The sequence below is a fragment of the Microbacterium sp. NPDC076768 genome (assembly GCF_040687205.1).
Lineage (GTDB): Bacteria > Actinomycetota > Actinomycetes > Actinomycetales > Microbacteriaceae > Microbacterium.
Genome location: NZ_JBFBMU010000003.1, coordinates 284,853 through 340,594 on the forward strand (window position 1 = coordinate 284,853; position 55,742 = coordinate 340,594).

General features: G+C 62.9%; 54 protein-coding genes, 1 tRNA gene and 1 pseudogene (2 of these 56 cut by a window edge). 29 read left to right on the forward strand and 27 right to left on the reverse strand.

Annotation, left to right across the window (positions count from 1 at the left end; all coding sequences use genetic code 11):
- The 4 genes from AB0O87_RS13515 to AB0O87_RS13530 form a co-directional block, all read left to right on the forward strand.
- Positions 1 to 1,077 carry the 3' portion of an ABC-F family ATP-binding cassette domain-containing protein gene (locus AB0O87_RS13515; protein WP_363517004.1) on the forward strand. It extends 786 nt beyond the left edge of the window, so 1,077 of the gene's 1,863 nt are visible here — the last part of the coding sequence; its start codon lies off the left edge, out of view; it ends in the stop codon at positions 1,075 to 1,077.
- A 131-nt stretch (positions 1,078 to 1,208) separates the two neighbouring features.
- On the forward strand, positions 1,209 to 2,114 hold the full coding sequence (locus tag AB0O87_RS13520) for a MetQ/NlpA family ABC transporter substrate-binding protein (RefSeq protein ID WP_363517007.1): 906 nt from the start codon (positions 1,209 to 1,211) through the stop codon (positions 2,112 to 2,114).
- Positions 2,115 to 2,172: 58 nt separating this feature from the next.
- Positions 2,173 to 3,216 carry a methionine ABC transporter ATP-binding protein gene (locus AB0O87_RS13525; RefSeq protein ID WP_363517010.1) on the forward strand — a complete coding sequence of 348 codons (1,044 nt, stop codon included), beginning with the start codon at positions 2,173 to 2,175 and terminating at the stop codon, positions 3,214 to 3,216.
- Positions 3,216 to 3,878 carry a methionine ABC transporter permease gene (locus AB0O87_RS13530; RefSeq protein ID WP_363517013.1) on the forward strand — a complete coding sequence of 221 codons (663 nt, stop codon included), beginning with the start codon at positions 3,216 to 3,218 and terminating at the stop codon, positions 3,876 to 3,878. The genes AB0O87_RS13525 and AB0O87_RS13530 overlap by 1 nt, the downstream gene beginning before the upstream one ends.
- Here the strand turns inward: AB0O87_RS13530 and AB0O87_RS13535 are convergent.
- Together AB0O87_RS13535 and AB0O87_RS13540 are read right to left on the reverse strand one after the other, a co-directional pair.
- Positions 3,865 to 4,803: a pseudouridine synthase gene (locus AB0O87_RS13535; protein WP_363517016.1), complete on the reverse strand. Its 939-nt coding sequence runs from the start codon at positions 4,801 to 4,803 to the stop codon at positions 3,865 to 3,867. The two genes, AB0O87_RS13530 and AB0O87_RS13535, sit on opposite strands and share 14 nt — an antisense overlap.
- A gap of 19 nt (positions 4,804 to 4,822) precedes the next feature.
- A complete protein-coding gene (locus AB0O87_RS13540; protein ID WP_363517019.1) occupies positions 4,823 to 5,317 on the reverse strand; it encodes a MarR family transcriptional regulator in 495 nt (164 codons plus the stop codon).
- 171 nt (positions 5,318 to 5,488) lie between these two features.
- Here AB0O87_RS13540 and AB0O87_RS13545 point away from each other — a divergent pair.
- The 7 genes from AB0O87_RS13545 (at position 5,489) to AB0O87_RS13575 (ending at position 12,161) form a co-directional block, all read left to right on the forward strand.
- Positions 5,489 to 5,560 (forward strand) — tRNA-Gln (locus AB0O87_RS13545).
- Between the two features lies 1 nt (position 5,561).
- On the forward strand, positions 5,562 to 6,992 hold the full coding sequence (glmU, locus tag AB0O87_RS13550) for a bifunctional UDP-N-acetylglucosamine diphosphorylase/glucosamine-1-phosphate N-acetyltransferase GlmU (protein ID WP_363517022.1): 1,431 nt from the start codon (positions 5,562 to 5,564) through the stop codon (positions 6,990 to 6,992).
- Between the two features lie 7 nt (positions 6,993 to 6,999).
- On the forward strand, positions 7,000 to 8,034 hold the full coding sequence (locus tag AB0O87_RS13555) for a ribose-phosphate diphosphokinase (protein ID WP_363517025.1): 1,035 nt from the start codon (positions 7,000 to 7,002) through the stop codon (positions 8,032 to 8,034).
- 93 nt (positions 8,035 to 8,127) lie between these two features.
- Positions 8,128 to 8,601: a hypothetical protein gene (locus AB0O87_RS13560; protein ID WP_363517028.1), complete on the forward strand. Its 474-nt coding sequence runs from the start codon at positions 8,128 to 8,130 to the stop codon at positions 8,599 to 8,601.
- Between the two features lie 14 nt (positions 8,602 to 8,615).
- Positions 8,616 to 9,497, forward strand: a complete 882-nt coding sequence (locus AB0O87_RS13565) for an FAD:protein FMN transferase (protein ID WP_363517031.1) — start codon at positions 8,616 to 8,618, stop codon at positions 9,495 to 9,497.
- A 15-nt stretch (positions 9,498 to 9,512) separates the two neighbouring features.
- Positions 9,513 to 11,087: a flavodoxin reductase gene (locus AB0O87_RS13570; protein WP_363517034.1), complete on the forward strand. Its 1,575-nt coding sequence runs from the start codon at positions 9,513 to 9,515 to the stop codon at positions 11,085 to 11,087.
- A gap of 240 nt (positions 11,088 to 11,327) precedes the next feature.
- Entirely contained in the window at positions 11,328 to 12,161 is an 834-nt protein-coding gene (locus tag AB0O87_RS13575) for a DUF559 domain-containing protein (RefSeq protein WP_363517037.1), read from the forward strand.
- Between the two features lie 169 nt (positions 12,162 to 12,330).
- On the opposite strand, the gene AB0O87_RS13580 is transcribed toward AB0O87_RS13575, so the two are convergent.
- Complete coding sequence (locus tag AB0O87_RS13580) at positions 12,331 to 13,779, reverse strand: ATP-binding protein (protein WP_363517040.1); 1,449 nt, start codon at positions 13,777 to 13,779, stop codon at positions 12,331 to 12,333.
- 47 nt (positions 13,780 to 13,826) lie between these two features.
- Positions 13,827 to 14,555 carry a response regulator transcription factor gene (locus AB0O87_RS13585; RefSeq protein ID WP_363517043.1) on the reverse strand — a complete coding sequence of 243 codons (729 nt, stop codon included), beginning with the start codon at positions 14,553 to 14,555 and terminating at the stop codon, positions 13,827 to 13,829.
- Between the two features lie 152 nt (positions 14,556 to 14,707).
- Here AB0O87_RS13585 and AB0O87_RS13590 point away from each other — a divergent pair, with 152 nt between their 5' ends.
- Complete coding sequence (locus AB0O87_RS13590; protein ID WP_363517046.1) at positions 14,708 to 16,198, forward strand: ABC transporter permease; 1,491 nt, start codon at positions 14,708 to 14,710, stop codon at positions 16,196 to 16,198.
- A 62-nt stretch (positions 16,199 to 16,260) separates the two neighbouring features.
- On the forward strand, positions 16,261 to 16,986 hold the full coding sequence (locus AB0O87_RS13595; RefSeq protein WP_363517049.1) for an ABC transporter ATP-binding protein: 726 nt from the start codon (positions 16,261 to 16,263) through the stop codon (positions 16,984 to 16,986).
- A gap of 54 nt (positions 16,987 to 17,040) precedes the next feature.
- Here AB0O87_RS13595 and gndA read toward each other — a convergent pair whose 3' ends face one another.
- Entirely contained in the window at positions 17,041 to 18,495 is a 1,455-nt protein-coding gene (gene gndA, locus AB0O87_RS13600) for an NADP-dependent phosphogluconate dehydrogenase (RefSeq protein WP_363517052.1), read from the reverse strand.
- A gap of 124 nt (positions 18,496 to 18,619) precedes the next feature.
- Between gndA and AB0O87_RS13605 the strand changes: the two genes are divergently transcribed.
- Both AB0O87_RS13605 and AB0O87_RS13610 read left to right on the forward strand, forming a co-directional pair.
- Entirely contained in the window at positions 18,620 to 19,678 is a 1,059-nt protein-coding gene (locus AB0O87_RS13605) for a D-2-hydroxyacid dehydrogenase (RefSeq protein WP_363517055.1), read from the forward strand.
- A gap of 17 nt (positions 19,679 to 19,695) precedes the next feature.
- Positions 19,696 to 20,199 (forward strand): gluconokinase, encoded by a 504-nt coding sequence (locus tag AB0O87_RS13610; RefSeq protein WP_363517058.1) that lies wholly within the window; start codon positions 19,696 to 19,698, stop codon positions 20,197 to 20,199.
- A 3-nt stretch (positions 20,200 to 20,202) separates the two neighbouring features.
- On the opposite strand, the gene AB0O87_RS13615 is transcribed toward AB0O87_RS13610, so the two are convergent.
- Positions 20,203 to 20,328 (reverse strand): hypothetical protein, encoded by a 126-nt coding sequence (locus tag AB0O87_RS13615; RefSeq protein ID WP_363517061.1) that lies wholly within the window; start codon positions 20,326 to 20,328, stop codon positions 20,203 to 20,205.
- 222 nt (positions 20,329 to 20,550) lie between these two features.
- On the opposite strand from AB0O87_RS13615, the gene AB0O87_RS13620 reads away from it, so the two are divergent.
- Together AB0O87_RS13620 and pth are read left to right on the forward strand one after the other, a co-directional pair.
- Positions 20,551 to 21,156 (forward strand): 50S ribosomal protein L25/general stress protein Ctc, encoded by a 606-nt coding sequence (locus AB0O87_RS13620; protein WP_363517064.1) that lies wholly within the window; start codon positions 20,551 to 20,553, stop codon positions 21,154 to 21,156.
- A gap of 117 nt (positions 21,157 to 21,273) precedes the next feature.
- On the forward strand, positions 21,274 to 21,855 hold the full coding sequence (pth, locus tag AB0O87_RS13625) for an aminoacyl-tRNA hydrolase (RefSeq protein ID WP_363517067.1): 582 nt from the start codon (positions 21,274 to 21,276) through the stop codon (positions 21,853 to 21,855).
- An 11-nt stretch (positions 21,856 to 21,866) separates the two neighbouring features.
- Here pth and AB0O87_RS13630 read toward each other — a convergent pair whose 3' ends face one another.
- A complete protein-coding gene (locus tag AB0O87_RS13630; RefSeq protein ID WP_363517070.1) occupies positions 21,867 to 22,403 on the reverse strand; it encodes a hypothetical protein in 537 nt (178 codons plus the stop codon).
- Positions 22,404 to 22,487: 84 nt separating this feature from the next.
- On the opposite strand from AB0O87_RS13630, the gene AB0O87_RS13635 reads away from it, so the two are divergent.
- The gene (locus AB0O87_RS13635; protein WP_363517073.1) at positions 22,488 to 24,113 is read left to right on the forward strand and encodes a Na+/H+ antiporter NhaC family protein; all 1,626 of its coding nucleotides are present in this window, start codon (positions 22,488 to 22,490) and stop codon (positions 24,111 to 24,113) included.
- A gap of 33 nt (positions 24,114 to 24,146) precedes the next feature.
- Here the strand turns inward: AB0O87_RS13635 and trpS are convergent, their stop codons facing one another.
- Positions 24,147 to 25,151, reverse strand: a complete 1,005-nt coding sequence (gene trpS, locus AB0O87_RS13640) for a tryptophan--tRNA ligase (RefSeq protein WP_363517076.1) — start codon at positions 25,149 to 25,151, stop codon at positions 24,147 to 24,149.
- 44 nt (positions 25,152 to 25,195) lie between these two features.
- Here trpS and AB0O87_RS13645 point away from each other — a divergent pair, with 44 nt between their 5' ends.
- On the forward strand, positions 25,196 to 25,834 hold the full coding sequence (locus AB0O87_RS13645; RefSeq protein ID WP_363517079.1) for a DUF4166 domain-containing protein: 639 nt from the start codon (positions 25,196 to 25,198) through the stop codon (positions 25,832 to 25,834).
- Here the strand turns inward: AB0O87_RS13645 and AB0O87_RS13650 are convergent.
- From AB0O87_RS13650 to sdhC, 6 genes are all read right to left on the reverse strand, one after another.
- The gene (locus AB0O87_RS13650) at positions 25,828 to 26,667 is read right to left on the reverse strand and encodes an exodeoxyribonuclease III (protein ID WP_363517082.1); all 840 of its coding nucleotides are present in this window, start codon (positions 26,665 to 26,667) and stop codon (positions 25,828 to 25,830) included. The two genes, AB0O87_RS13645 and AB0O87_RS13650, sit on opposite strands and share 7 nt — an antisense overlap.
- 9 nt (positions 26,668 to 26,676) lie before the next feature.
- Entirely contained in the window at positions 26,677 to 27,885 is a 1,209-nt protein-coding gene (locus tag AB0O87_RS13655; protein ID WP_363517085.1) for a YihY/virulence factor BrkB family protein, read from the reverse strand.
- Positions 27,886 to 27,994: 109 nt separating this feature from the next.
- Positions 27,995 to 28,762 (reverse strand): succinate dehydrogenase iron-sulfur subunit, encoded by a 768-nt coding sequence (locus AB0O87_RS13660; RefSeq protein ID WP_363517088.1) that lies wholly within the window; start codon positions 28,760 to 28,762, stop codon positions 27,995 to 27,997.
- Between the two features lie 2 nt (positions 28,763 to 28,764).
- A complete protein-coding gene (sdhA, locus tag AB0O87_RS13665; RefSeq protein ID WP_363517091.1) occupies positions 28,765 to 30,591 on the reverse strand; it encodes a succinate dehydrogenase flavoprotein subunit in 1,827 nt (608 codons plus the stop codon).
- Between the two features lie 19 nt (positions 30,592 to 30,610).
- Positions 30,611 to 31,060 carry a succinate dehydrogenase hydrophobic membrane anchor subunit gene (locus tag AB0O87_RS13670; RefSeq protein ID WP_363517094.1) on the reverse strand — a complete coding sequence of 150 codons (450 nt, stop codon included), beginning with the start codon at positions 31,058 to 31,060 and terminating at the stop codon, positions 30,611 to 30,613.
- A gap of 2 nt (positions 31,061 to 31,062) precedes the next feature.
- The gene (gene sdhC / locus AB0O87_RS13675) at positions 31,063 to 31,494 is read right to left on the reverse strand and encodes a succinate dehydrogenase, cytochrome b556 subunit (RefSeq protein WP_363517097.1); all 432 of its coding nucleotides are present in this window, start codon (positions 31,492 to 31,494) and stop codon (positions 31,063 to 31,065) included.
- A gap of 180 nt (positions 31,495 to 31,674) precedes the next feature.
- On the opposite strand from sdhC, the gene AB0O87_RS13680 reads away from it, so the two are divergent.
- The 8 genes and pseudogenes from AB0O87_RS13680 (at position 31,675) to AB0O87_RS13715 (ending at position 41,196) form a co-directional block, all read left to right on the forward strand.
- Positions 31,675 to 32,790 (forward strand): mannose-1-phosphate guanylyltransferase, encoded by a 1,116-nt coding sequence (locus tag AB0O87_RS13680; RefSeq protein WP_363517100.1) that lies wholly within the window; start codon positions 31,675 to 31,677, stop codon positions 32,788 to 32,790.
- 160 nt (positions 32,791 to 32,950) lie between these two features.
- Complete coding sequence (locus AB0O87_RS13685) at positions 32,951 to 34,045, forward strand: BMP family ABC transporter substrate-binding protein (protein WP_363517103.1); 1,095 nt, start codon at positions 32,951 to 32,953, stop codon at positions 34,043 to 34,045.
- 97 nt (positions 34,046 to 34,142) lie between these two features.
- On the forward strand, positions 34,143 to 35,651 hold the full coding sequence (locus AB0O87_RS13690; protein ID WP_363517106.1) for an ABC transporter ATP-binding protein: 1,509 nt from the start codon (positions 34,143 to 34,145) through the stop codon (positions 35,649 to 35,651).
- Positions 35,648 to 36,922 carry an ABC transporter permease gene (locus AB0O87_RS13695; protein ID WP_363517109.1) on the forward strand — a complete coding sequence of 425 codons (1,275 nt, stop codon included), beginning with the start codon at positions 35,648 to 35,650 and terminating at the stop codon, positions 36,920 to 36,922. Before AB0O87_RS13690 ends, AB0O87_RS13695 begins: the two co-directional genes overlap by 4 nt.
- On the forward strand, positions 36,919 to 38,199 hold the full coding sequence (locus AB0O87_RS13700) for an ABC transporter permease (RefSeq protein WP_363517112.1): 1,281 nt from the start codon (positions 36,919 to 36,921) through the stop codon (positions 38,197 to 38,199). Before AB0O87_RS13695 ends, AB0O87_RS13700 begins: the two co-directional genes overlap by 4 nt.
- 27 nt (positions 38,200 to 38,226) lie before the next feature.
- Positions 38,227 to 38,601: pseudogene (locus AB0O87_RS13705) on the forward strand (cytidine deaminase); the annotation flags it as partial.
- 104 nt (positions 38,602 to 38,705) lie between these two features.
- Complete coding sequence (locus tag AB0O87_RS13710) at positions 38,706 to 40,031, forward strand: thymidine phosphorylase (RefSeq protein WP_363517115.1); 1,326 nt, start codon at positions 38,706 to 38,708, stop codon at positions 40,029 to 40,031.
- Positions 40,032 to 40,080: 49 nt separating this feature from the next.
- Entirely contained in the window at positions 40,081 to 41,196 is a 1,116-nt protein-coding gene (locus AB0O87_RS13715; protein ID WP_363517118.1) for an adenosine deaminase, read from the forward strand.
- 3 nt (positions 41,197 to 41,199) lie between these two features.
- On the opposite strand, the gene AB0O87_RS13720 is transcribed toward AB0O87_RS13715, so the two are convergent.
- The 10 genes from AB0O87_RS13720 to AB0O87_RS13765 form a co-directional block, all read right to left on the reverse strand.
- Positions 41,200 to 41,946, reverse strand: coding sequence for an alpha/beta hydrolase (locus AB0O87_RS13720; protein ID WP_363517120.1), 747 nt, complete (start codon positions 41,944 to 41,946; stop codon positions 41,200 to 41,202).
- Between the two features lie 9 nt (positions 41,947 to 41,955).
- Positions 41,956 to 42,921: an SDR family oxidoreductase gene (locus tag AB0O87_RS13725; RefSeq protein WP_363517121.1), complete on the reverse strand. Its 966-nt coding sequence runs from the start codon at positions 42,919 to 42,921 to the stop codon at positions 41,956 to 41,958.
- Between the two features lie 13 nt (positions 42,922 to 42,934).
- Complete coding sequence (locus AB0O87_RS13730; RefSeq protein ID WP_363517124.1) at positions 42,935 to 43,888, reverse strand: bile acid:sodium symporter family protein; 954 nt, start codon at positions 43,886 to 43,888, stop codon at positions 42,935 to 42,937.
- A complete protein-coding gene (locus AB0O87_RS13735) occupies positions 43,885 to 45,177 on the reverse strand; it encodes an NAD(P)/FAD-dependent oxidoreductase (protein ID WP_363517127.1) in 1,293 nt (430 codons plus the stop codon). Before AB0O87_RS13735 ends, AB0O87_RS13730 begins: the two co-directional genes overlap by 4 nt.
- A gap of 89 nt (positions 45,178 to 45,266) precedes the next feature.
- Complete coding sequence (locus tag AB0O87_RS13740; RefSeq protein ID WP_363517130.1) at positions 45,267 to 46,424, reverse strand: mannitol-1-phosphate 5-dehydrogenase; 1,158 nt, start codon at positions 46,422 to 46,424, stop codon at positions 45,267 to 45,269.
- Positions 46,421 to 46,855, reverse strand: a complete 435-nt coding sequence (locus AB0O87_RS13745) for a PTS sugar transporter subunit IIA (RefSeq protein WP_363517133.1) — start codon at positions 46,853 to 46,855, stop codon at positions 46,421 to 46,423. The genes AB0O87_RS13740 and AB0O87_RS13745 overlap by 4 nt, the downstream gene beginning before the upstream one ends.
- Positions 46,855 to 48,477: a PTS mannitol transporter subunit IICB gene (locus AB0O87_RS13750; protein ID WP_363517136.1), complete on the reverse strand. Its 1,623-nt coding sequence runs from the start codon at positions 48,475 to 48,477 to the stop codon at positions 46,855 to 46,857. The genes AB0O87_RS13745 and AB0O87_RS13750 overlap by 1 nt, the downstream gene beginning before the upstream one ends.
- The gene (gene ptsP / locus AB0O87_RS13755; protein ID WP_363517139.1) at positions 48,474 to 50,159 is read right to left on the reverse strand and encodes a phosphoenolpyruvate--protein phosphotransferase; all 1,686 of its coding nucleotides are present in this window, start codon (positions 50,157 to 50,159) and stop codon (positions 48,474 to 48,476) included. Before ptsP ends, AB0O87_RS13750 begins: the two co-directional genes overlap by 4 nt.
- On the reverse strand, positions 50,156 to 50,437 hold the full coding sequence (locus AB0O87_RS13760; RefSeq protein WP_363517142.1) for an HPr family phosphocarrier protein: 282 nt from the start codon (positions 50,435 to 50,437) through the stop codon (positions 50,156 to 50,158). The genes ptsP and AB0O87_RS13760 overlap by 4 nt, the downstream gene beginning before the upstream one ends.
- Complete coding sequence (locus tag AB0O87_RS13765; RefSeq protein ID WP_363517145.1) at positions 50,434 to 50,751, reverse strand: hypothetical protein; 318 nt, start codon at positions 50,749 to 50,751, stop codon at positions 50,434 to 50,436. Before AB0O87_RS13765 ends, AB0O87_RS13760 begins: the two co-directional genes overlap by 4 nt.
- A 167-nt stretch (positions 50,752 to 50,918) precedes the next feature.
- On the opposite strand from AB0O87_RS13765, the gene AB0O87_RS13770 reads away from it, so the two are divergent.
- Positions 50,919 to 52,841: a PRD domain-containing protein gene (locus AB0O87_RS13770; RefSeq protein WP_363517148.1), complete on the forward strand. Its 1,923-nt coding sequence runs from the start codon at positions 50,919 to 50,921 to the stop codon at positions 52,839 to 52,841.
- 47 nt (positions 52,842 to 52,888) lie between these two features.
- On the opposite strand, the gene AB0O87_RS13775 is transcribed toward AB0O87_RS13770, so the two are convergent.
- The 3 genes from AB0O87_RS13775 to AB0O87_RS13785 are packed head-to-tail and all read right to left on the reverse strand — an operon-like array spanning position 52,889 to position 55,652.
- Positions 52,889 to 53,149, reverse strand: coding sequence for an HPr family phosphocarrier protein (locus AB0O87_RS13775; RefSeq protein ID WP_363517151.1), 261 nt, complete (start codon positions 53,147 to 53,149; stop codon positions 52,889 to 52,891).
- A 2-nt stretch (positions 53,150 to 53,151) separates the two neighbouring features.
- Entirely contained in the window at positions 53,152 to 54,822 is a 1,671-nt protein-coding gene (locus tag AB0O87_RS13780; protein WP_363517154.1) for a phospho-sugar mutase, read from the reverse strand.
- Positions 54,819 to 55,652, reverse strand: coding sequence for a purine-nucleoside phosphorylase (locus tag AB0O87_RS13785; RefSeq protein ID WP_363517157.1), 834 nt, complete (start codon positions 55,650 to 55,652; stop codon positions 54,819 to 54,821). The genes AB0O87_RS13780 and AB0O87_RS13785 overlap by 4 nt, the downstream gene beginning before the upstream one ends.
- Positions 55,653 to 55,700: 48 nt before the next feature.
- Between AB0O87_RS13785 and AB0O87_RS13790 the strand changes: the two genes are divergently transcribed.
- A protein-coding gene (locus tag AB0O87_RS13790) for an NAD(P)H-quinone dehydrogenase (RefSeq protein ID WP_363517160.1) crosses the window boundary here: on the forward strand, positions 55,701 to 55,742 show its beginning. The gene runs 1,407 nt beyond the window's last position; 42 of the gene's 1,449 nt are visible here — the first part of the coding sequence; the start codon lies at positions 55,701 to 55,703; the stop codon falls past the right edge of the window.

Consider the following 55,742-nt stretch of genomic DNA (forward strand, 5'->3'; position numbering starts at 1 on the left):
GCCGATGTGCCGGAGATTCGCGACAAAGTATCGCTGCAGTCGCTTGCTGTTTCGCGCCTCGGCAAAGACGTCGTTGACCTGCTCGATGTGGGGGTGACTTACCCTTCGACAGGCTCAGGGACCGGGGGCTCAGGGACCGGGGGCTCAGGGACCGGGGGCTCAGGGGAGAAAGTGGTGTTGCGCGACGTGGAGTGGCGCATCGCGCCGGGGGAGCGCACCGGCATTCTCGGCGTGAATGGTGCGGGCAAGTCCACTTTGCTCGGGCTTATTTCCGGCACCGTCGAACCGACGGTTGGTCGGGTCAAACGAGGCAAAACCGTCAAGGTGCAGACGTTGACGCAGCGGCTCGATGAGCTTGACCAGTACTGGAAAGACCCGGTGCGCGTCGTCATCTCCGGACTCCGCACCTCCTACACCCTGGGTGCGGGATCGAAGGCGCAAGACCTGACGCCAGGCCAATTGCTCGAGCGGCTGGGCTTCTCCTCCGCGCAGCTGTCTACGAAGGTCAAAGACCTCTCCGGTGGTCAACAGCGCCGACTGCAGCTGCTGCTTGTGTTGCTTGAACAGCCGAACGTGCTGATCCTCGACGAGCCGACCAACGACCTGGACACCGACATGCTCGCCGCGATCGAAGATCTTCTCGATTCGTGGTCAGGCACTCTGCTGGTGGTGAGCCACGATCGGTATTTCCTGGAGCGCGTCACCGATCAGCAGTACGCGATCCTCGACGGGCAGCTCCGGCACCTCCCCGGCGGAGTGGACGAGTACCTGCGTCTTCGTCAGCTGCAAGATGCTGCCACCACGAAGCAGACCGCTACCGCTGCGGCGACCGAGACCACCACACCCAAGGGGCTCGACGGTGCTGCCCTGCGCACGGCGCAGAAAGAGATTTCTTCGCTGGAGCGACGCATCCAGAAACTCACCCAGCAGATGAATGCAGCCAAGACTGCCCTCGCTGATCATGATCAGGCCGATTATGAGGGCCTCGCTGAGCGCATGAAGAAGATCAGCGATCAGCAGGCAGAGATTGAAGAGCTGGAGATGCGCTGGTTCGAGCTGACCGATGAGGTTGGCTAAGAGCCAAGGGCGACCATGTGAGACCCCCTCTGACTGATATGCCGGTCGGCTGTGACCCTGTGTGACGAACGATTCTCTGTGCGCTGAAGCCTCTGCGTAACGTGTTCCCGTCCGCCAGGAAGGAACCTCACATGTCACGTCGCACTCTCTCCGTTCTCGCCACGCTCGCCGTGGTCCCCTTTGCCGTCACCCTCGCGGGCTGCGCGTCTGCATCCCCCGACTCTGGAGGTGAGAGCTCGGCTGAGAACGAGACCGTAAGAATCGGTGTCGTCAACGACGGGGACGCGCAGTGGGCGCCGTTTGTGGCGGCAGCAGCTGCGGAAGACATCAGCGTTGAACTCGTCAACTTCGGTTCATACGAGCAGCCGAATCCCGCGCTAGCCGAGGGGGAGCTGGATCTCAATCAGTTCCAGCACATCGTCTATCTCGCCGAGTACAACGAAGCATCAGGCAACGATCTCACCCCCATCGGTTCCACAGCGATCTACCCGCTTGGCCTCTACTCAACGAAGTTCGATGATGTGAAGAGCATCCCGAAGAACGAGACCGTTGCTGTTCCAGACGACGCCTCAAACCAAGCGCGCGCGCTGCTGGTGTTGCAATCAGCGGGGCTCGTGGAGCTGAAGAGCGGGGGCACGATCTTCTCAGACCTCGCCGACATCGACACCGACAAGTCGAAGGTGAAGGTCACCGCGCTTGAGGCCGCCCTCATCCCTACGTCGCTCCCGGACGTTGCCGCGGCGATCGTCAACAACGACTTCGTCACTGACGCGGGTCTCACGTTCGACGATGCGCTCGCACAGGACGACCCAGAGGATGCAAATGCTCTGCCGTACGTGAACATCTTCGCTGCGAAGGCAGAAGACGCCGACAACGAGACGTATCTCAAGCTTGTCGAGATCTTCCAGACAGATGCGGATGTCCAGGCAGGGCTCCAAGAATCATCGGGAAACGTCGCGGCTGCCGTGCAGGTTCCTGCGGAAGATCTGGTCGACTCGCTCGCGAAGGTTCAAAAGGACACCAGAGCGCAAGGCTGATCAATCCGCGATTTCGTCCCCCTGGGGTCTTTTTCTTGAGCTGTAGACCGGAGCTTTCATGCCGATCGTGACGCTATCGAACGTGTCAAAAACCTACCCGTCACCGAACTCTGGCGGGCAGGAGATGGTTGCCGTTGACGATGTGACCCTGGAGATCGAGAAGGGCGACGTTTTCGGCATCATCGGCTACTCGGGTGCCGGTAAGTCGACACTCGTGCGGCTGATCAACGCGCTTGAGCCGGCAACAGGGGGAACGATCACCGTTGATGGCGTAGACATCACCGCACTTCGCGAGCGTGAACTGCGCAAGGTGCGTGGCGGTATTGGCATGATCTTCCAGCAGTTCAATCTGTTCTCGGCTCAAAGCGTGCGAGCAAATGTGGCTTACCCGCTCAAGCTCGCAGGCTGGGCGAAGACAGACATCGATGCCCGCGTTGCCGAGCTTCTGGATTTCGTTGGACTTTCCGACAAAGCCAAGTCCTACCCAGAGCAGTTATCGGGAGGCCAAAAGCAGCGTGTCGGTATCGCGAGGGCTCTCGCCACTGGTCCGTCGATTCTGCTCGCGGATGAGGCGACCAGTGCGCTCGATCCCCAAACGACTCACGAAGTGCTCGACCTACTGAAACGTGTGAACGAGGAGCACGGTGTGACCATCGTCATCATCACTCACGAAATGGACGTGATTCAGACAATCGCGACCAAGGTGGCAGTGATGGAGGCAGGCCGGGTCATCGAGCAGGGCGATGTGTACGAGGTCTTCTCCGCCCCGCAGAACCACGCATCGCAGCGCTTTGTGGGCACCGTCGTCAAGGGAGTTCCGTCGCCGTCAGAACTCGCCGTTCTCCGCGAGCGGCACACCGGACGGCTGGTCACCTTCTCCTTCCGCGACGGAGACTCTTCCCAGGCTCAGGTGTTCGTGGACCTTGCGACTGCTGGTCTCGACTTCGAGCTGGTGTACGGCGGCATAAACGACATTCGCGGTCGGGCCTTTGGGCATCTCACCCTCGCGATTCGCGGGGAAAACGCGACGGTCGATCGGGTGCTTGCAGAAATAGGTGCGCGCATCGAAGTTACTGAGATCGCCGGAGAGGAGACGCGCTGATGGAGCGTCTTGTCGAATTGTGGCCCCAGTTCTGGGTGGCAGCGCTGGAGACCCTCTACATGACCTCGGTCGCCCTGCTGTTCGGCGGCATCGTCGGTCTCCTCTGGGGAGTCATGCTCTACATCACTCGGAACGGAGGCATCCTGCCTAACCGTCCGATCAATGTGGTCGTGAACACCATCATCAACATCTTCCGTCCGATCCCGTTCGTCATCTTCATTGCTGCAATCTCGCAGCCGCTGGCGCGTGTGGTGATCGGTACGGGAATCGGCACGAATGCCGGTGCCTTTGCGATCGGACTTGCGGCGTCTTTCGCCATCGGGCGCATCGTCGAGCAGCACCTGGTGTCCGTCCCCACCGGCGTCATCGAAGCAGCTCGGGCGATGGGGGCAGGGCCCTGGCGGATCCTCTTCACTGTGGCTATTCCGGAGGCGCTAGGGCCGCTCATCCTGGGCTATACCTTCGTGATCGTCGCGCTGATCGATATGACCGCGATGGCAGGACTCATTGGAGGCGGTGGCCTCGGTGCCTTTGCCCAGGTCTATGGCTTCCGTCAGTTTGAGCCGGTGGTGATGTGGGCAGCGATCATCTTGATCGTCGTATTCGTCCATCTCGTGCAGCTGTTGGGGAACCGACTCGCGCGCAAGGTCATGCGTCGCTGACGGGATCGCCCTCGGAGGGGGCTTCTCGCAGGGCGCGCCGCGTGGTGAACACCCGATCATGGCCGCTCAAAGGGTCGACAAAACGCAGTTCCCTGGCGAGCAGCTGCAGCGGCTTGTCGAAATCATCCGGCATGTCTGCCAGCAGTTCGGGATAGAACCGATCGTTCAAGATGCCGAGACCGAGTGCGGCAAGGTGCACGCGCAACTGATGCATCTTGCCGCTGTGCGGTCGAAGCAGCGTATGCACCACGTGGTCGTCTCTGCCGAGGAGTTCGATGAGCGTTTCGGAGTTCGGCTCCTTGGCATCGTCGACCTGCACGCGCACTTGACCGCGCAGCTTCAGGATGTTGTTGCGGTAGACGAGCGGAAGCGACGGTAGCGCGCCGTCCGTCGGAAGAGCGGAGACCGCCTCGTACACCTTCTGCACCTGTCTGTTTTCGAACAGCAGCTGATAGGCGCCCCGCGTGGCCGGCCGCGTCGAGAACATCAGCAGACCGGCTGTCGCACGGTCGAGGCGGTGGATCGGCGCGAGATCTGAGTTGCCGAGCAGATTGCGCAACCGCACCAGGGCAGAGTTCTGCAGAAATTTCCCCCCCGGGGTGGTGGGCAAGAAATGCGGCTTGTCCACCACGAGAAGGTCATCGTCCTGGTGCAAAATCTCGACTTCGAAAGGAATTCGCGTTTCGGGCGGCGGATCCCGGTAGTACCAAACGAACTCCACACTCCCCAGCGCGGCGTCGCGGGCGACCGATGATCCGTCACTGGTGACGACATCTCCGCGGTCGAATCGCTGGAGCAGGTAATCGGGGTCAAGGTGAAAAAAGCGCTCCACCATGTAGGCCGACACCGTGGGCCAGGGGCCTGCAAGCGGCACATGCAGGCGCGTGGCACCCACGCCATCGCGCACGGGTAGAGGGGATGGCATGCCCATCAGTCGACCCCGTTCACTCGTCGAAACTCAAACTCAGCTTGCGCAAAAGTCCAGCCAGACGATCCCGATCTGCGCGGGGGAGAGCTTGCAGAAGGTCAGCCTCCACATCGACGAGGCGAGTGATAGCGGCGTCTACCCGCATGCGGCCGTCATCGGTCAGCGTGACCAGCACGCTCCGGCCGTCGTCGGGATCGGCTTCTCTCCGCACAAAACGACGACCGACGAGCCTGTCGATTCGATTGGTCATCGTTCCGCTCGAGACAAGGGTCTGTTGGAGCAACTGTTTGGGCGAGAGTTGGAAAGGGGATCCTGCGCGACGCAGCGCCGAGAGTACATCCCACTCCCACTGCTCCAGATCACTGCGCCGGAAGACATTCCGGCGAGCGCGGTCAAGATGCCGTGAGAGCCGGTCCATGCGGGACAGCACTTCGAGAGGAGAAAAATCGAGGTCGGGGCGCTGGGTGTTCCACGCGCCGACAATCCGGTCGACCTCATCCGCCTCGCTCATTCGCCCATTATCGCGTGTATGCCCGTGAGGGGCTGGCCACCGCAGGCAACGCGAGCATCATGAATGTGCTGTCTCAGAATCGTGTTTCCGGAGGGTCACAGACGTGGTGTCGCCAAAACCGGTGCTGGAGCATGGCAGAATTGGTGCGTGGCGCCCTCCGGGGAGCTACGGTCCGCCGTGGTGTAATGGCAGCACGACAGCCTTTGGAGCTGTTAGGTCTAGGTTCGAGTCCTGGCGGCGGAGCATGACTGGGAACAATCTCGCGATCGTCGTCCTCGCCGCAGGACAGGGCACGCGTATGAAGTCGCGGCTGCCGAAGGTGTTGCATCGCATCAGCGGTCGCCCGCTGGTGGGACACGTGCTCACCACGGCAGGTCGGTTGCAGGCAGCCCACGTCGAGGTGGTTGTGCGGCACGAGCGCGACCAGGTTGTTGCTGCGCTCGCCGCTGACTACCCAGACGCGATTTTTATCGATCAGGACCATGTTCCAGGCACAGGCCGTGCGGTTCAGGTGGCGATCGACGCGCTCCCCGGTGATTTCGATGGCGACGTGCTGGTGCTGTCCGGCGATTGCCCGCTGGCCGACTTCGACACGCTTTCTGCTTTCGTGGCGGAGCACCGCGAGTCCGGCGCACCGGCCACCCTGATGACGGCGTTGGTTGATGACCCCACCGGCTACGGACGAGTAGTGCGCGATGCAGACGGCGGAGTCGATCGCATCGTGGAGCAGAAAGACGCCACTGCCGACGAAGCAGCGGTGCGGGAGATCAACGCAGGGATGTACGTGTTCCGCGCGTCGACCCTGCGTACCTACCTGCCGCAGATCGGCGTCGAAAACGCCCAGGGCGAGATGTACTTGACGGATGTTCCCGGGCTCCTGCGTCGCGATGGTGACCGGGTAGCTGCTTCCGTTGTCTCCGACGTGTCTGTGACTTTTGGGGTGAACGATCGCGCTCAGCTGGCAGAGGTCGGGCGGTTGCTTAATCAGCGCATCGTCCGCCGTTGGCAGCTCGAAGGCGTTACGGTGATCGACCCCTCCACCACCTGGATCGATGACGACGCAAAGCTCTCACCCGATGTGACTGTTCTGCCGAACACTCACATCTTGGGTGCAACCGTGATCGCCCCCGGTGCGGTCGTTGGACCAGACACGACCCTCGTTGACTGCGAGGTCGGTGAAGATGCGAGCGTTCGTCGCACAGACGCCACGCTTGCCGTGATTGGCGCGCAGGCACAGGTCGGCCCGTTCTCGTTCCTGCGACCGGGCACGGTATTGGGCGCCAGAGGCAAAATCGGTGCGTACGTCGAGACGAAGAACGCCGAGATCGGTGAGGGAAGCAAGGTCCCGCACCTGTCTTACGTGGGTGATGCGACGATCGGCCGTGGAGTCAACCTCGGCGCGAGCACCATTACGGCCAACTACGACGATGTGCACAAGCACCGCACCGAGATCGGCGACGAAGTGCACACCGGTTCTCACACCGTCCTTGTTGCGCCCGTTAGGCTGGGTGCAGGCGCGAAGACCGGCGCCGGCGCGGTGGTCCGCAAGGATGTTCCGGCCGGAGCGTTGGCCATGACCGTTGCACCCCAGCGCAATGTCGAGGGTTGGGTCGAGAAAAACAGAGCAGGGACGGGCGCGGCGGATGCTGCCGTCCGAGAACGATCAGCGGAATAGGCAGGCCATGGCGCGCAAGAAGAAGACTGTCGATCTGGATCGGGACAACGGGGTAGCCCCCGGAATCATCGCGAAGACGAAGAAGCGGCTCGTCGTCGCTGGCGGGCGTTCGCACCCCGCCCTGACGGCAGCTGTCGCGGAAGCGTTGGGCACCGAGATCGCCCCTGTCGAGCACCGTACCTTCGCGTCTGGAGAGATCTATGCGCGTTTCGAGGTTTCGATCCGTGGCGTCGACCTCTTCCTCATCCAGACCTTCGGCGAGCCGGTCAATGAGTGGCTGATGGAAACGCTGATTATGATCGACGCCGCCAAGCGTGCGTCGGCCAAGCGCATCACCGTCGTCGCTCCGTACTATCCGTATTCTCGGCAGGACAAGAAGGGCCGCGGTCGCGAGCCGATCAGTGCTCGCCTGGTAGCTGACCTGCTGAAGACAGCCGGCGCAGACCGCGTGATGAGCGTCGATCTGCATGCGGCACAGATTCAGGGCTTTTTTGACGGACCAGTCGACCACCTGTTCGCGAAGCCTGTGCTGCTGGACTACTTCCAGAACACGCTCTCGGCGGAGGACCGTGAAATCCTCACCGTCGTCTCCCCGGATATGGGTCGAGTGCGCGTTGCAGACACCTGGTCAGACAGCCTCGGCGCCCCGCTTGCGATCATCCACAAGCGCCGCGACCCGAAGGTCGCGAACCAGGTTTCGGTGCACGAGATCGTGGGTGCCGTCGAGGGGCGCACCTGCCTTCTTGTCGACGACATGATCGACACCGGTGGCACGATCGTGAAAGCGGCTCAGGCGCTCAAAGCAGCTGGTGCTCACCGCGTCATCGTCGCCGCAACCCACGCGATCTTCAGCGACCCGGCGTCTGACCGACTGCAGGACTCGTCGATCGATGAGGTTGTGATCACCGACACGATCCCGCTGACGGAGTCGCGTCGATGGGAAAAACTCACGATTCTTCCCATTGCGCCGCTGCTCGCACGCGCGATCCACGAGGTCTTCGAAGACGGTTCTGTCACCAGCATGTTCGGCGGCGACGCGTAACTCATCGCTGGAGCACAGCCTTCGCATAGCCGCGGTACTTACGGTCGAAGTGTTGAACTTCTCACCGAAAGACACCGAGCCGGGAGGGCTATTATGCTCCGCACGACCGCACCGACCTCTGTCCGTACTGGCTCAGCGCTTCTCGGGGTAGCGGGGGTGTTTGTCCTTGCGGGTTGCGCGGGTACAGCCGACGCCAGCAACGTTTCGACAGATACCGGAACGGGGTCAACCGCCGAATCATCGACGAGTGCTGCGGGCGGCGACGCGGCAAACTACGCCGATGGCACCTACACCGCAGAAGGCTCGTATCAAACGCCGGAGACGGTGGAGCAGGTGTCCGTCACCCTCACACTCGCCGACGGCGTGGTGACCGACGTTGAGGTGACCGGCGAGCCGAGCAACCCAGAGTCGGAGCAGTACCAGAGCCAGTTCATCGCCGGCATTTCGGACGAGGTCGAAGGTGTGGCGATTGATGATCTCAACGTGACGCGCGTCGCTGGGTCGTCTTTGACCAGCGGAGGTTTCAACATCGCCGTCGATGCGATCAAGGAGCAGGCAGCCGCATAGGCGCCTGACACGGTATGGCAAGCTGGCGCTTCGAGGCAATCGGAACGCTCTGGGAGATTGAAACGACCGACACCCTCAGCGAAGTCATGCGTGATGCGGTATCCGCAACGATCGCTGAGTTCGATCGCACGTGGTCGCGGTTCCGCGAAGACTCAGAAGTCGCTCGCCTCGGAAGAAGTGGCGGTCGTATCGTGTCAGCGGATGCGGCGCCCATGCTCGATCTCTATGCCGACCTCACGTCTGCCACGCAGGGCGGTGTCAATCCGCTGATTGCCGACAGCCTCAGTGCGCTGGGGTATGACGCCGACTACTCGCTTGTCGCTCGTCCTCCGGTCCAGGCTCCTTCCGGTTGGGACGAACAGCTGTCATGGACGGAGACCGGAGTCTCGGCATCGTCTGCCTCGATGCTGGATATTGGAGCGCTCGGCAAGGGCCGGCTGATCGACCTGGTGATGCAGGTGCTGGCAGACCTCCCCGGCGACGTGGTGGTGGATGCGGGGGGTGATATTCGCCTGCGCGGAGCGGGTGTGCGTATCGCTCTGGAGCATCCTTTCGACTCGCGGAAAGCGATTGGAGTCATCGAGGCGCGCGACCAGGCGCTGTGCGCCTCTGCCATCAATCGGAGGGCATGGGGAGAGGGACTGCATCACGTTCTCGATGGCCGCACCGGCCTGCCTGTGCGCACATGGGCAGCCACCTGGGCGGTGGCGCCAGAGGCAATGCGGGCTGATGCCGCTGCCACAGCACTCTTCTTCGATGGCGGCGCACAGCTCGCCAACGAGTGGGAGGTCGACTGGGTGCGGATGAGCACAGACGGGCGCGTCGAATACTCCGCGAACTGTCCGGCTGAGCTGTTTCTTACCGGTGGCAACACCAGGCCAGCGCCAGAGAGATAGGGGAGAGCGGAACACATGACCACCTTCTTCACCGCCGCACGGCAACGGGTTCTTGCGGTGCTTGGCGGAGTCTCGATGTACAGGCTCGTCGTGTGTGCACTCGGCGGGCTCGCGGTGGTCGCGCTGATCCTGTCCCTTTTTGGCGTGCTCGTCTCGCCGACGCCCGCTGAGCTGCTGGCGTCATTCTTCGTACTCGCCGTCGTCGTGGTGGGCGTCGACGCGGCGGCCCAGCGCATCCTGCGGCTCCCGTTGCGGGTGGAGTCTTCCCTTGTCACCGCGCTCATCTTGCTGTTTGTGCTGCGCCCAGGAATCGAGTTTGGCGCCTTGGCGGGGCTCGCCCTGGCGGGGGCTCTCGCCAGTGTGTCGAAGTATCTGATCGCGTGGCGCGGCCGCCACATCTTCAACCCCGCGGCCTTTGGTGCGGCGGTCGTCTCCATCCTCGGCGCATTTGGAGCGTTTGCATGGTTGGGAACCTCATCGTCGTGGTGGGTCGGCACGCCCCTGCTGACGATTCCCGTCGTGCTTCTGGGATTGGCGGTGCTGTGGCGCACCGAGAAGGTGCAGGTTGTTTCCGCGTTCTTCCTCGTTGCCGTGGGTACTTCGGTGGTACGTCAGGCGGTGCAAGCTACGCAGTTCGGCATCGGGTTCGATGTGGCAACAGCACTGCAGTTTGCGGTGCTGCAGTCGCCGTTCCTCTTTCTCGGTGCCTTCATGCTCTCTGAGCCACTGACGCTTCCTCCACGTCGTCGGCAGCAGTTCGCCGTGGCAGTCGTTGTGGGGCTGTTGGCCGGCTGGCCTATCTCCGTCGCTGGCCTTTTCACGCTCGGGCAGGAACGTGCGCTTCTTGTGGGAAATCTGCTGGCGTTCGCCTTCGCCCTCCGGGGGTCACTGAGCCTGGTGCTGCAACGTCGCTCGTTCATTACTCCTCGCGTGCAGGAGCTCACTTTTGACGCCAGGGGGAAGATTCGATTTCTGCCAGGGCAGTACCTCGAGCTTGATGTTCCCCACTCGCGACCAGACGCTCGAGGCACACGCCGGGAGTTCAGCATCGTTTCGGCGCCGGCAGACCTCCCGACGTTGCGCGTTGCGTACACGAGCAGCGCGCCCACACATCCGTCGAGCTACAAGCGCGCCTTGGCAGCAGCGCAGCCGGGCGCGCGGCTCGCCGTTACGGGCACCTGGGGTGATTTCGTCCTTCCGAACAACGATCAGCCGGTGTTGATGGTTGCCGCTGGCATCGGGGTGACGCCATTCGTCTCGCAGCTCCGACAGCTGCAGGCGACCGCGCAGCATCGCGATATCGTGCTCGTCTATGTGGCGTCTGAGGCCAACGAACTCGCCTTCCGGGAGGAGATTGCATCGACGGGGGTGACGGCGATTGTCTTCACCCCGGATGAGCCGACGGATCTCCCCGCCCACTGGACATGGGCGCAGGGAGCCCGTGTAGACGCGGCAACGCTGCAGCGCACAGTCCCCGACCTCTCCATCCGGCACGCCTTTATCTCCGGTCCGCCACGCCTGATCGCCGCCCTTGCTCCTGCACTGCAGAAAGCACGCTCCCTCACCACCGACGCCTTCGCCGGCTACTGACCCCCTCCCGCCCCCGGCCCCGCCCCGGCCCCGCCCCTCCTCCTCTCGCCGACCCCCGGTGCATTTGTCGGGAGAAAGCCCGGATGTAGGGAGGTTTCCGCGCATGCGCGCGTGCCTGAAGGATTCTCCCGACAGGTGTGCTCGCTGTCCGTTCCTGCACACTTAGCGCTTCGGAGTGGATTCGCTCGCAGCGCGCCTCAGACGGAACCGGAAGACGAATGCGCAGCCCAGAATCGACGGATGCTTAGTGCTGCGTTTATTGCTGGCCAACACGGTGGGGTCGTGCGGGGAACCCTGCTTCGGACGTACGGGATCACCCGCCGGATGAGCGCGGCCGCGGTGCGCGGCGGCTCTCTCGCTCGGGTGAGAGCAGGGGTCTTTGCGGTGGTCGCCGCTGACGCCGCGATTGTGGAGGCGGCGGCCCACGGCGGAGCGCTCACCTGCGCGCATGCGTTGCGGCTGTATGGAGTGTGGTCTCTTGAGGCCGACGGGCCGGTGCATGTCTGGTTGGGAGGAAAAGGGCGCCCGCATCATGTGCGTTGCGAGTGTGTAGGGCACTACGACGCTGGCCGCGCAGGGGTTGGGCTCGCTCCGCTCGAACAGGTACTGATCCACGTGTACCGCTGCGCGGGGGAAGAAGCTTTCTTTGCCGCACTCGAATCTGCGCTCGCTCAGCGACTGATCGTGAGCACAGCACGGCGACGAATACGGCAACGTCTGCCCGCAGGCGCGCACTGGCTGATCGACCTGGCGCGGTCCGACGCAGACAGCGGACTAGAGTCTCTGCTTCGGCTACGACTCCATCTCTTGGGCATCAGTTTGGAGTGCCAGGTCGCGATTCCCACGGTCGGAAGAGTGGACTTCGTACTCGGTGGCCTCTTGATCCTGGAGACAGACGGCAAAGGCAACCACGCGAGTGCCGCACACCGGCACAAAGATCTTGTGCGTGACGCGGCTGCCTCGGCGCTCGGATACGAGACGTTGCGGTTCGACTACGCGCAGGTGATCCACGACTGGGCCTCGGTCGAATCGGCGATCGTTGCGGCCGTTCGGCGCCTGCAAGAGCGCAACTGACCGCCGCAACTGACCGCCGCACACTGTCCACTTGTCGGGAGAACGTACGGATGTCGGGCCAAACCGTGCGAGAACTGGCGCAGCAGGGCAATCTCCCGACAAGTGGACCTGGTCAGGGGGGAGCTGGGGGAGTTAGGGGGAGTTGGGGGCGTTGGGGGAGTAGGGGGAGTTAGGAGGTCTTGGCGGGTGGGGTGGTCGGGATGCGGACAGTGAAGGTCGTATCGCCCGGTTCGCTTTCGACAGAGATAGAACCGTGGTGGCCCTCGACGATGGCTTTGGCGATGGCGAGCCCGAGGCCCGTTCCGCCGGTCTGGCGGGCACGGGAGCTGTCGCCCCTCGCGAACCGCGCAAAAAGTTCCTCGCGGATTGCGGGATCAATGCCCGGTCCGTCATCGTGCACACGCAAGACCGCGTCTGCGTCCTCTTGCGCCACGCTCAGCGTGATCGTGGTGCCTGCCGGAGTGTGCGTTCGTGCATTGGCGAGCAGGTTCGCGACCACCTGGTGCATCCGTCCTGCGTCACCGAGAACAGTGACAGGCTCTTCGGGCACCTCGATGTTCCAGTGATGCTCAAGCGCAGTCGGACGTGCATCTGAGAGACCTTCCAATGCCAGCTGGGTGAGATCGACAGTGCCGTGCACGAGTTCGCGCCCTTCGTCGAGTCGTGCCAGCAGAAGGAGGTCTTCAACGAGGCTTGTCATTCGTAGCGACTGCGCCTGAATGCGCTCGAGTGATGACGTGGTGCCATCGATCACCTCGGGAGATCGGCTCTGGCCAAGCGCGCGGAGCGAAAGTTCGGAGTAGCCGCGAATAGAGGCGAGCGGGGTTCGTAGCTCGTGGCTGGCATCGGCTACAAAGCGCCGCATGCGTTCCTCGTTCTGCTGCCGAGAGGCGAGAGAAGTGTTCACATGGTCGAGCAGAGTGTTCAGGGACGCCCCCACAAGGCCGGTCTCGGTGCGGGGGTCGGCCTCAGATGCCGGAACGCGTTCGGTGATCGTGACCTCACCGCGATCGAGCTGTTGATTCGCCACTCTGGTCGCCGTCGTGGCGACAGCGCGGAGCGGCCGGAGCCCCACTCTGATGGTCACAGCAGTGGTCAGCGCCAGCAAGATCAGGCCGCCGACGGTTGCAAGGGCGATCACAGTGAGGAGCTTTGCGAGCAGGTTCTGGATCTCGGCGCGGGGGAGTCCTGTGACGACGATGACGCCGTTATTCGTTGTCGTGGCCACGACCCGGTAGGAACCGAGTCCATCGATCGAAACGGTGGTCGGGGTGTTGCTGCCTAGACCATTGATGAGGTTGTGAAGCTGCTCGGTGCTGAGCTCCTCTGGGGTGCCGCCGAAGTCCTCTTGCGAGTCATTGAAAGCAACGCCTGTCGCACCAGTCACCGGACTGGCGACGGCGAAAAGCAACCCAGGAATCCGTGGGTCTTCTCCGAGGAGGAAATTGTCGACGGTGGCCTGATTGGCCGGCACTCGCTCCACCAACTGTGAGGTAATGCGGGCGTATCCGACAAGCTTCTGATCGAGGTGTCGCTCAAGGGTGGTGCCCAGCGTCGCGCTGGTGATAACGGCGACGATGATGAGGATTAGGGAGACGAACCCAATGACGGCGGTCATCAGTCGCGTCTGCAGGCTCATCGGCCGTCTCACCATCGTCGCGGACCTCACTGCGGGGCCTTGATCATGTAGCCGACACCACGGACGGTGTGCAGCAACGGGGTGCGACCCGCATCGATCTTTTTACGAAGGTACGAAATGTAGAGCTCGACGACCGATGACTTGCCACCAAAGTCGTAGCTCCAGACCCTGTCAAGGATCTGCGCCTTCGACAGCACCCGTCGCTCATTTCGCATGAGGTAGCGGAGCAACTCAAACTCGGTGGCGGTGAGCTCGATCTCGGTCCCATCGCGCTCGACCTCGTGGCTGTCTTCGTTGAGGGTGAGGTCGGAGACACGCAGAATCGACTGGCCGTCATCGGCGGTGGCGTGTCCAGTGCGGCGAATGATTGCGCGCACACGGGCAATGACCTCTTCGAGGCTGAACGGTTTCGTGACGTAGTCGTCACCGCCGGCGGTGAGGCCAGCAACGCGGTCTCCCACGGCATCCTTAGCGGTGAGAAAGAGCACGGGGACGAGGTTGCCGGACTCGCGGAGTCGCTTGAGTACCGACATGCCATCGAGGTCGGGCATCATGATGTCGAGCACGAGTGCGTCTGGTTCGAACTCGCGTGCGACCTGCAGTGCCTCAAGGCCGGAAGACGCCGTGCGCACTTCCCAACCTTCCATGCGGAGCGCCATGGAAAGCAGATCGGTCAGCATCTGCTCGTCGTCGACGGCAAGCACACGCAAGGGGGAGCCGTCGGGGCGGCGCAGTTCGGGAAGATCGCTGGTCATGTCTCTATTCTGCGGAGTCTCCTATGTAATTTCTATGGAGCGAGCTATGCGTTGTCTGAGAGATAGGTGTTTCATAACCTGCTCTTCGATCTCCCATATGTGCGGCTTCTAGCGTCGTTCTCGCCCGCGATGGCCGCGGCAGAAGGAGAACGATGTACGGAACATACCTGCGGCGCGAACTCGCTGGTCGCAAAAAACAGACGGCGATAGTCGCGGTCGGATTGGCAATCGCCATCGCGCTCGTCATCATCGTTAATGCTCTGACCGCCGGAGTGCGTGACGCGCAGGCTCAAGCGCTCGAATCGGTCTATGGCGTCGGAACCGACCTCACCGTGACCGGTGCCGCTGCTGAGCCTGGGGACCGCGGTGGCGCGCGTTTCGAGTTCGATGCGGATGCGGGCGAGACAGATGGCGAGACCACCACGCTTGACCAGTCGACGTTGCGCACCGACCTTGCTCGCGGCACCCTCGACGCTGAAGTGCTGAACACCGTGGCGGCCGCTGATGGCGTGTCGGCGGCGGCTGGTGCGCTCAGCCTCACCAATTCGACTTTCTCTGGTGAGTTGCCAAGCGGCGGCTTCGGCCAGCAGGAAGAGACGCAAGACGGTACGCAGGGCGGCACACCGGGTGAGGGCCAGGCGCCCCCAGAGGGTGGTCAAGGTCGCGGAGGGGCCTTCGACGTCGACTCCTTCTCGGTGCTCGGTATTGATCCGGCAGCGACCGCGATCGGCCCACTGGCCTCCGTGGAAGTCAGTGACGGTCGCGGGTTCGACACAGACGACAGTGACGCGCTTGTCGCTCTGGTCGACAGCACGTACGCCACCACCAGCGAGATCGCGGTCGGTGACACCATCGACGTCGCCGGCTCCGATGTCGAGGTCGTCGGTATCCTCACCGCCACAGCGGATACGGCAGACACCGCAGCGAATGTGTACCTACCATTGGCGACAGCGCAGACGCTGGCTGGTGTGGGAGATGTGATCTCGACGGTTTATGTCCAAGCCGATTCCGCAGCATCTATTGACGACGTGCAGGCCGCGCTCGTCGAAGAGCTCCCCGAAGCCACCGTCACCTCGCAGGCGGAGCTTGCATCTACGGTTTCTGGATCGCTGTCCAGCGCAACAGCCTTGATCACGAACCTCGGCACCTGGCTCTCGATCATTGTGCTTGCCGTTGCCGTGCTGCTCTCCGTGCTGCTCACGCTGTCGGGGGTGGGGCGTCGCACGCGGGAGTTCGGAACTCTGAAGGCCATCGGGTGGTCGAACGGTCGCGTCGTGCGCCAGGTGGCGGGGGAGTCCATGGTGCAGGGCCTCATCGGTGGTGCCGCAGGTCTCGCGCTCGGGGTAATCGGCATCGTTGTCATCAACGTCCTGCAGCCCACGGTGTCTACGGCTGCGGAAACCGCCGCGAACACAGCGGGTCAGCCAGGTGCACCTGGCGGTGGAGGTGGCGGCCCAACCGGCGGCGGCGCACTTGTCTCGGCAACTTCCAACGCCGACATCGTGCTTCAGGCACCGTTCACACCGGGCGTCTTTGTTGCAGCGATAGGTCTCGCTGTGCTCGGTGGCCTCATTGCGGGCGCGTTCGGCGGCTGGAGGGCAGCGCGCCTCAGCCCGGCAGAAGCACTGCGGTCGGTGGCATGAGCGCCGCCTCATCTCGTTCGCCACGCGAACAGCCCCACACATCTGATCAGAAGGAGACTCTTATGACCGCTGCAGGCCTCGCACCTGACGCGCAGCATCAGCGCGATGAAACGCCGCTCTACCGCGCGACGGGGGTCACCCGCACCTACACGCAAAAAGGTCGCATTGTGAAGGCGCTCACCGGCGTCGATCTTCAGATCATGCCGGGCGACTTCGTCACAATCCAGGGGCCAACAGGTGGCGGAAAATCAACGCTGCTGCAGCTTCTCGGTGCCCTCGATTCCCCGTCCAGTGGTTCACTACAACTGGATGGCCGGGAGCTGTCGTCTGCGTCGGTAAAAGAACTGGGGCGGATCAGAGCGGAAGAGATTGGATTCGTCTTCCAAGGGTTCAACCTGATTCCCACGCTGACCGCATCAGAAAACGTCGACATGGCTCTTGAGCCTTTACATCTCGACAAAGAAGAACGACGCACGAGGGTACTGGCAGCGCTCGCGCATGTGGGGTTGGATGACCGCGGGGATCATCTTCCTACCGAGCTTTCCGGCGGTCAGCAACAGCGTGTCGCGATCGCTCGCGCGATCGTCAAGCGGCCACGAGTGTTGCTCGCCGACGAGCCGACCGGCAATCTCGACGAGAGCATGCGCGATGAGATTCTCGCGTTGCTGGAATCGCTCTGCGCCGATGGCATCACGATGATTGTCGTCACACACGACTCCGCGGTGGCTCGCCGCGCCACGCGGCGCCTTCGCCTGTCCAAGGGCACGGTGCAAGACATCACGCGCTGAGGTAAACATAAAAGAGGGGGCAGCCGCGGCTGCCCCCTCTTTTATGTAAAAACGTCAGTGCGTGTCTTCCGCCTCGATCTCGGTGCGGTCGCCCGACCACAGCGTGTGGAAGGTGCCTTCCTTATCGATGCGCTTGTAGGTGTGCGCCCCGAAGAAGTCCCGCTGACCCTGCACAAGCGCTGCCGGCAGCCGGTCGGCGCGAATGCCGTCGTAGTACGACAACGACGATGAGAACGCAGGGGAGGGGATGCCAGCCTGAGCGGCAGCCACCACGACACGACGCCACGAAGCCTGACCACGGCCCAACGCCTCCGCGAAGTACGGAGCAGCCATCAGCACAGGCAAATCGGGTGTCGCCGCATAAGCATCTGCGATGCGGTTCAGGAACTGGGCGCGGATGATGCAGCCACCACGCCAGATCTTCGAGATCGCACCGAGGTCGATGTTCCACCCGTATTCAATGGCACCAGCGCGGATCTCGTCGAAGCCCTGCGAGTAGGCGACGATCTTGGAGGCGTAAAGCGCAAGACGCACATCTTCGATGAACTGTGCCGTGTCTTCTGCAGCGACGGTGAACTCTTCTTCCGGACCGGGGAGAGAGCCAGCAACGGCACGCTGTTCCGGGTGTGAAGACAGGGAACGCGCGAAGGTCGCCTCGGCAATACCGGAGACAGGGACGCCGAGCGCAAGAGCGGTCTGCACCGTCCACGCTCCCGTTCCCTTGGCGCCTGCCTGGTCGAGAATGACGTCAACCAGCGGGTTACCCGTTTCGGCATCGACCTGGCGGAGCACCTCCGCGGTGATCTCGATCAGGTACGACTCCAGTTCGCCCCTGTTCCACTCGGCGAAGATCTCTGCGATCTCGGCCGGAGACTTTCCGGTGCCGCGACGAATGAGGTCGTAGGCCTCGGCGATGAGCTGCATGTCGGCGTACTCGATGCCGTTGTGCACCATCTTCACGAAATGGCCTGCTCCGTCGTGACCAATGTGCGTCACACACGGCTCACCCTCGGCGACAGCGGCGATCGACTTGAGGATCGGGCCGAGCGTGACCCACGACTCGTCTGAGCCGCCAGGCATGATCGAGGGGCCATTGAGGGCTCCCTCTTCGCCGCCAGAGATACCAGCGCCAACGAAGTTGATACCGGTCTCGCGCACTGCCTTCTCGCGACGGATCGTGTCGGGGAAGTAGGCGTTGCCGCCATCGACGATGATGTCGCCTGGTTCGAAAACCTCAACCAGTGAGTTGATGACCGCATCGGTCGGGCCGCCAGCCTTGACCATGATGATCGCGGTACGCGGCTTCTGCAGCGAGTCCGCGAACTCCTGGTAGCTCTGCGCCGGAACGAACCCGGCCTCTGGGTGCTCGGAGACGAGCGTTTCAGTCTTCTCGTGGCTGCGGTTGAAGATCGCCACGGTGTTTCCCTCGCGGCTCGCAAGGTTGCGGGCGAGATTCGATCCCATGACGGCGAGTCCGACGACTCCGATGTTCGCTGATGCTTCGGGCACAGAAGGCTCCTCGATCGTGAAGAAGGGGTTGCTTCAGCGTATCGCTGTACAGGCCCTTGCGCGCACTGTGTTGCGGCGACCTCTACGCTGGTCGAGTCGAGTACTCAGCGCGGAGGGAATCTTTATGACATCGTCGACGAGCAAGCTTCGGGCGGTGGTGGCCGTTCCACTACCGGAAGATCTCTGCCAGCTCATTGAAGAGAAAGAGCCGCGCCTCGAGCTTGTCCGCGACCACACTCTTGTGCCGCCGATGCGCTGGCCGGCTGACTGGTCGGGGGATCCCTCTTTCTCACGCACCGCAGAGCAGCAGCGCGCCTTCGATGAGATGGTGGACTCCGCCGACGTTCTTTTCGGGATCCCCGATGTCGACCCGCACGCACTCGCGCGTACCGTGGCCGCAAACAAAAGGCTGCGGTGGGTGATGACCACGGCTGCAGGCGGCGGCAGCACCGTTCGGGCAGCAGAACTGGATAGCGCCGCACTTGAGCGCGTCACCTTCACCACAAGTGCAGGGGTCCACGGCGGGCCGTTGGCAGAGTTTGCGGTTTTCGCCGTTCTCGCCGGAGCCAAAGATCTGCCCCGTCTGATGACCGATCAGCGCGAGAACGTGTGGCCAGACCGCTGGGAGATGCGTCAGATCGACGAGATGAGAGTGCTGATCGTCGGCCTCGGCGGGATCGGCTCTGAGTGCGCTCGCCGCTTCCACGCGCTCGGCGCTGAGGTGTGGGGCACCACCCGGTCTGGGCAGCCTGTAGACGGTGTGGAGCGCCTGGTCCCGCTCGACGACCTCATCGATGCTGTGCGCGATGTCGACGCGATCGTCGTGACCCTTCCCGGTACCGAGCAGACCAAGCACCTTATTGGCGCTGAGCTGCTGGCGGCGGTGCGACCAGGGGGCATCTTGGTCAACGTCGGTCGGGGAAGTGTCATTGACGAGCAAGCGCTGATCCCTGCGCTCGATGACGGCCGCGTGGCTTTCGCCGCTCTCGACGTCTTTGAGCAGGAGCCATTGGACGCCGCATCACCACTGTGGTCGCATCCGCATGTTCTGGTCAGTCCGCACACGGCAGCAATCAGCTCGAAAGAGGCGGAGCGCATCGCCCGCCGCTTCGCCGAGAACGCGACGCGCTTGCTCGATGGGAAACAACAACGCGCTGTGGTGAACACCGTCGAGTTTTACTGAGGGCTGGGGCGAAACAGATGAGTTCGCGCATCGTTGTGATGGGGCCAAGCGGCTGCGGCAAGTCGACACTCGGAGAAGCACTGGCGGAGACCATCGGCGCGCGCTTCATCGATGCTGATGACCTGCATCCGCTGACCAACGTCGACAAGATGGCGTCGGGGATCCCCCTCGATGACGAAGACAGAACGCCGTGGCTGCGTTCAGTGGGGGAGGCGCTTCAGGGCGAGGAACGGATTGTCGTTGCCTGCTCAGCGCTGCGGCGGCGCTATCGAGACGCGATTCGCGCCGAAGCGCCAGAGACTTTCTTTGCCGAGTTGCTGGTTGACCGTGCCACGCTCACCGTGCGTCTTGATGCACGGGAGGGACACTTCATGCCCCCAGCGCTGCTGGACTCGCAGCTTGAAACTCTTGAGTCGCTCCAGGAGGGCGAGAGGGGCGTACAGATCGCAGGCTCTCTCCCGCTGGATCAGCAAATCCAGGCTATTCAGGAGGCCGTGCGCGCCACGTATGGTGCGGTGTAGCGATCAGTCCTTGCGGTAGCTGGAACGGCCCATCGCGTAGAGCGCAATGAACGACGTGACGGCAGCACCCACAGTCATAGCTCCGATCAGCCAGAGGAGTGCGTGAGAGAGGAAAGCGCCGTCGAGCATGAAGTTCTCCGTGTTCTGCAGAAAAGGACCGGTGTCGCCAGCCTATCGGGTCATCCGGTACCATTGAGGCTGTACCTCGGCGAGGGATGATTTTGCGCGTGCGCGATCATCCGTTATCGACGCGGCGAAGCAAGCCCGGTGGCTTTCCTCACGTGTCAGCGAGTTCGAAAATTCCAAGACCACCGCGCGGCGCTCTCGTTGCGTGTCCCGAAGGAGAACCCCATGTCTGAAGACACCAAGGTCCACGCCGAGCTTCGCGAGAGCTTCGGCAAGGGTTTTGCCCGCCGCCTCCGCGCCGCAGGCAAGATCCCCGCCGTCATTTACGGCCACGGCACCGAGCCGGTGCACGTTGCACTTCCTGGTCACCAGGTTTCGCTCATCATTCGTCGTGCCAACGCTCTGATCGAGCTCGACATCGAGGGCAAGTCGCAGCTCGTGCTGGTCAAGGATGTTCAGCGCGACCCGGTACAGCAGATCATCGAGCACATCGACCTCCTCGTCGTGAAGAAGGGCGAGAAGGTCGCGATCGACATCCCGATCATCGTCACCGGTGAGTCGGCTGCTGGCACGATCGTCAACCTCGACGCGACCACGCTGTCGATCGAGGCCGAGGCTACGCACATCCCGCAGAACATCGAAGTTTCCGTTGAGGGACTGGAAGAGGGCGCGCACATCACCGCGGCCGACGTCAAGCTCCCCAAGGGTTCGTCGCTGCTGTCTGACCCCGAGGTTCTCGTTATTGCTGTCTCCGTTCCTGCCGCACCTTCTGAGGGCGACGAGGACTCGGCTGACGCTGGCGATGCAACCGAAGAGTCCGCAGCGGAGTAATTTCCGCCTGCTTCAGCACAGAGGGGACGCGATCGAATCGCGTCCCCTCTGTCGTATCCTGACCCGGGTCACGACACCCGCACAGTCACGACACCGGCACAGTGAGAGGACGAGGACATGGCATCCACCTGGCTCCTGGTGGGACTCGGCAACCCCGGACCGCGATACGAGTCCACGAGGCACAACATCGGTCAGATGGTGATCGACGAGATCGCGGCTCGTCGGGGCGAGGCTTTTCGTGCGCATAAGGGTGGCGCTCGCGTAGTCGAGACGTGGTTGAAGCCGGGGGCCGAGAAGTTGGTGCTCGCCAAGCCGAACAGCTTCATGAATGTCTCTGGCACTCCGGTGGCCGCACTCGCGCGGTTCTACTCTGTTCCGCCCGAGCAGATTGTCGTGCTGCACGACGAACTCGACATCCCTTTCGACACTGTCAAGCTCAAGGTCGGCGGCGGTCACGGCGGGCATAACGGGGTCCGTGACATCGCGCGTGCCCTGGGAACGGCTGACTTTCCGCGGGTGCGGATCGGTATTGGCCGTCCGGTGGGGCCGCAAGATCCGGCGGACTGGGTGTTGGCGCCGTTCGGAAAAGAGGAGCGGCCGAACTTGCCGATTCTCATTTCAGACGCCGCAGACGCCGCAGAATTGCTTGTCGCTGAAGGGTTGCTCGCCGCGCAGCAGAAATATCACGCACCGCGCTAGGGCACCGTCGCTTACGAGTAGCCCACTGCTCCGGCGGCGCCACCGATTGTGAGCGCGATGATCAGCACGGTGAAGAAGAAAATGACGCCGAACGCTGCCACGATGATGGCCGCAATGCCAGCCCCACGGCCCCGTCGCTTGGCGATCGCGATGATGCCGATCACGATCGCTGCGATGCCGAGAACGGTGCCTGCCCAGAAAGAAATCTCTGTCCAGAGCACCTGATCGCGCACAGGGGAAAGCATGCGGAGATCGTATGTGGCTGCTGTGGTTGTGGGCAGAGCCCTTCCGATTGTCAGCGCGTTGATGCCGGCGATGAGCGGCGTCACGATTGCGGCGACGAGCGCAAACACCAGCGCAAGTGTTCCGAGCATCGCAGACCGACGATTCGTCGTGGCCGGCGCAGTGTAGGCGCCTGTAGAGGTGGAATATCCGCCCACTGGCACCTGGTACGCCCCTGGCGGCGCCGGCGATACAGGGGGAACCGGCGGAGCAGAAAAACTCCCCGGGTATGCGCCGGGCGGGGGAGGTAGTTGCGGATCCGTCACGCCCCTATCCTAGGGCGAGGCATCCGATGGTGGTTGAATGCTCATGCGACCGCGACAGCGGACCACGACGAAGAGGGAATGCCAATGCTCGACACAGCACCATGGTTAACGCTTGTTCCGCCCGCCCTGGCAATTGTGCTGGCGATCATCACGCGGAAGGTCATGATCAGTCTCGGTGCAGGAGTTCTCGCTGCCGCCCTCTTGATCGTCAACTTCAATGTGCTTGACGCGCTGGCACTCACCTGGCAGTCGTTCTTCGGCATCTTTTGGGCCGATGGCCAGGTGAATACTTGGTACGTCTACATCCTCTTGTTCATCGTCGTGCTGGGTGTCATCGCCGCTTTCATCATGATGTCTGGCGGAACGCGCGCCTTCGCGGACTGGGCGGTGCAGCGCATCGCAACGCGCCGTGGCAGCCAGGTGTTGCCCGCGATCCTCGGCATCGTCATCTTTATCGACGACTATTTCAATGCTCTCGCCGTGGGCCAGATCAGCCGTCCTGTCACGGACGAGCACCGGGTGTCGCGCGCAAAACTCGCTTACATTGTCGACTCCACATCGGCGCCGGTGGCGGTGCTGGCACCGTTTTCGAGTTGGGGGGCGTACATCATCGGGATCCTCGCGCCCATCGTCGCGGCGTCGACGCTGACCATCAGCAGCGTGGAGGCTTTTCTGGGAGCGGCGGCATCGAACTACTACGCCATTGCCGCAGCGATCTTGGTGTGGCTCGTTATCGCCTTTCGGGTCGACATCGGACCCATGCGGAGGGAAGAGCGCCGTGCCTATGGGGAGGGGCTTCCGTACGCGAAGGGAGAGGTGGTGCCTGGCCAACTGAGCGCCGATCTGCCGGTGCACGAGCCTGGCGCGAAGCGCGCCGTCATCGTGCCGTTCGTCGCCCTTGTTTTCGGTGTCTTTCTGGGCATCGCGTGGACGGGCGTCAGCGCATCTGGCTCGTGGGACATTCTTGAGGTTCTTGCGAACACTGACCCCAGCGGTGCGCTGATGGTCGGAGCGCTCTTTGGCGTGGTGTGCGCGATGTACTACTACTGGCGTTACACCTCGCCGAACCCTAAGTTCGGCTGGAGCACCTTCGGCAAGGGGTGGCTGGACGGTGCGAAGTCAATGCTTCCCGCCATCGGAATTCTGATTCTCGCGTGGATGCTCGGCGGTCTTATCGAGACCCTCGGCACCGGATCCTTCCTCGGCGATCTTGTGGAGCGGTCGAATCTTGCTCCAGGATGGCTTATTCCGATTGTCTTCCTGAGCGCCGCGGCGATGGCCTTTTCTACAGGGTCCTCTTGGGGATCCTTCGGGTTGCTGCTCCCCATTGCGGGCGGCATCGTCAACTCCGTTGATGCACCGGAGTTGCTGCTCCCGATGCTGGGAGCGGTCCTCGCCGGGGCCGTTGCCGGTGACCATGCGTCACCTATTTCTGACACGACGATCCTGTCGGCGACTGGCGCAGGGTGCAATGTGATCACCCACGTGGTGACGCAGCTGCCGTTTGTTGCAATAGCGGTCACCGCCGCCCTGTTCGGTTATGCGGCGCTCGCGCTGACCAGCCTGGTCTGGGTCGGACTCATCGTGACGCTACTGACGCTCTTGGTCGCGATTGCGGTGTGCAGAAAGTTCGCGTCCCCCATTGATGCCAACTCTGACGGCAATTCTGATGCCAATTCTGACGGCACCGCGGCTGCGGCCGCAGCGTAACGTCAGCGCACGGCCCACACGCTCGCGTCGATCTCAGACGCGGCGCAGCAGACCGACGCGGTCGTAGACATCTGTGAGGGTGGCATCAGCGACGGCGTCAGCGCGACCAGCGTTCTCCGCGAGGATGCGATCGAGTTCTGCGGGATCGTCGAGCAGTTCCAGAGCGCGTGCGCGTACCGGCTCGAACTCGTTGACGACAACCTCAGCGAGTCCCTTCTTGAAATCGCCGTAGCCGCGCCCGGCATACTCGTTTTCGATCGAGGAGACCTGCTGCCCGCTGAGGGCAGCGTAAATGGTCAGCAGGTTAGAGACGCCGGGCTTGTTCTCGCGGTCGAAGCGCACGGAACCCTCGTTGTCGGTCACTGCGCGCATGATCTTCTTCGCCGACTTTGCTGGGTCGTCGAGCATCCACAGCACCCCGGCGTCGCTCTCTGCCGACTTCGACATCTTGGCGGTGGGGTTTTGGAGGTCGTAGATACGGGCGGTCTCTTTTTGAATGACCGGCATCGGTACCGTGAATGTCTCGCCGAAACGCGAGTTGAAGCGCTCAGCAAGGTCGCGCGTGAGCTCGACATGCTGCTTCTGGTCGTCACCGACAGGCACCACATCGGTCTGGTAGAGCAAAATATCTGCCGCCATCAGCACCGGGTAGGTGAACAGACCCACGCTCGTCGCGTCGGCGCCATAGCGGGTCGACTTGTCTTTGAACTGCGTCATGCGACCGGCCTCGCCGAAGCCGGTGATGGTGCTGAGGATCCAGGCGAGCTCTGCGTGCGCTCGCACGTGGGACTGCACATACAGCGTCGAGAGCGATGGCTCGATCCCGGCAGCGATGTACTGCGCCGCCGTACGGCGAGTCTTTTCGCGGAGCTCCGCTGGGTCTTGCGCGACGGTCAGCGCATGCAGATCAACGACCGAGAAATAGGCATCGTACGAACTCTGCAGATCCCGCCACTGCAACAGCGCACCGATGTAGTTTCCGATCTGAAGTGAATCGGCTGATGGCTGCATTCCGGAGTAAAGGCGAGGTTTCGTCACACTCTCAATCCTACGCGTTGCGTGCGGGGCCCTACGATGGGCGCATGACATCAGTCGCGCGTGGAGCGGTGTTTCTTGCGGCACTCGGAGACGACGCCGTGCGGTTGCATCCAGAGATCCGTGCCCAGATGCAGGTTGTCGCCGATAGTGACACCGCCGAGGGAGTATTCGAGATCGCAGGTAGCCGATTCGGGCGCCTCGCCTGGTGTGCAGCACCGGTTGTCGGACCGGGGTTACTGGTCACGCGGCGTGAGCGCAATGTTCCCTTTTCGATCACCACGGTTGCGGCCCAGACGAGGTCAGGGCGAGTGTCGCTCGACACCGCGCGCGAGTTTCGATTCCGAGCGGTGACACAACACATCACCGATCGGCTCACGATAACGGCGCGCCCAGGGATTGTGCACAACGTGATGGGCGCGCGCGGACGCGTGCAGCTCCTCGAGCACTGCTCAGTGACGGCAGAAGGCGCGTTGAGAATGCGAACACACGCTGTGTCTCTGAAACTGGGGCGCGTGCGGATTGCACTCCGCGGCATTTTGCGAGTTGACGTCGACCTCGTCGACGGATGGGACGAGGAGTTGCGTCGTCGCACGATCAACATGCGCGCGACGAACCCTCTGCTCGGCACCGTGCTGGAGTACCGGGGATGGTATCGCCACGCCCAGGTTGAGCCTGGTCAGTAGCTGTAGTCGACGACTACGGGAGCGTGGTCGCTCCAGCGCTGGTCGTAGGCCGCTGCCCTCGCCACGTGATAGGTCGACACACGCTCAGCCAGGGCCGGCGTCGCGAGGTGATAGTCGATGCGCCAGCCGGAGTCGTTGTCGAACGCCTGACCGCGCATCGACCACCACGTGTACGGACCGTCGATCTCACCGTGGAACTTTCGCCCCACATCGACCCAGCCGAGGCCGGTGCCCAGGGTGCCGTCGACTCCCGTGATCTCTGTGTCTGCTTCGCCAAGGAAGCGATCGAAGTATGCGCGCTCGCGGGGGAGGAACCCTGCCTTCTTGCGATTGCCTCGCCAGTTCTTGATGTCGAGTTCGCGGTGTCCGACATTGAGATCTCCTGTGACCAGGGCAAGTGCGTCGTTGCGCTTGAGTTCGGCGAGGCGGGTGCCGAAGGCGTCGAGGAACTTCCACTTCTCGTCTTGCTTCGGGGTATCAACTTCGCCAGAGTGCACGTACGCACTCACGACAGTGAGGGGGCGGTCTCCCAGCAGATAGTCCGCTTCGATCCAGCGCCCCTTGGAGTCGAACTCGTCTGGACCAAAAGTAGTGCGCGAGGCCATGGCCGGCGTACGGCTGGCGATGGCAACGCCGGCGCGTCCCTTAGCGGTCGCGGTGTCGTGAACAAAAGACCATCCAGGAAGCGCCGCTTCGAGATGCTCGTCTTGGCCACGGACTTCTTGCAGGGTGAGGATGTCGACCCCTGCAGAGTCGAGCCAGGCGCTCATTCCGTTACGAACCGCCGCTCGAATTCCGTTGACGTTGACACTGGCGATCCGCAGATGAGGCATCACACCAGCCTAACGACCGTCACCGACATCTCGGCGTGCTCTGTGCAGCTCGGAGAGAAGCCGTTGGGCAAGCGGTGTGCTCGGGTCTGCGGGCCGCGGCGTGAACGCCTCCAGGTCTGCGAGCTCTGCCTCGGCAGCTTTGAGCGCGCGCTCTGTTTGCCACCGACGACTCCAGGTAGCAGCATCCCGTGCCTCACGCGCTTCGCGCACACGGATGCGTGCGGCGGTGAGAAGAGCGAGGTGTTCTTGAATACGGCGTTCGGAATCTGTCTGTTCTTGCAACGGAATGTCGCGGTCTTTCGCCGACACGGCAATCCATGATGACGCCACCAGCATGACGACGCCGTTGATGCGGAACCACAGCAAGAGCCCGATGAAGATCGCAAACGTCGCGAGCAGGGGATTCGATGGGGTGTAGCTCAACAGGTAACCGGCGCCGTACTGCAGCACCGTCATTGCTCCGCCACCGAGAAGTGCGCCCGGCCAGATGGTGCGCCACCGCAGGGAGATGCCGGTGAGGAAACGGACCATTGCGGCCAGTGCGGTGGACAACAGTGCAAAAGAGATGAGGACCGTGCCGAGCCGGATGCTGCTGTTCAGTCCCTCGGAACCGAGGTCCCAGCCGAGCTGCGCCAGAGCCCAGCTCAAAACGGCGGCGCTTGCAGAGCTGAGAAGAGATCCGACGATCAGTGACACGCCAAAAAGGAGCGCGGCCAGGAAGTCGCGTGCCTTCAAGAACACGACGTTTCGGCGGTCGGGTTCGAGGCCGAACATGTCTCGCGTGGCGCGACGAGAGAACGTCACCCAGCCGATGGCGGTCCAGATCACGGTGCCGAGCGCGATAAGGCCGGTGATGCTGAGAACCCCGGTCGTGCTCGCCGCAATCTCCTGCACCTGCTTGGGGGTGGCCAGACCGCCCTCTGGTGCGATCAGATTCGGGATGTAGTGATTGATCATATTGATCATGCTGTCCACTGCCTCGGTGCTGCCGCCGAGCCAGAGACCGGCGATTGCAAACGCCAGGTAGATCGCCGCGAAGATGGCGAAGAGCGCTTGGTAGCTCACACCCGCAGCAAGGAGAAAACCATTCCTTTGCAGAAAGTGGCGCCATACACGCACCGGAAACAGCGCCATTGTGCGCTGTGTGAGGGCTGTCGCCCGCTCAACGGCTACATCAAGGCGACCAGAGTCGCTCGGGGAGCCATCGGATTCAGACACTGTCACACCCTATCCAAGCTGTGGGAACGGAGAGAACAGGCGACAACGTGAGAACAGGCGGTCCCGAAGCGGGACCGCCTGTTCTCACGTTATTGCCTGGTGCGGCGCGTCAGGGACGCCCGCGAAGAATGGCCTGCTTCACCTCGGCGATGGCCTTGGTGACCTCGATGCCACGCGGGCACGCCTCAGAGCAGTTGAAGGTCGTGCGGCAGCGCCACACGCCTTCCTTGTCGTTGAGGATGTCGAGGCGGACCGCCGCGTTGTCATCGCGCGAGTCGAAGATGAAGCGGTGTGCGTTCACGATCGCTGCGGGGCCGAAGTACTGCCCATCCGTCCAGAACACGGGGCACGATGAGGTGCACGCAGCGCAGAGGATGCACTTGGTGGTGTCGTCGAAGATCTCGCGATCTGCGATCGACTGCACGCGCTCCTTGCGCTTTTCGGGCACGGAGCTCGCGACGAGGAACGGCTGCACTTCGCGGAAAGACGCGAAGAACGGCTCCATGTCAACGACGAGGTCTTTCTCCAGCGGCAAGCCCTTGATGGCTTCGACATAGACAGGCTTCGAGATGTCGAGGTCTTTGATCAGTGTCTTGCAAGCCAGGCGATTACGGCCATTGATGCGCATGGCGTCAGAACCACAAATGCCGTGTGCACAGGAGCGACGGAAGGTCAACGTGCCGTCGACTTCCCACTTGATCTTGTGCAGCGCGTCAAGGACGCGGTCGGTGGAGTAAAGCTCAACGTCGTAATCGACCCAGTGCGGCTCCGAGTCGATCTCCGGATCGAAGCGGCGAATGTTGAACGTGACGATGAAGGACTGAATGCCCGTTTCTTCTGCGGTGTTGGCAGGTGACTCTGCGATGGCGGTCGACATGCTCAGTACTTCCTCTCCATCGGCGGGTAGTTGAACTCACCCTGATCGTTCTTCGTGAACACGACAGGCTTCCAGTCGAGCTTGATGTGGTCACCCGGGTCAGACGAATGAGCGTCACCGGTCAGGTAAGCCATGGTGTGCTTCATGTACTTCTCGTCGTTGCGCTTGGGGAAGTCGTCTCGCATGTGGCCGCCGCGGCTTTCTTCGCGGTTCTGTGCGGCGTAGACGACAACCTCTGCAATGTCGAGGAGGAAGCCCAGCTCGACGGCTTCGAGCAGATCGGTGTTGAACCGCTTGCCCTTGTCGTCAACGTGGATGTTCAGGTAACGATCGCGGAGCTCAGCGATCACGCCGAGCACATGCTGAAGCGACTCGTGCGTGCGGAAGACCTGCGCGCCCTTGTCCATCTCGTCCTGCAAGGCCTTGCGGAGCACAGCGATTCGCTCGGTGCCCTGGTTGTTGCGCAGACCCTCGATCATGTCGGAGACGAATGCGGCCGGGTTTTCTGGCAACGGAACGAACTCGGCGGTCTTGACGTACTCCACGGCGTTTCGGCCGCTGCGCTTGCCGAAAACGTTGATGTCAAGCAGTGAGTTGGTGCCGAGGCGGTTGGCGCCGTGCACCGACACACAGGCACACTCGCCAGCGGCGTAGAGACCGGGAACGACAGTGTCGTTGTCGGCCAGCACCTCACCGTTGTTGTTGGTGGGGATGCCACCCATTGCATAGTGTGCGGTCGGCATCACCGGCACCGGCTCCACCACGGGGTCAACGCCCAGGTAGGTGCGAGCGAACTCGGTGATGTCGGGGAGCTTGGTCTCCAGCACCTCTGCACCCAGGTGGGTGCAGTCCAGCAGGACGTAGTCCTTTTCTGGCCCGGCGCCTCGTCCCTCAGCGACTTCCTGAACCATGCAGCGGGCGACGATGTCACGCGGTGCGAGGTCTTTGATAGTCGGGGCGTAGCGCTCCATGAATCGCTCACCAGAGGCGTTGCGCAAAATAGCGCCCTCTCCTCTGGCGCCTTCAGTGAGCAGGATGCCAAGGCCAGCGAGCCCGGTGGGGTGGAACTGGAAAAACTCGAGGTCCTCCAGGGGGAGGCCCTTGCGCCAGACGATGCCGACGCCGTCACCCGTGAGGGTGTGCGCGTTGGAGGTCGTCTTGAAAATCTTGCCGAAGCCTCCGGTCGCGAAGATGATGGCCTTCGCCTGGAAGACGTGCAACTCGCCAGTGGCGAGGTCGTAGGCGACGACGCCGGAAACCTGCGTCTTGCCGTCGGCGTCCTTCACCGTGAGCAGGTCGAGAACGTAGAACTCGTTGAAGAAGTTGATGCCGAGCTTGACGCAGTTCTGGAACAGCGTCTGCAGAATCATGTGACCGGTGCGGTCTGCGGCGTAGCAGGCGCGACGCACTGGCGTCTTGCCGTGCTCTGCCGTGTGGCCGCCGAAACGGCGCTGGTCGATTTTGCCCTCTGGGGTGCGGTTGAAGGGGAGGCCCATGTTCTCGAGGTCGATGACCGCCTCGATGGCTTCCTTCGCCAGAATCTCCGCGGCGTCCTGGTCGACCAGGTAGTCGCCACCCTTGACAGTGTCAAAGGTGTGCCACTCCCACGAGTCTTCCTCGACGTTCGCGAGCGCTGCCGCCATGCCACCCTGCGCAGCTCCCGTGTGGGAACGCGTCGGGTACAGCTTGGAGATCACTGCGGTCTTCGCTCCGGAGCCCGCCTCGATGGCGGCACGCATGCCGGCACCGCCTGCGCCAACGATGACGATGTCGAACTGGTGGTAGTGCACGCCGTCGCGAACGACGGATTCCTGCGTCTCGTTAGTCACTTCTTCTTTAGCCTTCTTCTCAGTTCCCGACGATCGCGGCGCATTCAGACCAGAGGACGCTGTCCTCGGTCACACCCAGGCACGGGTCGAATGTGAAAACGACGAGCGTGCCGAGGATGATGAGCAGGCCAGCGGCCAGCCCAAGCGCCCAAACCAGAGCCTTGCGTGCGGTGTTGTTCGTTACGTAGTCGTTGACGATCGTGCGCATGCCGTTGGCGCCGTGAATAAGGGCAAGCCACAGCATCAATACGTCCCACCACTGCCAGAACGGCGTGGCGAACTTGCCGGCGATGAAAGCGAAGTCGAGGGCATGGATACCTTCGCCGACCATGAGGTTGACGAAGAGGTGGCCGAAGATCAGCACGACGAGCACGACGCCCGACACGCGCATGAAGATCCAGCCCCATTTTTCAATGTTGACGCCGCGGCGGCGGCGCACCGGGGCAGCAGAGACGGTCTGAGCAGACATCGTCATTCCCCTCCGAATCCAGCGAACGCGAGCATCAGGTGGCGGGGCACGAAGCCGGCCATGATGATGCCCCACACCAGCAAGACGCCCCAGAAGAGCTGACGCTGGTACTTGGCGCCCTTCGACCAGAAGTCGACGGCGATGATGCGCAGGCCGTTCATCGCGTGGAACACGATGCCAGCCACCAGCACAACCTCACCCAGAGCCATGATGGGGTTCTTATATGTGCCGATGACGGCGTTGTACGCCTCCGGCGACACCCTGATCAGCGCAGTGTCCAACACATGCACCAATAGGAAGAAGAAGATAGCGACTCCGGTGATGCGATGAAGCACCCACGACCACATACCTTCGCGACCCCGGTAAAGGGTTCCGCGCGGTGTCTTTGACGTGGTTTCCGAAATCGACGGTGTCAAGCGTGCGCTTGTGGACACGGTCGTCCTCCCTGGATCGATGTGACTCGGTCGCGTGCTGCGCTTGTTCAAGTGTGAGCCTGTCGAAGTTTCAGGCACGCCCGATCATCGTCCATCCTATTCCCGCCAGAGAGCCATGGGCGACGAAGGGGAGCCTAAGTGTCTCGATATGGACACGGCCGCTACGGCTACCCTGTGAGGGTGAGCGCACCCATCAAGGATTTCTACGCAGTGATTCCCGCCGGCGGCATTGGCAGCAGGCTGTGGCCGCTCTCCCGTGCCGATGCACCAAAGTTTTTGCACGATCTCACCGGATCGGGGCATTCGTTGCTCCGTGACACCTGGGATCGGTTGGAGCCGCTCACCGGCCCCGACCGGATCGCGGTAGTGACGGGACGCGCTCATCGCGCTGCCGTCGAAGCGGAGTTGCCTGGGATCGCCGACCTCAATGTGTTGTTGGAGTCGGAGCCGCGAGAGTCTGCGGCGGCGATCGGCTTGGCGGCAGCGGTACTTCATCGCCGTGAGCCCGATGTGATCATCGGTTCCTTCAGTGCAGATCACGTGATTCGCAGCACCCGGGTGTTCGAGTTCGCCGTGCGTGATGCGGTGGAGGTCGCGCGTGAGGGCTATATCTGCACAATCGGGATCACGCCCTCGGAGCCGGCGATCGGATTCGGATACATCAAGAAGGGTCCGGAGCTCGTGGTCGACGGAGCGCGCGAGGCCGCACTCGTGGAGAGCTTTGTAGAAAAGCCCGACCTGGAGACCGCGAAGGAGTACCTCGCTGACCGCGGATATCTCTGGAACGCTGGCATGTTCATTGCGAAGGCCAGTGTTCTTCTCGATGAGATCGCGGCAAACGAGCCGGAGTTGCACGCTGGTCTCTTGGAGCTGGCAGAAGCGTGGGATGACCGTGACAAGCGCGGACCAGCGGTTGACCGCATCTGGCCACGGCTGAAGAAAATTGCCATCGACTACGCCGTCGCAGAACCCGCGGCGCGGCGAGGGCGACTTGCGGTGGTTCCAGGGCACTTCGATTGGGATGACGTGGGGGACTTCGCCTCGCTGACCAAGCTCATCACCAACGGACGCAAGAACGACCTCGCTGTCCTCGGGCCGAATGCGCGAGTGCTGACCGATGGTGCCAGTGGCATTCTCGTGAGCCAGACTTCGCGCGTGATCAGCCTTGTCGGAGTCAAAGACATCGTGGTGGTCGATACCCCTGACGCTCTTTTGGTCACCACGGTGCAAGACGCGCAGCGTGTGAAGGGTGTCGTGGAGTCGCTCAAACTGAGCGGCCGCGGCGACGTTTTGTGAGCTGCGCTCCGATGAGCAACCATGCGTGCTCATCGGTGTGCTTGATTTCAGCTTGGTAACCATTGGCCAGCTGTCGCGGCGGCGACGTGCACAAAAGTTGAAACAGTAGGTAAATTTGACCGATCCGCGATGGCCGCGGTTTCGCTGAGGGAGGCATCAGTTGACCATCTCCACCACCAAGAAGCTGCTGGGCGCGACCATCGCCGCCGGCGTTGTCTTTGCACTTGCCGGCTGCGGCGCGGCCCCTGAGGAATCCGGAAGCGACGGCGAAGCCGCAACGCCCGACTTCCTCCCTTGCATCGTCTCGGACGAGGGCGGCTTCGACGACAAGTCGTTCAACCAGCTCTCCTTCGAAGGTGCAACGCAGGCTGCCGAAGAACTCGGCGTCGAGCTGAAGGACGTTCAGTCCAACGCCGAGACCGAGTACGGCCCCAACATCACCAACCTCGTTGACGAGAACTGCAACGCGATCGTCTCGGTCGGCTTCGCCCTTTCGGCCGCTACGGTCGAGGCTGCGACAGCTAACCCCGACGTCGACTTCATCCTTGTTGACGACGCAGCGGACAACGACTTCGACGGCACCAAGGACGCCGAAAACGTCAAGCCGCTCCTTTACGACACGGCTCAGGCCGCCTTCCTCGCTGGCTACCTTGCCGCTGGATACTCCGAGACCGGCAAGGTCGGCACCTTCGGTGGACGCGAGTTCCCGACCGTCACGATCTTCATGGACGGATTCAAGCAGGGCGTTGACTACTACAACGAGGCCAAGAGCGCCGATGTTGAGGTTGTTGGCTGGGACGGCACGACGGGTTCCTTCACCGGTGGCTTTGAGGCCAACCAGGACGCCAAGCAGGTCGCGGTAAACATCCTCGACCAGGGCGTCGACGTGATCTTCCCGGTCGGTGGACCCATCTACCAGTCGGCTCAGCAGGCGATCAAGGAGTCCGGCAAGGACATCGCCCTGATCGGTGCAGACGCTGACCTCTTCGAGACCGACCCGAGCACCTCCGACATCGTGCTCACCTCGGTGCTGAAGGCGATGGACCTCTCCACGTACGAGGCTGTGCTCTCGAGCGGCAACGGCGAGTTCGACCCTGAGGCTTACGTTGGCACCCTGGAGAACGAGGGCGTCGGCATTGCCGATCTGCACGAGTTCGCAGACAAGGTCGACTCCGACCTGCAGGATGAGCTGACGCAGCTGCGCCAGGACATCATCGACGGAAACGTCACGGTTACCTCGTACCTGAGCGAGTAACACCCGAAGAACAGGGAGGCCGGCTCGTGCCGGCCTCCCTGTTCTGTTCTGCCGGGAGATCGCCCGGCACTCCGGTCTGCTGAATAGGATCGATTACATGAAGCTTGAACTCCGCGGCATCACGAAGCGCTTCGGCGCTCTGACAGCCAACGACCATATTGATCTCACTGTTAACGAGGGTGAGATCCACTGTCTCCTTGGCGAGAATGGTGCCGGAAAGTCGACGTTGATGAACGTCCTTTACGGGCTCTACCAGGCCGACGAGGGCGACATTCTGCTGGACGACGTCGCCCAGCAGTTCGCCGGCCCCGGCGACGCGATGGCCGCAGGAATTGGCATGGTGCACCAGCACTTCATGCTGATTCCCGTCTTCACGGTCGCCGAGAACGTCATGCTCGGCCACGAACAGACCCGCTTTGGCGGACGTCTTGATCTTGCTGCTGCTCGCGCAAAGGTGCGCGAGATCTCTGCACGCTTCGGATTCGACGTCGATCCAGATGCGCTCGTCGAAGATCTTCCGGTCGGCCTCCAGCAACGCGTCGAGATCATCAAAGCCCTGTCGCGTGAGGCGAAGGTTCTCGTGTTCGACGAGCCGACTGCCGTCCTTACCCCGCAGGAGACAGATGAGCTGATGGCAACGATGCGCCAGCTCAAGTCGCAGGGCACCTCGATCGTCTTCATCACCCACAAGCTCCGCGAGGTGCGCGAGGTGGCAGATCGGATCACCGTCATCCGCCTCGGAAAAGTCGTCGGCGAGGCATCGCCCACAGCCTCGAACGAGGAGCTTGCTTCGCTGATGGTGGGGCGTGCTGTCGAACTCACCGTGCACAAAGACGCTCCGAACCTGCGCGACAACGGGCTTGCTGTGCAGGGGCTCACTGTCACTGACCGCGTAGGCACCGTGCTCGTCGACGACGCCTCGTTTGAGGTGCGTGGGGGAGAAGTCCTCGCAATTGCTGGCGTGCAGGGCAACGGTCAGACAGAACTGACCGAAGCCATTATTGGGCTGCAGGATCACGTGCGCGGCAGCATCCGTCTCGATGGTGCTGAGCTGGTTGGACGCACAGTGCGGCAGATCCTCGACGCCGGTGTCGGGTTCGTTCCAGAGGACCGCAGCGTCGACGGTCTCGTCAAAGAGTTCTCTATTGCAGAGAACCTGATGCTCGACCGCTCCTTCGGCGGTGAATTCGTCTCGGCAGGAACAGTGCGCCGTGCCGCCCTCGATGAGTTCGCACGCGCGAAGATCGTCGAGTTCGACATCCGCACCCAGGGTTCTACCCAAGCAGCTGGCCGCCTCTCCGGCGGTAACCAGCAGAAGGTTGTGCTGGCGCGCGAACTCAGCCGCGAACTCTCGCTCTTTGTCGCAGCGCAGCCGACCCGCGGCGTGGATGTCGGCTCGATTGAGTTCATCCACAAGCGCATCATCGACGCCCGTGATGCGGGCGTCCCTGTCATCGTGATCTCGACCGAGCTCGATGAGGTGGCGGCCCTCGCTGACCGAATTCTTGTGATGTATCGCGGACGTGTGGTGGGCATCGTGCCTGGCGACACGCCTCGTGACCAGCTCGGCCTGATGATGGCCGGCATGAAGGGAGCACGCGCATGAGCGCCGCAGAGCCCGCCGGCCCTCTCGCAGACCCGGAAACCGCTGTCGCCCCCTCGCGTTGGCGCGTGGCCTTCCAGCGCGTCGTCTCCGGCAACGGCATCATCTCGGTTCTCGCTGTCCTGATCGCTGTGGTGGTCGGGTCGATCATGATCGCCGTGACCAACGACGATGTGCAGGAAGCCGCAACCTACTTCTTCGCTCGTCCAGGCGACCTGATCGGCGCAGTGTGGAGCGCCGTGTCTGGCGCATACGCCGCACTTTTCCGTGGTGCGATCTACAACTACAACGCCGATGACTTCCTCACCGGCATCCGCCCGCTGACGGAAACCTTGAGGTTTGCGACGCCGCTGATTGCCGCAGGTCTCGGTGTGGGACTGGCCTTCCGTGCCGGTCTCTTCAACATCGGTGGTCAGGGCCAGATGCTGATGGCCGCTGCCGCAGCCGGATACGTGGCGACGCAGTTCGAGCTTCCCTTCCCGCTGCACCTGATCGCCGCGCTGCTGGCAGGCATGCTGGCCGCCGCGCTCTGGGCCGGCATCGCGGGACTGCTGAAAGCCAGAACCGGCGCACACGAGGTGATCACCACGATCATGCTCAACAACATCGCCATCTACCTGTTGGCCTGGATGCTGGCGACCCAGGGAATTCTGCAGGCACCGGGGTCGAACAACCCCAAGACCGCGCCGATGCCTGACTCCTCTGTGCTGCCGCTCATTCTCGGTGACCGGTACAAGCTGCACTTCGGATTCCTCATCGCCCTTGTTGCCGTGGCATTCGTCTGGTGGCTGCTGGAGCGTTCATCGCTCGGATTCCGCTTCCGTGCAGTGGGGGAGAACCCCGCAGCGGCGAAGGTCGCCGGTATCGATGTCGGACGCATGTACCTCACGGTCATGCTCATCGCCGGGGCGCTTGTCGGAATCGCAGGCGTCAGTCAGGTGCTCGGCAGTGAAACGAGTGGATTTGGTGGTGCTATCGACGCCGGTATCGGCTTCGATGCGATCACCGTCGCGCTGCTCGGACGCTCCTCGCCGCTGGGCATCCTGGGTGCAGGGCTCCTCTTCGGCGCCTTCAAGACCGGTGGGTTCACCATGCAGTCCTCTCAGGGCATCCCGATTGAGATTGTGCTCGTCGTCCAGTCCCTCATCGTGCTGTTCATCGCGGCACCGCCGCTTGTACGTGCGATGTTTGGTCTCCCACAACCGGGGCGTCAGTCTCCGAAGAAGAAGACTCGAAAGACCACCGCGTCGAAGAAGGAGGAGGTGTCCGCATGAGCGTCGCATCCACCGCTTCCTCGCAGATCGAAGCACCTCGCACAGTCACCGTTGTCTCGTGGAAAGCACCGATCATTTTCGGTGTCTTCACCGTGCTGTTCGCGCTGTTGCCGCTGCTTGCTCCGCGCGAAGGTGCCACCACCTTCCGCTTGGCATCAGGCGCCGCGTTCTTCACCGTGCCTGACATTGTGCTCCCGGCCAACGTCACGGCGTGGGTGTGTGTCGTCATCCTCGCTGCCTCGACAGCCTTCGCCGTCTTCCTGGTAAACGCACAGCGCTCCACCCCGATGTGGCTTGTCGTCGTGTACGTCGCTGCGCTGCTGCTTGGCTTCCTCGCCTGGGCAGCCGCAGGGGCGACGCTCCCCATGATCGGCCTGCTGGGCGGTGCGCTTGCGCTCGCCACCCCGCTCATCTTCGGTGCACTCGGCGGCGTGATCGGCGAACGTGCTGGTGTCGTCAACATCGCCATCGAGGCACAGCTGTTGGCCGGTGCGTTCTCGGCGGCGATTGCCGCTTCCGCTGCGGGCACCCCCTGGGCAGGACTCGTCGCCGCAATGGGCGCCGGAATGCTCGTCGCCCTCGTGCTCGGACTCTTCACCATCACCTACTTTGTTGACCAGGTGATCGTGGGTGTCGTGTTGAACGTGCTGGTGATTGGTCTCACCACGTTCCTGTTCCGCCAGGTGCTGGCTCCGAACACAGAGACCCTGAACAGCCCTGACACGTTCAATGCGGTCGCTATCCCGTTCCTGAGCGAGATCCCGATCATCGGGCCGATCCTGTTCCGGCAGTCTTTCATCGTGTACCTGATGTACTTTGTGGTCGCGCTTGTATGGTTCGGGCTGTACCGCACCCGTTGGGGACTGCGTCTGCGTGCAGTGGGTGAGCACCCACAGGCTGCCGACACCGTGGGCATCAAGGTGCTGGCCACGCGCTACCGTGCCGTGTTGCTCGCCGGTGCCGTTGCTGGCCTCGGCGGTGCGTTCTACACGCTGGTCGCAGTGCCGCGCTTCAACCAGGAGATGACAGCAGGCGCGGGCTTTATTGCCCTCGCAGCCGTGATCTTCGGGCAGTGGGATCCGATCAAAGCCACCCTGGCGGCATTGCTGTTCGGGTTCGCTACGAACCTGCAGGGTGTGCTCAGTGTTATCGGCTCGCCGGTGCCCAGCCAGTTCATGCTCATGCTGCCGTACGTCGTGACGATTTTCGCTGTGGCTGGTCTTGTCGGTAAGTCTCGTGCACCCGCCGCAGACGGCAAACCGTACATCAAGTCTTAGGACTGACGGGAAGAAGGAAAGATCGCAATGACGGATATCGACTGGGACGAGCTCCGCCAGGTCGCCACTGACGCCATGACGAAGGCGTATGCACCGTACTCCCGCTACCGGGTGGGTGCTGCGGCACTCGTTGGTGATGGCCGTATCGTCGCAGGGTGCAACGTCGAAAACGCGTCGTACGGAGTGACGTTGTGCGCGGAGTGCGCTCTCGTCGGCGACCTGCACATGTCAGGTGGCGGCCAACTGGTGGCCTTCGTGTGCGTGAACAACGATGGGCAAACGATCATGCCGTGCGGGCGCTGTCGCCAGCTGCTGTTCGAACATGCCATGCCAGGGATGCTTTTGGAGACGGTCTCCGGTATCCGCACAATCGATGAGGTGCTGCCGGATGCGTTCGGTCCATCAGCCCTTCGACAGGCTCAGGGACCAGGGGCGCAGGCTCAGGGACCAGGGGCGCAGGCTCAGGGACCAGGGGCTCAGGCTCAGGGATCAGAAGGAGAAGCACGATGACAGACCCACAGGCTCACGGAGCCATTGAGCCGTTCGATGCCGTTGACGTTATTCGCGCAAAGCGCGATGGTGGTGTCGTGCCAGAGCCAGCACTGCGGTGGATGGTTGATGCGTACACCAGGGGATACGTCTCCGACGCGCAGATGGCATCGTTTGCGATGGCCGTTCTTCAGCGCGGGATGGAGCGCGACGAAATTCGCGTCCTGACCGACGCGATGATCGCCTCTGGAGAGCGGATGAGTTTCGCATCGCTCGGAAAGCGCACCGTCGACAAGCACTCCACTGGCGGAGTGGGCGACAAGATCACGCTGCCGCTTGCGCCGCTGGTCGCCTCGTTCGGTGTGGCAGTGCCGCAGCTGAGTGGACGCGGTCTTGGGCACACCGGAGGCACGCTCGACAAGCTCGAAGCGATCCCCGGCTGGCGAGCCGCGCTGAGCAACGAAGAGATGTTCGCCCAGATGCAGGGTGATGTCGGTGCCGTGATCTGTGCGGCAGGTTCAGGCCTCGCCCCCGCAGATAAGAAGCTCTACGCTCTCCGCGACGTGACAGGCACGGTGGAAGCAATTCCGCTGATTGCCTCGAGCATCATGTCGAAGAAGATCGCCGAGGGCACAGACGCTCTGGTCCTGGACGTGAAGTTCGGTTCAGGGGCGTTCATGCAAGACATCGATCGTGCCCGCGAGCTTGCGCGCACGATGGTCGCGCTGGGCACAGACTCAGGCGTGGCGACCACAGCGTTGCTGACAGACATGAACGTTCCGCTCGGACTCGCGATCGGTAACGCGAACGAGGTCCGTGAATCGGTGGAGATCCTGGCCGGTGGTGGCCCCGCAGATGTGCGCGAACTGACGATAGCGCTGGCACGAGAAATGCTCGCACTTGCAGGGCAACCCGATGCTGATGTCGAAGCTGCCCTCGATGATGGACGCGCGATGGACAGCTGGAAGGCCATGATCCGCGCACAGGACGGCGACCCAGACGCGGCACTGCCGACGGCGCGCGAGACGCATCAGGTACTGGCGACGACCGACGGTATCGTCACGCGGATGGACGCGCTGCCCTTTGGTGTGGCGGCGTGGCGCCTGGGCGCAGGGCGCGCCCGTGCGCAAGACCCTGTGATCTTCGAAGCGGGCATCGACCTGCATGCCAAGCCGGGCGACCGGGTGGTGGCAGGCCAGCCGCTGTTCACACTCTCTGCGGCGGACGACGCGCGATTCGCGCGGGCACTCGACGCCCTCGAAGGGTCGTGGGAGATTGCGGATGCCGCCGCGGCGTCTTCGTTCCAGCGGGGACCGATCGTCCACGAGCGCATCACAGCGTGAGCTGTGACCACTAGCCTGAACTGAGCACTTCCGCGACCGAGAGGATCCTATGTCGATCGATGCGAACGGCGATGTCACCCTTGAGGGCGTCTCGCTGCGGAGCCTTCCGAAGGTGTCGCTGCACGACCACCTCGATGGCGCCGTACGCCCAGCGACGATCATCGAGCTGGCGGATGGGATCGGTCTCGAGGTCCCGGAGACCAATCCGGCACACCTGGGGAAGTGGTTCCAGAAGCAGAGCAATGCGGGCTCGCTGGTGGAGTACCTCAAGACCTTCGACCTGACCACAGGGGTGATGCAGACCAAAGAAGGGCTGACGCGCGTTGCGCGGGAGTTTGTGCAGGATCTGGCAGCTGACGGAGTCATCTACGGTGAGATGCGCTGGGCCCCGGAACAGCACCTCGGTCGGGGTTTATCACTGGAACAGACAGTAGAGGCCGTCCAGCAGGGGATCGAAGAGGGCGAAGATGCTGTCGATCGTGCGGGGCAGAATATCCGTGTGGGGCAGCTGATCACCGCGATGCGTCACACGGATCGTGCGCGCGAAATCGCAGAACTTGCGGTTGCCTTCCGCGGCCGTGGGGCGGTCGGCTTCGACCTTGCTGGTCCAGAAGACGGATTCCTGCCCTCAAACCACCGCGCGGCATTCGACTACCTTGCCGAGAATTTCTTCCCCGTGACTGTGCATGCAGGCGAGGCTGCTGGTCCCGATTCGATCAGCTCCGCTCTCATCGACGGACGCGCGCTGCGACTCGGACACGGTGTGCGGATCGCCGAAGACCTGCAGGTCATCACGGAAGAGGGCGACGAAGTGCAGGTGCAGTTTGGCGACCTGGCACGCTGGGTGCGCGACCGCGAGATTCCGCTGGAACTTTCACCGTCGTCGAACCTGCAGACGGGGGCAGTCGCTGCCTGGGGTAAGACGCTCGCTGACCACCCTTTCGATCTGCTCTACCAACTGGGCTTTTCGGTCACCGTGAATGTCGATAACCGCACCATGAGCGGTACTTCACTGACACGTGAACTCGCGCTGCTCGTCGAGGCGTTCGAGTACGATCTCGACGACATCGAGACGTTCCAGTTCAACGCTGCCTCTGCGGCTTTCCTCCCGGTGGAAGAACGTGAAGAGCTCGTCGAAATGATCGCAGACGGCTTCGCTGACTGACCGTTAGGGCGCCAGCGGCGCGAAGAAGTCAGTGGTCAGCTGGGTGACCTCCGCATGCATCTCCTCCGTGGAGATGGTGGGGGTGCCATCACCCGACTGCACGCCGTAGTCGCCGAACGACGCGTGTGCTGCACCTTCGATCTCCACCATTTGCGCATCCGCAGGGAGCTGGTCTCTGGCGTCGGCGACCTTCTCGGGTGTCGAGAGGCCATCCTCGCTTCCCGCCAGGCTGAGCACAGGAAGCCCGCTGCTTGATAGGTCGTTCGCGCAGTAGGAGGCGAACAGCACCAGTGCGTCGGCGTCTGCAGAAAGCTGGCACGCGCGCACACCGCCAAGTGAGTGCCCGCCCACACCCCAAACGCTCACATCAGAGGCGGCAGAGGTGAAGGCATCGAGGCCGCGCGGATCGAAGAACGCAAGGTTTAACCATGGCCGTGTGATCACCACAGTCGTGCCATCTTCGGCAAGACCCTGCAGGATCGCGGCGTATGCCCATGGGTCCACCTTGGCGCCAGGGATGAACACGAGGCCGGTGTCTGACTCGCCGCCGGCGGGGGAGAGCACGATGCCCTCCTCCGCATCTGTCACCGTGATGGCAGAGTTCTCTCGCACAGAGGCCAGCTGCTCGGGATCTGCCTGCATGACGCCGATCTGCGTCCAGGCGATGAATCCGCCGATGAGGAGAGCGAGGACGATTGCCACGCCCCACAGCACACGTTTCCAGATGCGGCGACCAGGCTTCTTTTGCACGGGTTAACGCTACTCCGCAGCGTGCCGCCGTCGGGCCACGTCCGAATGGGTCAGGAGGTAGTCCTCGAACGCCTCGCTGGTGGTGCGCTGCGGTCGATATCCGAACTCGTCTTTCAGTTTCTGGTTTGCCAAGACGGGGCGGTAACGCAGAAAAGGCACCTTCTCTGGCCCGTGTGGGGTGAGCCTCAGTGTCTGGCCGACCCGGAGCGCGGCGGCGAGCGTCCATGCAGGCAGGATGAGTCGCCGCTTACCCAGACGGGCGGCGATCTCGGTGGTGGTCATTCGGCCATCACCCGCAACGTTGAAGATGCCTGGCGGACCATCTGTCGCTGCCCGCACCATGGCGGCGGCGACATCGTCCACCCAAATGAAGACAAAAGGAGACTCGGAACCGGCGAGGCAGAGGATGCGTTTTGCGTCCCAGAGGGCGGTGATCTGATTCTGAACTGTCGGCCCCAAAATAGTGCCAATGCGGAAGATGACCTGCTCAAGCTCTGGATGCTCGTGGCGGTACCGTGACAGCATCTCTTCGACGAGCCGCTTGTGTCTGGCATACGGGAAGGAATCATTGCCTCGTAGCGGCTGATCCTCTCCAATCCAGTCAGGGTTGTCTGGGTGATAACCGTACGCCGCTCCTGAGCTGGAGACGACAATCCGCCGCACGCCTTCCTGTGCGCATGCGGCGAGGACGTTAGCGGAACCGGTCACATCAACGCGGTACTCCTGGTCGACATTGCGACCAGGATTGACGATGGCAGCCAGATGCACCACGGTGTCGATACGGTGCTCGCGCAGAAGCGGCGCAATCGCTGTGCTCTCTGTCACATCGAGGATCGCCGGGACGACACCTGCTTGCGACTTCGCTGACCGGAGGTCGGCAGCCACCACAATCTCCACGTCGTCTCTCTGCGCCAACGCGGCAGCGACGTGTGATCCCAGAAACCCGCCGCCGCCGGTGATGAGCACCCTCCTCATCGGACAACCTCAGTCACTGGACGACCTCCGCGGGGGAGCGTCCGCTGGCATCGCCTGAGGTCGCCCCGGTGCGCCTCTTCGTGTGTCTTGCCCAGACGCCTGCGACAACGAGGCCGGCAACGATATCCCAGATGCCCCACCAACCAGCGACGATGGCCATACCGCCGAGGCCATCAAAGAACAGAAAGACGAGACCGAGGCCGAGGCCTGCGTTGCGAATACCCACCTCGAACGTCATCGCCTTGCGCTCTCTCGTGCCGAGTCCTCCGACCACCGCCGTCCCGTATCCCAGTGCGAGAGCTACGGCGTCGTGCACGGCGACGACGAGCAGAATCACCCCTAGTACCTGCACGAAGACCGCCCAGTTGCCGACAAGAGCCGCGATGATGAAGCCGAGCAGCGCGATGAGGCTGAACCACTTCACGATCGGCTGCACGCGAGCGCTGAACCCTGGTGCCTTCGCCCTGAGCAGCAAACCGAGCGCGAAGGGGAGCCCGATGATGAGCAGAATCTCTAGGAGCATCCGCCACGGATCGACAGCAACGTCGCGCAGCAGCGTGCGCGCAGTGGGGTGCAGCGATCCCCAGAAGGTGATGCTCAGCGGCAACGCGAAAATATAGACAAGGTTGCCGACGGCGGTCATCGACACCGAAAGTGCCACGTTGCCACCCGCGCGATGCGTGAGCACCTGAGAAATGTTCCCCGGCGGGCAGCATGCCACCAGCAACATGCCGAGCGCCATCGATGGGGTCACAGGGAGCACCAGCGTGAGCAAAAAGGTGACGACGGGCAACAGCAAGAGCTGAGCGAGAATCGCGATGGCGAAAGGCTTCGGATGCTGAGCGACGACCCGGAAATCCCGCGGTGATGTCCCCAGCGCAATGCCGAACATGATCAGCCCGAGCACGACATTTAAGATGGTGAGCGAGCCAGGTGTGAACGACAGAACGACCTCGTCGACGTTCACGCTCCCACCTCCAGCGCGGTGGTCTCCTTCTTGACGGCGCCTCGGTACGCGTCTTTGTTGACGTAGTAGGCCATCCGGTCAAGGCCGAGGTAGTGGTATCCGCCGCTGAGGTCTGGCCATGGCTCACCGAGGACACGCTCGCGGAAACGCGCGGCGCGCGCGGCGTCGTTTTCGGCTGCGTCGAGATAGGACGCGAGCAGCTCTGCCTGCTCGTAACGGCCCTGCCAGCCAATGCCGGATGCCTCGATCATGCCCATCACGAACAAGCCGTTGAAGGATGCCGGAAAGACGTTCAGAAATAGTCTCGGTGAGGCGCCGTGCCAGTGCAGGTGCTCGCGGTCCACAAACGGGTAGTCGAGCGTGTAGCCGGTGGCGAGCATGACCAGGTCGTAGTCGTCTGCACTTCCATCCTGAAAGTGCACCGTCGACCCGTCGAATCGGTCGATATCGGGTCGGATCTGGAGGTCGCCCTGTCCGAGGTGATTGAGGATGAGCGTGTTCACAATCGGGTGAGACTCATAAATGCGGTAATTGGGCTTCGGGAACCCGAACCGCACAGGGTCGCCGGTGAAAGCCCGGAGCACTCGACTGTCGACAGCCTGCTTGATTTTCGCAGGCAGCGGACGCCCCTGATTGAGGGTGTCGCTTGGCTTGCCGAACAGATAGCGGGGGACGAAGTAGTACCCACGCCGCACGCTCATATCGACAGATTCTGCGTGGTGAACTGCGTCAACAGCGATGTCGCATCCAGAGTTTCCTGCACCGATCAGAAGCACCCGCTTACCTCGGAGTTGGGAGGGCGATTTGTATGCGCTGGTGTGCATCAGCTCGCCGGAAAACTCACCCGAAAAGCGAGGCACGTTCGGCTCAGCGAGCGTGCCGTTGGCCAGCACGACTCCGGCGTACCATCGGGTGCTTTCTCCCTCTGGCCCTGTGCTGGAGAGGTACCAGCCGCCCTCGTGCGGTTCCAGTCGGGTGACCCGCGTATTGAAGCGATACAGGGCAGAGAGCCCGAAGTGCGCGGCGTACTGTTCGAAATACTCACGCAACACACGATGACCGGGGTAGTCGACGCGTGACCGCATCGGAAACTCCGCGAACTCCGTCGTCGTGCGCGATGAGATCAGGTGCGCAGACTCATACATGGTGCTGCGAGGGTTGTTGATATCCCACAGGCCACCAACGCCGTGGGAGGCTTCGTAGCCGTCGACGGCTATCCCGCGCTTCTGAAGTGCCCTTGTGGCGGCAAGACCCGATGGCCCTGCGCCGATTACGGCGTATGTGTTCATGGTGCTCCCCGCACGTCACTGTGCTTAAAAAACGCCCCCGTCCCACCGATCGTATCGGTTGGACGGGGGCGTCAATGCGCGGGGTGCCCTCAGGAAGTGGCGAGCTGCTGCTGCCTGGTGGCGACAGCCTCCCTGATCTGAGCGAACAGCGGATGCTCTGGATCGAGCCCCGTTGCGCGCGCGGTGAACGCGTGCGGATCCTCGCTCTTCAGCAGTTGCTGAAGTTCGACGGACTGCTCGTCTGACGGTTCGTCGAATTCAAGTGCTGCGAGCACCGCGGCAACGAGAGCCTCGGTAGAGAGCCCGCGCTCCGCGGCCATTGCTGCCGGACCGACAAAACGCTCGTGCCGCGAGATCTTCCGCAGGGGCTGGCGTCCCACACGCTGCACCGTGTCCACAAGGGAGGGATTGCGGAATCTGTCGAGGATCGTGGCGCGGTACTGTGCCAGATCGTCAGGGTCAAGACCGTGCTCTGCGACCAAGACCGCAGATGTCTCTTCGAGGGCGGCAGAGACGCGGGCGGCAATATCTGCGTCGGCGAGTGCATCGGAGATGCGCTCGATGCCTGCACGTGCTCCGAAGTATGCCGTGGCAGCGTGGCCCGTATTCACCGTGAAGAGTTTGCGCTCGATGTACGGACCCAGCTCATCGACAAAGTGCGCGCCGGGAATGTGGGGGAGGTTGTCTCCGAAGGGGGGAGCCTCGATCGCCCATTCGAAGTAGGGCTCGACAGTGACGTCGACTCCTGCTCCTTCTGGCTGGCCAGGCACAATGCGGTCAACCGCGGTGTTCGCAAACACTGCTCGTGACAGCAGCGTCTCGGCGTCCGGCCCCGCTGCGGTCGCAATTTCGTTGCGCAACAGGTCGGTGGCGCCGATGGCATTCTCACAGGCCATGATCTGCAGCGGAGCGGCGTCTGGGGCGCGCAGGGCGAGCCCAGCGACGATCGACGGGGCAACAAAGCGCAGCACCGTCGGCCCCACAGCAGTAGTGACGACGTCAGCCGACGCCACTTCTTCCGCCAGCTCCGCCGGATCGGTGCGGCTGTTTACCGCGCGAAACCCGGTGACGACGTGATCGGTCCCTCCGGGGCCGGCCTCGTGCACGGTGTAGGAGTCTGCTGCGTTGATCGCGTCAACCAGCGCGTCAGCGACATCGGAGAAGACGACTTCGTACCCGCCTTCATTCAGCAGCAGGCCAACGAATCCGCGTCCGATGTTGCCAGCCCCGAAGTGGACCGCCTTCATCCTTCGTTCACCTCCGCAAGCAGCGCATACAGCTCTTCTGATGTCTGTGCGGCGGCGAGCTTGGCGACGTCGTCTTCTTCAGAGAAGAGAATCGCGATCCGCGAGAGGATCTCGAGGTGCTCATCACCGATTCCAGCGATGCCGATCACGAAGTTCGCCGGTTCACCCGCCCAGTCAACGCCCCCGTCGTAGCGGACCACAGAGAGCGCCGAGGCGAGGATGGTGTCTTTCGCGTCATTGGTGCCATGTGGAATCGCGAGTCCGTTGCCCATGAAGGTGGACACGGTTTCTTCGCGCTGACGCATGGCATCGACGTATGCCGGGGTGACGGCGCCAACGGCGACGAGGATGTCTGTTGCTTCCCGCAGCGCTTCGTCGCGGGTTGTCCCGCCCGAATGAATGCGGACCTGCCCAGGGGTGAGAACGCTCATCATGATTCCTTTCGTTGTTCGCGCACCATATCAACGACCTCTTCGTACTTGGGAGAGTTCATGAAGTTGTCGACAGATACGTGAATGGAGTTCGGTGACTTCGCGCTGGCACGCTCGGTGAGCTGTTGCTGAGTGATCACGACGTCTGCGGTGCCATCGAGGTTGGCGATCGCCTGGTTGGTAACCGTCACGCCCTCGATGCCTGCTTTCTTGATCTTGTTGCGCAGCACGCTCGCGCCCATTGCTGAAGACCCCATACCGGCGTCGCAGGCAAAGACGATGTTTTCAATCGGTGCGGTCGCCACGGCGGTAGCGGTCGCCGCGGCGGGAGCGGCAGCATCTGTCGAGGTGCGCAAAGCGTCCATTGCTGTCGAGGACTTGCCCTTGTTCGCCTCGGTCTGTGCGATCGCGGCGCCAAAGCTGTCGCCCTCTGCTTCGAGGTCGCGCTTGCGCGAAGCCCGCAGAATCACACCGGTGATGAGGAACGTCACCGTAGCGGCGATTACCACCGACAAAAGGACGACGAGAACGTTGCCGACGCCAGCGCCGATCGCTGCGAAGAACACGGCGATGATGCTACCGGGAGCTGCCGGGAACACGAGGCCACCGTTGAAGAGCATGTTGGTGGTGACTCCGGCTGCACCACCGGCGATGAGCGCCAGGATGGTGGTCGGCTTGCTCAGGGCGTACGGGAAGTAGATCTCGTGGATTCCACCGAAGAACTGGATGATCGCAGCACCGGGTGCCGAACCCTTCGCAGCTCCGACACCGAAGAAGCTGAACGCAAGCAACAGACCGAGGCCGGGACCAGGGTTCGATTCGATGAGGAAGAGGATCGACTTTCCGGTCTCAGCCGCCTGCTCGATTCCCAAGGGAGTGAAGACACCGTGGTTGATGGCGTTGTTCAGGAACAGCACCTTCGCTGGCTCCACGATGATCGAAACGAGCGGCAGCAGCTGGAGCTCGACCAGCCAGTCGACCGCCTTGCCGAGCACATCGCTGATGGCAAGCATGATCGGACCGAAGGCGAAGAACCCGACGATCGCGAGGAGCATACCCATGATTCCGGCGGAGAAGTTGTTGACAAGCATCTCGAAGCCTGGGCGAATCTTGCCGTCCCACAGCTGATCGGTCTTCTTCATGATCCATGCGGCAAGGGGGCCCATGATCATCGCGCCGAGGAACATCGGGATGTTGGTACCGACGATCACGCCCACTGTTGCGATAGAGGCGACGACACCGCCGCGATCGCCGTAGACCATGCGGCCTGCAGTGTTGGCGATCAAGAGGGGGAGGAGGTAGGTGACCATCGGCCCGACGAGACCGACGTACGCGAGAATGTTGCCGCTATCGCCCTCCGCCACGGTGGTCATGGCGCCCTGCCACTGGATGAGGACGGAGTCGCCACCGCCACCGATGATCTCGGACACTCCTGCCCAATGCCAACCGAAGGGGCTCTCCGCCCCGAAGAATCCCTTGGGGATGAAGAGCATCGTAATGAAGCCCCAGGCGATGAAGGCCGCGATGTTCGGCATGATCATGCCGGAGAGGAACGTGCCGAGGCGTTGCACTCCTACGCGGAGGCCGCCTGGTTTGCTGGCGGCGGGTGACGTCGTCGTCATGATGTCGTTTCTTTCTTGTGAAGGGGGTATGTCGCCGCAAGCGTCGCTACGGCAGTTCGGGCGGAGGATGCGTCATCCGAGGCCAGGGCGGCTTCGGCGAGGCTTTTGGCTTCAGACGCGGTACGTGCAGAGAGTGTGGTGCGCACATCGGCCAAAGCAGACGGCGCCATTGAGAGGCTGGTGGCGCCGAGCCCCACCAGCACAACGGCAAGGAGAGGGTCGGCCGCGGCTTCACCGCAAATGCCGACCGGCTTGCCGAGCTTTGCTCCCGCGTCGCCCACTTCTTTGACGAGGCGGAGAACGGCGGGGTGCCACGGGTCTTGGAACCCCGCAACAGAGCCGAGCATGCGGTCAGCAGCCATCGTGTACTGGGTCAAGTCGTTGGTGCCGATAGACGCGAAATCAGCGTGCGCGAGAACCCGGTCTGCCAGGAGTGCGCTTGCGGGAATCTCGACCATCACACCGGCGGTCTTGAGCCCATACTCGCGCGCGAGACCCGTGAAGTACTTGGTCTCGTCGACCGTGGCCACCATCGGTGCCATGACCCACAGATCTGCTTCGGTCGCAGCATCTGCTTCGGCGAGTGCGGTGAGCTGCTCGCGCAAAATGTCTTCGCTGGCTTGCAGTGCGCGCAATCCCCTGAGGCCAAGGGCCGGGTTCTCTTCATGCGCGTCGTTGAGGAAGGCAAGGGGTTTGTCTGCCCCGGCATCCAGCATCCGAACCACGACCTTCTTGCCGGGGAACGCCGCGAGCAGTTCGCGGTACGACTCTCGCTGCTGCGCGATCGTCGGAGCCTGGGCAGAGGAGAGGAACAGAAACTCGGTACGGAAGAGCCCGACACCTTCGGCCCCGCGAGAGACCGCATCGGCGGCGTCGCTCGGCTTTCCCAGGTTGGCAAGCAGCGCCACTGGGGTGCCGTCGGCCAGTGCGCCCGGAGTGAGCGGGGCGTTGTCGGCTGACCGGCGCGCGGCTGCACGCTCGGTGGCTCTCGCTTTTTCATCCTCCGACGGGTCGCGGGTCACGACGCCACTGGCGGCATCGACGATCACGCTTTCGCCGGTCGTCAATGCGGTGCCGCCCACGGCGCCCACGATGGCCACGATGCCTTTTTCTCGCGCGAGGATGGCGGTGTGCGATGTGGGCCCGCCGTCTGTGGTGACAAGGGCCAGCACCTGGTCGAGGTCGAGTAACGCGGTGTCTGCGGGGGCAAGGTCCCTTGCCACCAGCACGAACGGATGACCAGGATTCGGGACACCGGGAGCAGCCACTCCGCGAAGGTGCGCCAGCACCCGTTGAGCGATGTCGTCGAGGTCGGCAGCGCGCTCGCCGAGGTATCCACCCACTGCTTCAAGGGTGGCGCGGAATCCGGCAAACGCGTCGTGCACTGCCCACTCTGCTGTCGCGCCCGCGTCGATTCTTTCGTCGACCTCGTCTTGCAGCGTCGGGTCTTCGGCGATCATCGCTTGGGCCTCAAGGACCTCCTGCGCTGACCCGCCTGCGGCTTCGCCTCTTTCGTTCAGCTCGTGCGCCACAGAGGAGATGGCTTCGCGAACGCGGTGACGCTCCGATTCGGCACCTGCCGTGCTTGGTGTGTTCTCTGGTGCTGGCATCGCCTCAGCCATGCGCACGACCGGTCCCTGAGCAACGCCAAGGCCGATTCCTACCCCCCGAAGCTCGCTCATCCGGCGGCGTCCTCGTCATGGTCTGTGGTGAGCAGGTCGGTGAGGGTGTCCAGGACGTTGTCTGCACCTTCTCCGTCTGCCGAAAGGGTGACGTAGTCGCCATACTCCACGGCGAGGGCGATAACGCCGAGGATGCTGGCCGCGTTGACCGGCTTGCCTGACCCCTTGGTGATGGTCACGGCCAGGCCAGAGTTCTTAGCTGCCTGTGCGAAGAGCTTCGCTGGGCGAGCGTGCAGCCCGTGAGAAGAGCCGATTCGTACGGTGCGGGTGGCGGTCATGGTGTTCCTTTCGGGGTCTCGCCGGTTTCGGCGAGGATCGAACGGGCGAAATCGAGGGTGCGAGAGCCATCGCGGTCTGCGAAGACATCGTCAGGCAGCAAAGCGACGGGCGCGTCTGCGCCTGAACGGATCGCTTCGAGGCGGTCACTGAGGTGAGGGCCGACAAGGACGAGGTCTCCGCCTGAGTGGGCCACAGCGGCTTCTGTGCCAGCCGTTGCGTCCCAATCGAGACCGGCCGCTGCGGCGGCGTTGCGAAGCCGTTGCGCGACAAATGTGCTGGACGCCCCAGCGCCACACACCACGAGAATCCTCATCGATGCCCACCTTCCTGATAACAGTCTGTGAAACCGGAAGACATCCCGCCAACAGGTTCCTTTCCGCCCCTGCGGAACAGGGCTTTCCGCCCAGCGGATGCCGCTTGCTGACATCATGGAGAGCACGTCGAGACAATGCGGTCAGCACACGGAAAGTCGGGGAAATCATGTCGCGTCAGCGCCAAGACCAGCTCATCGCTGTGATTCTGCGCAACGGCGGATGGGCGACGGCGGCAAGTCTTGCCGACCAGATGGGGGTCACCCCGCGCAGCATCCGCTCCTATGTCGCGGCCCTGAATGCGCGTACTCCCGGCGCCGCCGTCATCGAATCAGGTCCAGCGGGCTATCGAGCAGGGCCGGGCGCACGCGGAGCATTGCGGGTGCGCCACACGGGTGAGTCGGCCCCGCGGGATCGCTTGCACACGCTGGTGCGGCTGCTGCTGGACGAACCTGACGGTATCGATGTCTTCGACACGGCAGACGAGATGCACGTCAGCGAAGCCACCCTCGAAGCAGACCTGGTGCGTGTGCGGGGTCTGCTCGACGGTACTGACCTCGTCCTGCACCGCGACCGTGAAATGGTGCGGCTGAGAGGTGACGAGTCAGCGCAACGGCGATTGCTCAGCAAACTCGCCCATGACGAAATGGACGACGCGTCTTTCCATCCAGAAACGTTCCGGCGTGCGCTGTCACGCTCTGCTGTCGCCGCCGACGCTGTTGCACCCTTCAAGTCGGCCCTCGTGCGCGAGCTCGGTGAGCTGGGGTACTACGTCAATGAACTGGCTATCGCCGACGTTCTGCTGCACATCGCGATCGCGGCCGAGCGAGTTTCTGCGGGGCACGCTCTCGAAGCATCCCAGGCAGGAGCTCGCGAAGAGATTCCGCGCGTAGGTGCCGTGATCGCTCGCCTCGCAGGAGAGCACTTCTCCGTGGTGCTCGGAGAGGGCGACAGCGCGCATCTTGCCTCACTCGTCCTCACCCGCATCGTGGCTCCGGGGGAAGACGCCACGCGCGAGGTCGCTCGAAGCGGCGTAGACCCGCAGGTTGAACAAGCCGTTCGTGCAGAGATTGCCAAAGCGGCCGAAGACTTCCAGGTTGATCTGGTGGACGAGACGTTCGTGCTGCGGGTCGCCCTGCACGTGCAGAACTTGTTGCGGCGCGCGCAAGAAAGCGCGCCCACCCGCAACCCACTGACCCGATCGCTGAAAACCACGTATCCGATGATCTTCGAGGTGGCCGTCTCTATTGCGAGCGGTCTGCACGACCGCATCGGAACGCCGATTCACGATGACGAGATCGCCTACATCGCGATGCACGTGGGCGGACGGCTCGAACGCAGTCGCAAAGCCGAATCAATCCTCACCGCCACGATCGTCTGCCCCGGCTACCACGAGCTGCGTGAACTGCTTCGATCCAGTGTTGACCGTTCACTCGGCTCCGCAATCGAGGTGACCACCGTCGTCACAAACGTCGATCCCGACTGGGGATCGTTCGACACCGACCTGGTCCTCAGCACCATCGAACCGGGCTCAGCCGGCGACCGTTTTGTACGCATCCAGCCTTTCCTGACAGAAGCAGACGTCGACCGCATCCAGCAGGCGGCAGCGCGCGTGCGAAGAGCACGCAGGCTCACCCGCCTTCGCGCGGAACTTGCCCGCTATTTCCTCGCCGATGCGTATGTGTTCCCGCTCCCAGACGAGGGGGAAGAAGCGATCATCCGTCGCCTCGGAGGTCTCCTCGTCGAGGCAGGGCTGATCGGTCAGGACTACATCGAAAACACAGTCATCCGGGAGCGGATGTCGTCGACAGCATTCACCGATGCCCTCGCGGTGCCGCACGCATTGCAGATGACAGCGACGCGCACCGCGATCGCGATCGGGGTGGCAGACGGCTCAGCCGCGTGGGGCGAAGGCCGTGTGCAAGTGGTCGCGCTCGCCGCATTTAGTGAGGGTGACCGAGCGGCGTTCCAAACGGTGTTCGAGCAACTGGTCGAAGTGTTCAGCGAACGCGAGAGCGTGCAACGAATAGTGCGCAAGGGGACGACATTTGAGGCGTTCCTCGACGAACTTGTCTCGGTGATTGACGGCTGAGTGGAGTTTGACGGCTGAGGGGAGTTTGACGGTGCAGTGGCGCGGTCTCACTCCGGCGCCAGCACCGCGGAGAGCTGATCAAGCAGACTCTCCGCGGTCGCTGACGGTGGCGTCTCCAGCACGACAGTGTCGCCCTGGACGATCCCCATGTCCATCACAGCCAGCACGCTACTCAAATCGACAGTTGTGCCGTTTGCGGTGCGCAGCGTCACCGGCGCACTGTGCGACTGTGCGAGGCGCACGAGTTCGGCGACAGGGCGTGCGTGTGCGCCGTTGTGTGTGCTGACGATCAGGTGCCGGGAGGGCATGATCAGGAACGCTCATCGAGGAGGCTGCGTACCCCGGCTTCGAGCTCGGCGACAGCTTCTCTGGCGCCGACGGCAGACTCTGCGCGTGCATCGATGTAGACCTTGAGCTTCGGCTCGGTGCCACTGGGGCGCACGATCACCCGCGAACCATCTCCGAGTCGGTACCTCAGCACATCTCCGGAGGGTTCGCCGGGAGCTGCCTGCAAGAGATCTTCTGCAGAGGTGATGGAGCGACCGGCGATGTGAGTTGGAGGAATCGAACGCAGCGCGAGCATCACGTTTCCGATGACAGCGAGGTCTTCGACACGCACCGAAACCTGACCGCTCGCGAAGTGGCCGTACGTGTCGCCCAGTTCCGCCAGCAGGTCGAGGAGGGTGAGTCCCCGATCGCGAGCCTCGGCGGCGAGGCCGAGAATGGCGACAGCGGCGGAGATTCCGTCTTTGTCGCGCACCGTCTCTGGGTTCACGAGGTAGCCAAGCGCCTCTTCGAAACCGAAGACCATGCCGGGAGCGCGAGAGATCCACTTGAACCCGGTAAGCGTCTCGTGGAAGTCGAGCCCATGGTGTGCGGCGACGGCGCCGAGCCCTGGTGACGAGACGAGGGAGCACGCGAGTGCGGCACCGGAGGTGCCTTCGGCGGCACGAGCCGCACGGGCACCGAGGAGGAGGCCTACCTCGTTGCCTGTCAGGCGACGCCATCCATCCGCGGCGGACTCGTCTGGAACGGCGACGGCCAGTCGGTCTGCATCAGGATCGTTCGCCAAGATGAAGTCCGCAGACACTCGGCGCGCTCTGGCAAAGGCAAGATCCATTGCGCCCGGCTCTTCGGGGTTAGGGAACGCGACAGTGCGGAACGTCGGGTCTGGGAGAAGCTGCTCGTCAACGACGAACGGCTGCGGGTACCCGGCATCCTTCACGATGCGAGACAGCGTCTCCCACCCCACGCCGTGCATGGCGGTGTACACCCAACGCATACCGGTGGTGCCGGCAGGAGCGGGCGACACTGCCGCTGTGGCTGCGACGTAGGCATCCACGACTTCGTCGCCAGCAGTTTCGTACGCCGTCGAACGAGGTAGCGCACGCACGGTGCTGGTGTCGGCGATGTGCTGGATGTGTGCCGCGATCTCCGCGTCTGCCGGTGCGACGATCTGCGAGCCCTCGTGTGAGCCGCCCAGGTACACCTTGTAGCCGTTGTCGTTGGGAGGGTTGTGGCTTGCGGTCACCATCACCCCGGCGTCTGCACCGAAGTGGCGCACCGCGTACGCGAGTACAGGGGTCGGCAAAAGGCGGGGGAGCAGGATCGCCCGCAATCCCGCACCAGCGAAAAGTTCTGCGGAATCGGTAGCGAACACGCGCGAGTTGCGGCGACCGTCGTAGCCGACCACGACGGTCGGGACATCTCCGTGCGACTTTTCCCGCAGGTAGGCGGCGAACCCTGCTGCGGCCTGCGCCACGAGCACGCGGTTCATGCGGTTGCTCCCGGCGCCGAGCTCGCCACGCAACCCCGCGGTTCCGAAAGCTAGCCGGGTGTGAAAGCGATCGTTCAGGTCAACGATCGCTGCCTCTTCTCCCGTCGCTGCACGGGTGATAATGCCGGAGAGTTCGTCTCGGGTCTCCTGATCGGGGTCTTGCCGAAGCCAGGCGCGGGCGGTGGAGAGCAGTTCGTCGTTCACAGAGCCTCGACCACCTTTGCCAACAGGGCAGAAATGACAGGCTCGGCCTCGCGGCCAGCTTCGATTACTTCACCGTGACTGAGCGGGGTCTTCTGGATCCCGGCTGCGAGGTTTGTGATGAGGGAGAAGCCCAAGATCTCCATGCCGGCCTCGCGTGCCGCGATCGCCTCCAGTGCGGTGGACATGCCAACGATGTGGCCGCCCATGTGCTTCACCATCTGCACCTCGGCAGGGGTCTCGTAGTGCGGGCCGCGGAACTGGGTGTACACACCCTCATCGAGCGTCGGGTCGATTCCACGCGCGATGTCACGAAGACGACGCGAGTACAGATCAGTGAGGTCGACGAAGGTGGCGCCTTCCAGAGGGGAGTTCGCAGTGAGGTTGATGTGGTCGCTGATCAGCACCGGCTGCCCTGGCGTCCAGGTTTCCCGGATGCCGCCAGCGCCGTTGGTGAGCACCATGATCTTGGCGCCCGTTGCCGCCGCAGTGCGCACACTGTGCACCACGCGGCGCACACCGTGGTTTTCGTAGTAGTGGGTCCTGGCACCGATCACCAGAACGTTCTTGCCACCGGGGGTGCGGATGCTACGAAGAGTTCCGCTGTGTCCCTCAAGGGCGGGCTTGGAGAACCCCGCAACTTCGGTTGCGGGGATGGTCGCGACAGTCTCCCCGATGATGTCAGCGGCCTTGCCCCAGCCACTGCCGAGGGTGAGTGCGAGGTCGTGCCTGTCGACTCCGGTGAGACGAGCAATGTCGTCCGCAGCCTGTGCTGCGATCTCAAGAGGGTTTGCGTTCGGGTCGTCGAGAGGGTTGCTATGTGTTTCGGGCATGGATCCACTCTAGGAAGGTGCAGGCGTTGGTGCCAGGATTGCGGAAGAATGGGTTGCATGTCTTCCACCACTTTCGAGCGCACTCAGCGC

Excerpts from the sequence above, each read along its gene's own strand:
- ptsP (WP_363517139.1), bottom strand. The coding sequence starts at position 50,159 with ATGAGCGAGCTTCGGGGGGTAGGAATCGGCCTTGGCGTTGCTCAGGGA.
- AB0O87_RS13695 (WP_363517109.1), top strand. The coding sequence starts at position 35,648 with ATGAGCGCCGCAGAGCCCGCCGGCCCTCTCGCAGACCCGGAAACCGCT.
- AB0O87_RS13765 (WP_363517145.1), bottom strand. The coding sequence starts at position 50,751 with ATGAGGATTCTCGTGGTGTGTGGCGCTGGGGCGTCCAGCACATTTGTC.
- AB0O87_RS13735 (WP_363517127.1), bottom strand. The coding sequence starts at position 45,177 with ATGAACACATACGCCGTAATCGGCGCAGGGCCATCGGGTCTTGCCGCC.
- AB0O87_RS13535 (WP_363517016.1), bottom strand. The coding sequence starts at position 4,803 with ATGCCATCCCCTCTACCCGTGCGCGATGGCGTGGGTGCCACGCGCCTG.
- AB0O87_RS13580 (WP_363517040.1), bottom strand. The coding sequence starts at position 13,779 with ATGACCGCCGTCATTGGGTTCGTCTCCCTAATCCTCATCATCGTCGCC.
- AB0O87_RS13620 (WP_363517064.1), top strand. The coding sequence starts at position 20,551 with ATGTCTGAAGACACCAAGGTCCACGCCGAGCTTCGCGAGAGCTTCGGC.
- AB0O87_RS13555 (WP_363517025.1), top strand. The coding sequence starts at position 7,000 with ATGGCGCGCAAGAAGAAGACTGTCGATCTGGATCGGGACAACGGGGTA.
- AB0O87_RS13660 (WP_363517088.1), bottom strand. The coding sequence starts at position 28,762 with ATGTCGACCGCCATCGCAGAGTCACCTGCCAACACCGCAGAAGAAACG.
- AB0O87_RS13595 (WP_363517049.1), top strand. The coding sequence starts at position 16,261 with ATGACCGCTGCAGGCCTCGCACCTGACGCGCAGCATCAGCGCGATGAA.
- glmU (WP_363517022.1), top strand. The coding sequence starts at position 5,562 with ATGACTGGGAACAATCTCGCGATCGTCGTCCTCGCCGCAGGACAGGGC.
- AB0O87_RS13670 (WP_363517094.1), bottom strand. The coding sequence starts at position 31,060 with ATGTCTGCTCAGACCGTCTCTGCTGCCCCGGTGCGCCGCCGCCGCGGC.
- AB0O87_RS13715 (WP_363517118.1), top strand. The coding sequence starts at position 40,081 with ATGTCGATCGATGCGAACGGCGATGTCACCCTTGAGGGCGTCTCGCTG.
- AB0O87_RS13540 (WP_363517019.1), bottom strand. The coding sequence starts at position 5,317 with ATGAGCGAGGCGGATGAGGTCGACCGGATTGTCGGCGCGTGGAACACC.
- AB0O87_RS13785 (WP_363517157.1), bottom strand. The coding sequence starts at position 55,652 with ATGCCCGAAACACATAGCAACCCTCTCGACGACCCGAACGCAAACCCT.
- AB0O87_RS13570 (WP_363517034.1), top strand. The coding sequence starts at position 9,513 with ATGACCACCTTCTTCACCGCCGCACGGCAACGGGTTCTTGCGGTGCTT.
- AB0O87_RS13775 (WP_363517151.1), bottom strand. The coding sequence starts at position 53,149 with ATGCCCTCCCGGCACCTGATCGTCAGCACACACAACGGCGCACACGCA.
- AB0O87_RS13575 (WP_363517037.1), top strand. The coding sequence starts at position 11,328 with ATGCTTAGTGCTGCGTTTATTGCTGGCCAACACGGTGGGGTCGTGCGG.
- AB0O87_RS13710 (WP_363517115.1), top strand. The coding sequence starts at position 38,706 with ATGACAGACCCACAGGCTCACGGAGCCATTGAGCCGTTCGATGCCGTT.
- AB0O87_RS13635 (WP_363517073.1), top strand. The coding sequence starts at position 22,488 with ATGCTCGACACAGCACCATGGTTAACGCTTGTTCCGCCCGCCCTGGCA.
- AB0O87_RS13605 (WP_363517055.1), top strand. The coding sequence starts at position 18,620 with ATGACATCGTCGACGAGCAAGCTTCGGGCGGTGGTGGCCGTTCCACTA.
- AB0O87_RS13770 (WP_363517148.1), top strand. The coding sequence starts at position 50,919 with ATGTCGCGTCAGCGCCAAGACCAGCTCATCGCTGTGATTCTGCGCAAC.
- AB0O87_RS13740 (WP_363517130.1), bottom strand. The coding sequence starts at position 46,424 with ATGAAGGCGGTCCACTTCGGGGCTGGCAACATCGGACGCGGATTCGTT.
- AB0O87_RS13690 (WP_363517106.1), top strand. The coding sequence starts at position 34,143 with ATGAAGCTTGAACTCCGCGGCATCACGAAGCGCTTCGGCGCTCTGACA.
- AB0O87_RS13590 (WP_363517046.1), top strand. The coding sequence starts at position 14,708 with ATGTACGGAACATACCTGCGGCGCGAACTCGCTGGTCGCAAAAAACAG.
- pth (WP_363517067.1), top strand. The coding sequence starts at position 21,274 with ATGGCATCCACCTGGCTCCTGGTGGGACTCGGCAACCCCGGACCGCGA.
- AB0O87_RS13525 (WP_363517010.1), top strand. The coding sequence starts at position 2,173 with ATGCCGATCGTGACGCTATCGAACGTGTCAAAAACCTACCCGTCACCG.
- AB0O87_RS13650 (WP_363517082.1), bottom strand. The coding sequence starts at position 26,667 with ATGCCTCATCTGCGGATCGCCAGTGTCAACGTCAACGGAATTCGAGCG.
- AB0O87_RS13700 (WP_363517112.1), top strand. The coding sequence starts at position 36,919 with ATGAGCGTCGCATCCACCGCTTCCTCGCAGATCGAAGCACCTCGCACA.
- AB0O87_RS13520 (WP_363517007.1), top strand. The coding sequence starts at position 1,209 with ATGTCACGTCGCACTCTCTCCGTTCTCGCCACGCTCGCCGTGGTCCCC.
- AB0O87_RS13725 (WP_363517121.1), bottom strand. The coding sequence starts at position 42,921 with ATGAGGAGGGTGCTCATCACCGGCGGCGGCGGGTTTCTGGGATCACAC.
- AB0O87_RS13530 (WP_363517013.1), top strand. The coding sequence starts at position 3,216 with ATGGAGCGTCTTGTCGAATTGTGGCCCCAGTTCTGGGTGGCAGCGCTG.
- AB0O87_RS13645 (WP_363517079.1), top strand. The coding sequence starts at position 25,196 with ATGACATCAGTCGCGCGTGGAGCGGTGTTTCTTGCGGCACTCGGAGAC.
- AB0O87_RS13745 (WP_363517133.1), bottom strand. The coding sequence starts at position 46,855 with ATGAGCGTTCTCACCCCTGGGCAGGTCCGCATTCATTCGGGCGGGACA.
- AB0O87_RS13760 (WP_363517142.1), bottom strand. The coding sequence starts at position 50,437 with ATGACCGCCACCCGCACCGTACGAATCGGCTCTTCTCACGGGCTGCAC.
- AB0O87_RS13585 (WP_363517043.1), bottom strand. The coding sequence starts at position 14,555 with ATGACCAGCGATCTTCCCGAACTGCGCCGCCCCGACGGCTCCCCCTTG.
- AB0O87_RS13610 (WP_363517058.1), top strand. The coding sequence starts at position 19,696 with ATGAGTTCGCGCATCGTTGTGATGGGGCCAAGCGGCTGCGGCAAGTCG.
- AB0O87_RS13750 (WP_363517136.1), bottom strand. The coding sequence starts at position 48,477 with ATGACGACGACGTCACCCGCCGCCAGCAAACCAGGCGGCCTCCGCGTA.
- AB0O87_RS13565 (WP_363517031.1), top strand. The coding sequence starts at position 8,616 with ATGGCAAGCTGGCGCTTCGAGGCAATCGGAACGCTCTGGGAGATTGAA.
- AB0O87_RS13615 (WP_363517061.1), bottom strand. The coding sequence starts at position 20,328 with ATGCTCGACGGCGCTTTCCTCTCTCACGCACTCCTCTGGCTGATCGGA.
- AB0O87_RS13560 (WP_363517028.1), top strand. The coding sequence starts at position 8,128 with ATGCTCCGCACGACCGCACCGACCTCTGTCCGTACTGGCTCAGCGCTT.